Source organism: Streptomyces africanus (assembly GCF_030816955.1).
Lineage (GTDB): Bacteria > Actinomycetota > Actinomycetes > Streptomycetales > Streptomycetaceae > Streptomyces > Streptomyces africanus.
The window spans coordinates 7,908,319-7,965,989 of record NZ_JAUSYP010000001.1 but is presented as its reverse complement, the minus strand read 5'-3'; the positions used below and the strand labels follow the sequence as shown (position 1 = coordinate 7,965,989).

At 71.2% G+C, this 57,671-nt stretch carries 35 protein-coding genes and 1 pseudogene (1 of these 36 running past the window's edge); 13 read left to right on the top strand and 23 right to left on the bottom strand.

Annotation, left to right across the window (positions count from 1 at the left end; all coding sequences use genetic code 11):
* The 4 genes and pseudogenes from QF034_RS36365 to QF034_RS36350 all read right to left on the bottom strand — a co-directional run.
* Positions 1-13,820: the 5' portion of a non-ribosomal peptide synthase/polyketide synthase gene (locus QF034_RS36365; RefSeq protein ID WP_307178909.1), read on the bottom strand. Its footprint begins 6,997 nt before the window's first position; only the first 13,820 of its 20,817 coding nucleotides appear in the window; it begins with the start codon at positions 13,818-13,820; its stop codon lies beyond the left edge, outside the window.
* A gap of 15 nt (positions 13,821-13,835) precedes the next feature.
* Positions 13,836-18,929: a non-ribosomal peptide synthetase gene (locus QF034_RS36360; protein WP_307178908.1), complete on the bottom strand. Its 5,094-nt coding sequence runs from the start codon at positions 18,927-18,929 to the stop codon at positions 13,836-13,838.
* 286 nt (positions 18,930-19,215) lie between these two features.
* Positions 19,216-20,145, bottom strand: a pseudogene (locus tag QF034_RS41635) (condensation domain-containing protein); the annotation flags it as partial.
* Positions 20,146-20,194: 49 nt separating this feature from the next.
* Complete coding sequence (locus QF034_RS36350) at positions 20,195-20,467, bottom strand: acyl carrier protein (RefSeq protein ID WP_307178906.1); 273 nt, start codon at positions 20,465-20,467, stop codon at positions 20,195-20,197.
* 324 nt (positions 20,468-20,791) lie between these two features.
* Between QF034_RS36350 and QF034_RS36345 the strand changes: the two genes are divergently transcribed.
* The 5 genes from QF034_RS36345 to QF034_RS36325 all read left to right on the top strand — a co-directional run bounded on the left by QF034_RS36345 (position 20,792) and on the right by QF034_RS36325 (position 27,260).
* On the top strand, positions 20,792-21,619 hold the full coding sequence (locus QF034_RS36345) for an alpha/beta fold hydrolase (protein ID WP_307178905.1): 828 nt from the start codon (positions 20,792-20,794) through the stop codon (positions 21,617-21,619).
* 11 nt (positions 21,620-21,630) lie between these two features.
* A complete protein-coding gene (locus QF034_RS36340) occupies positions 21,631-23,586 on the top strand; it encodes an ABC transporter ATP-binding protein (protein ID WP_307178904.1) in 1,956 nt (651 codons plus the stop codon).
* A gap of 76 nt (positions 23,587-23,662) precedes the next feature.
* Positions 23,663-24,544, top strand: a complete 882-nt coding sequence (locus tag QF034_RS36335; protein WP_307178903.1) for an ABC transporter ATP-binding protein — start codon at positions 23,663-23,665, stop codon at positions 24,542-24,544.
* Positions 24,541-25,566, top strand: a complete 1,026-nt coding sequence (locus QF034_RS36330; RefSeq protein WP_307178902.1) for an ABC-2 membrane transporter-related protein — start codon at positions 24,541-24,543, stop codon at positions 25,564-25,566. Before QF034_RS36335 ends, QF034_RS36330 begins: the two co-directional genes overlap by 4 nt.
* A 194-nt stretch (positions 25,567-25,760) precedes the next feature.
* Positions 25,761-27,260: a tryptophan 7-halogenase gene (locus QF034_RS36325; RefSeq protein WP_307178901.1), complete on the top strand. Its 1,500-nt coding sequence runs from the start codon at positions 25,761-25,763 to the stop codon at positions 27,258-27,260.
* A gap of 77 nt (positions 27,261-27,337) precedes the next feature.
* Here the strand turns inward: QF034_RS36325 and QF034_RS36320 are convergent, their stop codons facing one another.
* From QF034_RS36320 to QF034_RS36310, 3 genes are read right to left on the bottom strand one after another with little or no spacing between them, the layout of a single operon-like run.
* Positions 27,338-29,752: an aminotransferase class I/II-fold pyridoxal phosphate-dependent enzyme gene (locus QF034_RS36320; protein WP_307178900.1), complete on the bottom strand. Its 2,415-nt coding sequence runs from the start codon at positions 29,750-29,752 to the stop codon at positions 27,338-27,340.
* A 46-nt stretch (positions 29,753-29,798) separates the two neighbouring features.
* On the bottom strand, positions 29,799-30,869 hold the full coding sequence (hppD, locus tag QF034_RS36315) for a 4-hydroxyphenylpyruvate dioxygenase (protein WP_307178899.1): 1,071 nt from the start codon (positions 30,867-30,869) through the stop codon (positions 29,799-29,801).
* A gap of 55 nt (positions 30,870-30,924) precedes the next feature.
* Complete coding sequence (locus tag QF034_RS36310; protein WP_307178898.1) at positions 30,925-31,917, bottom strand: ParB N-terminal domain-containing protein; 993 nt, start codon at positions 31,915-31,917, stop codon at positions 30,925-30,927.
* A 601-nt stretch (positions 31,918-32,518) separates the two neighbouring features.
* On the opposite strand from QF034_RS36310, the gene mppP reads away from it, so the two are divergent.
* The 4 genes from mppP to QF034_RS36290 all read left to right on the top strand — a co-directional run bounded on the left by mppP (position 32,519) and on the right by QF034_RS36290 (position 37,002).
* Positions 32,519-33,679, top strand: a complete 1,161-nt coding sequence (gene mppP, locus QF034_RS36305; RefSeq protein WP_307178897.1) for an enduracididine biosynthesis enzyme MppP — start codon at positions 32,519-32,521, stop codon at positions 33,677-33,679.
* Entirely contained in the window at positions 33,640-34,938 is a 1,299-nt protein-coding gene (gene mppQ, locus QF034_RS36300) for an enduracididine biosynthesis enzyme MppQ (RefSeq protein ID WP_307178896.1), read from the top strand. Before mppP ends, mppQ begins: the two co-directional genes overlap by 40 nt.
* On the top strand, positions 34,935-35,777 hold the full coding sequence (mppR, locus tag QF034_RS36295; protein ID WP_307178895.1) for an enduracididine biosynthesis enzyme MppR: 843 nt from the start codon (positions 34,935-34,937) through the stop codon (positions 35,775-35,777). The genes mppQ and mppR overlap by 4 nt, the downstream gene beginning before the upstream one ends.
* A 130-nt stretch (positions 35,778-35,907) precedes the next feature.
* Complete coding sequence (locus tag QF034_RS36290; protein ID WP_307178894.1) at positions 35,908-37,002, top strand: prephenate dehydrogenase; 1,095 nt, start codon at positions 35,908-35,910, stop codon at positions 37,000-37,002.
* Between the two features lie 147 nt (positions 37,003-37,149).
* On the opposite strand, the gene QF034_RS36285 is transcribed toward QF034_RS36290, so the two are convergent.
* The 3 genes from QF034_RS36285 to QF034_RS36275 form a co-directional block, all read right to left on the bottom strand.
* On the bottom strand, positions 37,150-38,184 hold the full coding sequence (locus QF034_RS36285; RefSeq protein ID WP_307178893.1) for a transcriptional regulator: 1,035 nt from the start codon (positions 38,182-38,184) through the stop codon (positions 37,150-37,152).
* A gap of 388 nt (positions 38,185-38,572) precedes the next feature.
* Positions 38,573-39,436, bottom strand: a complete 864-nt coding sequence (locus tag QF034_RS36280; RefSeq protein ID WP_307178892.1) for an Fpg/Nei family DNA glycosylase — start codon at positions 39,434-39,436, stop codon at positions 38,573-38,575.
* 60 nt (positions 39,437-39,496) lie between these two features.
* Positions 39,497-41,584: a SpoIIE family protein phosphatase gene (locus QF034_RS36275; RefSeq protein WP_307178891.1), complete on the bottom strand. Its 2,088-nt coding sequence runs from the start codon at positions 41,582-41,584 to the stop codon at positions 39,497-39,499.
* Positions 41,585-41,935: 351 nt separating this feature from the next.
* On the opposite strand from QF034_RS36275, the gene QF034_RS36270 reads away from it, so the two are divergent.
* Positions 41,936-43,357 (top strand): lipase maturation factor family protein, encoded by a 1,422-nt coding sequence (locus QF034_RS36270; protein WP_307178890.1) that lies wholly within the window; start codon positions 41,936-41,938, stop codon positions 43,355-43,357.
* On the opposite strand, the gene QF034_RS36265 is transcribed toward QF034_RS36270, so the two are convergent.
* Genes QF034_RS36265 through QF034_RS36230 form a run of 8 tightly spaced genes read right to left on the bottom strand, consistent with a single transcriptional unit; the run spans position 43,345 to position 51,191 of the window.
* Entirely contained in the window at positions 43,345-44,172 is an 828-nt protein-coding gene (locus QF034_RS36265) for an amidohydrolase family protein (RefSeq protein WP_307178889.1), read from the bottom strand. The two genes, QF034_RS36270 and QF034_RS36265, sit on opposite strands and share 13 nt — an antisense overlap.
* A complete protein-coding gene (locus QF034_RS36260) occupies positions 44,169-44,486 on the bottom strand; it encodes an L-rhamnose mutarotase (protein ID WP_307178888.1) in 318 nt (105 codons plus the stop codon). Before QF034_RS36260 ends, QF034_RS36265 begins: the two co-directional genes overlap by 4 nt.
* Complete coding sequence (locus QF034_RS36255) at positions 44,483-45,481, bottom strand: aldo/keto reductase (RefSeq protein WP_307178887.1); 999 nt, start codon at positions 45,479-45,481, stop codon at positions 44,483-44,485. The genes QF034_RS36260 and QF034_RS36255 overlap by 4 nt, the downstream gene beginning before the upstream one ends.
* Positions 45,478-46,233 (bottom strand): SDR family NAD(P)-dependent oxidoreductase, encoded by a 756-nt coding sequence (locus tag QF034_RS36250; protein WP_307178886.1) that lies wholly within the window; start codon positions 46,231-46,233, stop codon positions 45,478-45,480. Before QF034_RS36250 ends, QF034_RS36255 begins: the two co-directional genes overlap by 4 nt.
* Complete coding sequence (locus QF034_RS36245; protein ID WP_307178885.1) at positions 46,230-47,573, bottom strand: L-fuconate dehydratase; 1,344 nt, start codon at positions 47,571-47,573, stop codon at positions 46,230-46,232. Before QF034_RS36245 ends, QF034_RS36250 begins: the two co-directional genes overlap by 4 nt.
* Before the next feature lie 36 nt (positions 47,574-47,609).
* The gene (locus tag QF034_RS36240; RefSeq protein ID WP_307178884.1) at positions 47,610-48,638 is read right to left on the bottom strand and encodes an ABC transporter permease; all 1,029 of its coding nucleotides are present in this window, start codon (positions 48,636-48,638) and stop codon (positions 47,610-47,612) included.
* Entirely contained in the window at positions 48,631-50,121 is a 1,491-nt protein-coding gene (locus QF034_RS36235; RefSeq protein WP_307178883.1) for a sugar ABC transporter ATP-binding protein, read from the bottom strand. The genes QF034_RS36240 and QF034_RS36235 overlap by 8 nt, the downstream gene beginning before the upstream one ends.
* A complete protein-coding gene (locus tag QF034_RS36230; RefSeq protein WP_086562572.1) occupies positions 50,118-51,191 on the bottom strand; it encodes a sugar ABC transporter substrate-binding protein in 1,074 nt (357 codons plus the stop codon). The genes QF034_RS36235 and QF034_RS36230 overlap by 4 nt, the downstream gene beginning before the upstream one ends.
* A gap of 164 nt (positions 51,192-51,355) precedes the next feature.
* On the opposite strand from QF034_RS36230, the gene QF034_RS36225 reads away from it, so the two are divergent.
* Positions 51,356-52,060 carry a FadR/GntR family transcriptional regulator gene (locus QF034_RS36225; protein ID WP_307178882.1) on the top strand — a complete coding sequence of 235 codons (705 nt, stop codon included), beginning with the start codon at positions 51,356-51,358 and terminating at the stop codon, positions 52,058-52,060.
* Positions 52,061-52,090: 30 nt separating this feature from the next.
* On the opposite strand, the gene QF034_RS36220 is transcribed toward QF034_RS36225, so the two are convergent.
* On the bottom strand, positions 52,091-52,564 hold the full coding sequence (locus QF034_RS36220) for a carboxymuconolactone decarboxylase family protein (protein ID WP_010037317.1): 474 nt from the start codon (positions 52,562-52,564) through the stop codon (positions 52,091-52,093).
* Between the two features lie 198 nt (positions 52,565-52,762).
* Here QF034_RS36220 and QF034_RS36215 point away from each other — a divergent pair, with 198 nt between their 5' ends.
* Together QF034_RS36215 and QF034_RS36210 are read left to right on the top strand one after the other, a co-directional pair.
* Positions 52,763-54,106, top strand: coding sequence for an amidase (locus QF034_RS36215; protein ID WP_307178881.1), 1,344 nt, complete (start codon positions 52,763-52,765; stop codon positions 54,104-54,106).
* Positions 54,107-54,314: 208 nt separating this feature from the next.
* Positions 54,315-54,734, top strand: coding sequence for a VOC family protein (locus QF034_RS36210; RefSeq protein ID WP_307178880.1), 420 nt, complete (start codon positions 54,315-54,317; stop codon positions 54,732-54,734).
* Here QF034_RS36210 and QF034_RS36205 read toward each other — a convergent pair.
* The 4 genes from QF034_RS36205 to QF034_RS36190 all read right to left on the bottom strand — a co-directional run bounded on the left by QF034_RS36205 (position 54,706) and on the right by QF034_RS36190 (position 57,587).
* A complete protein-coding gene (locus QF034_RS36205; protein WP_307178879.1) occupies positions 54,706-54,948 on the bottom strand; it encodes a hypothetical protein in 243 nt (80 codons plus the stop codon). The genes QF034_RS36210 and QF034_RS36205 overlap by 29 nt on opposite strands.
* Before the next feature lie 40 nt (positions 54,949-54,988).
* Positions 54,989-55,471, bottom strand: a complete 483-nt coding sequence (locus QF034_RS36200) for a GNAT family N-acetyltransferase (protein WP_307178878.1) — start codon at positions 55,469-55,471, stop codon at positions 54,989-54,991.
* 56 nt (positions 55,472-55,527) lie between these two features.
* A complete protein-coding gene (locus QF034_RS36195) occupies positions 55,528-55,701 on the bottom strand; it encodes a hypothetical protein (protein ID WP_010037330.1) in 174 nt (57 codons plus the stop codon).
* 383 nt (positions 55,702-56,084) lie between these two features.
* Positions 56,085-57,587: an SDR family NAD(P)-dependent oxidoreductase gene (locus QF034_RS36190; protein ID WP_086562578.1), complete on the bottom strand. Its 1,503-nt coding sequence runs from the start codon at positions 57,585-57,587 to the stop codon at positions 56,085-56,087.
* Positions 57,588-57,671 lie beyond the last annotated feature (84 nt).

Sequence of the window (57,671 nt, the reverse complement as noted above, 5' to 3'; positions counted from 1 at the left end):
AGGGTCATCATCACCTGGAACAGCGGATGACGTGCGAGGGACCGGGCCGGAGCCAGTTCTTCCACCAGGCGCTCGAACGGCACGTCCTGATGGGCCAGGGCAGCCAGCGACGTCTCGCGGACCCGCCCCAGCACCTCGGTGAGGCTCGGGTCGCCGGAGAGGTCCGTGCGCATGACGAGGGTGTTCACGAAGAACCCGACCAGGTCCTCCAACGCCCGGTCGGTACGGCCCGCCACCGCCACGCCGATCGGGATGTCCGTGCCCGCTCCGAGGCGGGACAGCGTCACCGTCAGCGCGGCCTGGAGGACCATGAACACCGTCACGCCCTCGGCCCGCGCCACCTCCCGCAGCCGCCGGTGCAGCTCGGCGGGGATCGCGACCTCGGCGAGCCGTCCGACGCGTGAGGTCTCCGCGGGGCGAGGCCGGTCGGCCGGCAGCTCCAGTTCCTCGGGTGCTCCCGCCAGGGCGTCACGCCAGTGCGCGACCTGGCGCGACAGCAGGCTCTCCGGGTCCTCCTCGTCCCCGAGCAGCTCTCGTTGCCACAGCGCGTAGTCGGCGTACTGCACCGGCAGCGGCTCCCACACCGGGGCCTCGCCCGCCAGCCGTGCCGCGTACGCCGCCGACACGTCGCGGGCCAGCGGTTCCATCGACCAGCCGTCACCCGCGATGTGGTGCACGACCAGCACCAGCACGTGGTCGTCCGGCGCCAGTACGAACAGCGACGCCCGCACCGGGAGCTCGACGGCGAGATCGAACGCGTACCGGGCAGCCTGCGCCACCCGGTCGGGCAGGTCGTCGTCCGACACCTCGACGATGTCCGGGGCGAACGCCGCCTCCTCCGGCGACAGCACCCGCTGGAACGGTTCTCCCGCGGCCGTCCCGAATACGGTGCGGAGCACCTCGTGGCGCTCGATCACGTCGCGCAGTGCCGCGGTGAAGGCCTCTCGATGCAGCGTCCCGGTCAGACGCAGCGCCAGCGGAATGTTGTACGTGGGGCTCGGTCCGTCCAGTTGGCCCAGGAACCACAAGCGCCGCTGGGCGAACGACAGCGGCACGCGCTCGGGCCGCTCGCGCGCCACCAGCGCCGTCCGGCCGGGCTCGGCCTCGGCCGACCACGCCGCCAGCCCCGCCGGTGTCCGGGCCTCGAACAACGCCCGCAGCGGCATTTCCACACCCAGCGCCCTGCGGACCCGGCTGACCAGCCGCATGGCCAGCAGCGAGTGCCCGCCGAGCTGGAAGAAGTCGTCGTCCACTCCGACCGTGGGCAGTCCCAGGGTCTCCGCGAACACCTGGCACAGCAGCTCTTCCCGGACGTTCGCGGGTGCCCTGCCCGTACCCGCGACGCGCTGGGGCGCGGGCAGCGCCGCCCGGTCCACCTTCCCGTTGACCGTCAGCGGCAGGGCGTCCAGTTCCACGAACACCGCCGGCACCATGTACGACGGCAACCGCTCCCCGACGTACTCCCGCACCGCGTCCGCAACCGGTGCCCCCGCCCCGGCAGGCACCAGATAGGCAATGAGCCGCTTGTCCCCCGGGATGTCCTCACGGACCACCACGCCAGCCTGAGCCACCGCCGGGTGCGCGGCGAGGACAGCTTCGACCTCACCCGGCTCCACCCGGAACCCACGGATCTTCACCTGCTCATCCGCCCGCCCGGCGAACACCAACCGACCGTCCCCGGCCCACCGGACCAGGTCGCCGGTGCGGTACATCCGCTGCCCACCGTCACCGAACGGGCAGGCCACGAACCGCTCCGCCGTCTGCTGCGGGCGATTCAGATAACCCCGCGCGACACCGGCCCCGGCCACATACAGTTCCCCGGCCACACCCACCGGCACCGGACTCAGCCTGTCGTCCAGGACGTAGACGCGCGTGTTGTCCAACGGCCGCCCGATCGGCACCACGCCATTGAGACCACCCGCGTCACCCACCTCGTGCTGCGTCGCACACAAGGTCACCTCGGTCGGCCCGTACAACTGCCGCACCACCACGCCCGGGTTGGCCTCCAGCACCCGCCGCACCGACCCGGCCGGCACCACATCCCCGCCCGTCAACACCTCACCCACACCGGCAAAACAGCCCGGATCCTGATCCGCCAGCACCCGCAGCAGACCCGCCGTCACATGCACATGCGACAAGCCGTGACCGGCGACCAACCGTCGTACCGCTGTCGCATCGATGCGGTCGTTCGGTGCGACGACCACCGTGCCGCCCGACAGCAGCGGCACCCACAGTTCATAGGACGACGCGTCGAAGGCGTGCGGGGCGTGGAACAACACCCGCGGCGTCGCACCCCAGGACCGGTCCCGGGCCAGCGCCACCACATCCCGGTGCGTGGCCACCACACCCTTGGGCACACCCGTCGAACCCGACGTGTACATCACATACGCGGCCGCCGAGTCCTCCACCACCGGAAGCAGCCCCTCGTCCGAGCCGGCAGCCACGGACACTTCCGCGATCCCGAGGTCCTGCCCGGCCGCCGCCTCGCTCACCAGGACCAGTCCGGCGCCCGCGTCCTCGACCACCGCACGCATCCGCGCCACCGGCCACGTCACATCCAACGGCAGATACGTACCGCCGGCCTTCAGCACGGCCAGCAACGCCACCACCAGCTCCGCCGACCGCTCCATCAGCACCGCGACAGCCGACTCCTGCCCGACCCCCGAGGCCACCAGAGCCCGCGCCAGCCGGTCCGAGCGCGCGTCCAGGTCCTGGTAGGTGAGCTCCACGCCGCCGGCGACCACGGCCACCGCGATTGGATCGGCTGCGACGCGTTCGGCGAAGGCCTGGGGCGCCGAGACACCCGGCGTGAGCGCCGCCGTGTCGTTCCAGTCCGTCAGGATCCGTGTGCGCTCGGCCGGGCCGAGCACGTCGACCGTCGTCAGGGGCGTTTCCGGGGCCTGTTCCAGGGCGGTCGCCAGGCCCTCGAGGCACGTGAGCAGGAGCCTGCCCGCCCCTGCGGGATCGACCGGAGCGACGGCCTCCACCTCCACCTCGAAACCTGTGCCGTCGTCGTCGACGGACACGACCACCGGGTAGTTGGAGTAGTCCCGGTGCATCACGAGGCTCACGCCGTCGAGGCCGGCGCCGGGATGCCGTTCGGTCGGCAGGTTGTGCCGGTAGTTGAACAGGGAGGTGAACAGCGGACCGGCTCCGGGCACCGCACTGGCCTGCTGCGCCAGGGCGAGCGGGGCGTGCTCGTGGACCATCAGGCGGGCGAGCTGGCCGCGCATGTCCGTGAGGACGTCGGCCACGCTCTTGCCCGCCAGACGCAGCCGCACCGGAAGAGTGTTGATGAAGAGGCCCGGGGCGCGGTCGGCACCGGCACCCGCGTTCATCCGCCCGAACAGGATCGTGCCGAACACGACGTCGTCGCGGCCCGACAGGGTGCCGAGCACCCGCCCCCATGCCACGTGGAACAGCGTCGCGGGGCTCACGCCGAGCGAGCGCGCCAGGGTCCGGATCCGTCCGGTCAGGGTGTCGTCGATCGGCAGCCTGACCTGTGCGGCGTCCGTGCCGTCTCCGTACACGTCCATCAGGCCGTACGGGGCCGTGGTCTCGGTGACGTCGCCCAGCAGGTCGGTGAAATACCGCTCGTGCTCCTGCTGCGACACCCCGGCCCGCGCCCGGGCCACGAACTCGCGGAACGGCACGGGCGCGGGCAGCCGGTCCCCCTGCCCGTTCATGAACGCCCGGAGTTCGTCGAGCACCACGTCGAAGGTGGTGTGGTCCTGAATCAGGTGATGGATGCGCAGCAGCACCAGCCATCCGCCGTCCGGGAGCGCCGTCACCCGGACCCGCAGCAACGGCGCGCGCGTCAGGTCGACGGCGGACTCGCCCGCCGAGAGGAGCTGGTCGGCGGCCTCGGGCCCGTCGGGGTCGAGGGCGATCTCCTCGACCGGCAGTTCCGCATGGCGTACGACCACCTGGACCGGCTCGCGCAGCCCTTCCCACATGATCGCGGTGCGGTAGATGTCGTTGCGCTCCACCATCTGCCGCAGCGCCTCGAGGAACGCGTCGAGTCGTTCCCTGGATTCGACGGTGAGGACCATCGGTGTCGCGTAGACGTCCGTGCCGTCCCGGTCGGCCAGCAGGTGGTGGAAGAAGATGCCCTCCTGTAGCGGGGCCAGCGGATAGACGTCCTGGATGTTGGGCGCGCCACCCGGAACGGCCGTCACGAGGCCGGCCAGTTCCTCGTCCGTCAACTCGACCAGGGGGAGCATGTCCGGCGTGATCTCGGTGGCGTCGCCGGGAATCCGGCCGGGCGGCACCTCGACCTGATCGGGTCCTGCCACCGCGGCCAGGCGGGCAGGGGTCGCGGACGCGAACAGGGCCCGCACGGACACCGTGACACCGCGGCGCCGCAGCCACTCCACCAGCGACACCGCCAGCAGGGAGTGCCCGCCCAGGGCGAAGAAATCGTCATCGACCCCGACCCGGTCCAGGCCGAGCACGTCGGCGAACGCCGCACACAGCAGCTCTTCCCGGGCGGTGACCGGAGTGCGTCCGGTGCCGGCACCGGCGTGGTCCGGCTCCGGCAACGCCCTGCGGTCCAGCTTGCCGTTGACCGTCAGCGGGAGGGCGTCGAGCTCCACGAACGCCGCCGGCACCATGTACGACGGCAGCCGCTCGGCGGCGTGTGCGCGCACCTCGTCCGTGACAGTGTCGCAGCCGTCGGCGGGCACGACGTAGCCGATGAGCCGCATGCCGCCCGGTGCGCCGTCACGGGCGACGACCGCTGCCTGGGCGACGGCCGGGTGCGCCGCGAGTACGGCCTCGACCTCGCCCGGTTCGATCCGGAACCCGCGGATCTTCACCTGGTCGTCCGCGCGGCCTTCGAACACCAGCCGGCCTTCGGAGTCCCAGCGGGCCCGGTCACCCGTCCGGTACATCCGCTGCCCGCCCACACCGAACGGACATGCCACGAACCGTTCACCGGTCAGCGCCGCACGCCCGGCGTAGCCACGCGCCAACTGGGTCCCGGCCACGTACAGTTCGCCCGCCACGCCGGCCGGAACCGGCCGCAGGCACTCGTCCAGCACGTACACCGACAGCCCCGGAAGACCGCGGCCGATCACGCTGCCGTGCGCGCCGTCGTCCGGCCCGAGACCATGGTGCGTGACATGCACCGTGGTCTCGGTGATCCCGTACATGTTCACCAACCGCGGCCCGGAACCGCCGTACCGCTCCCACCAGCCCGAGAGCCGCGCGGGCTCCAGCGCCTCCCCGCCGAAGACCACCGCGCGCACGGCACCGAGCCCGCCCCCGCCCTCCGGCAGCGCGCCCAACAACTGGTAGAACGCCGACGGCGTCTGGCTCAGCACCGTCACCCGTTCACGCTCGACCAGCTCCAGGAACTCCGCCGGCGACCGCGACACCTCGAACGGCACCACCACGACCCGCCCGCCGTGCAGCAGCGCCCCCCACAACTCCCACACGGAGAAGTCGAAGGCCAGCGAATGGAACCAGCTCCACACGTCATCCGCACCGAAGTCGACCACCTCCCGCGCAGCGGCGAACAACGCCACGACGTTGCGGTGCGGCACCAGCACGCCCTTCGGGCGGCCGGTCGATCCCGACGTGTAGATCACATACGCCGGATGGGACGGCAGCAACGGAGCCAGACGATCAGCGTCCGACACCGGACCCGCCTCGAACCCGTCCGTCTCCACGAGGAACTCCGGCGCGTCCAGCACCAGCACGGGCGCCGCGTCCTCGATCACGAACCGGATGCGCTCCGCCGGCTGCCCCGGATCGATCGGCAAGTACGCGCCCCCCGCCTTCAGCACCGCCAGCACCGCCACCACCAACTCCGGCGAACGCTCCAGCACCAAAGCCACCACCGACTCCGGACCCACCCCCCGCGCGATCAACTTCCGCGCAAGCCGATTCGCCCGCTCCTCCACCTCCCCGTAACTCAGCTGCCCCTCGACACCAACCAGCGCCACCGCCTCCGGCGCCCGCGCCGCCTGCACCGCGAACAGATCCGGCACCAGCGCCTCAGGCACCGCACGCGCCGTGTCGTCGCTTCGGCACAGCAGGTCGGCGTACTCCGCGTCGAGGACGTCGATCGCACCGAGGGGCATGTCCGGGGATTGCGCCAGGGCCGTGACCAGGTTCGCCAGACAGGTGTGCAGCAGTCGGCACACCTCCGTCGGGTCGACCTGCGCCACAGCCTCCACGACCAGTTCGAAGCCGGTCGCGCTCTGGTCCACCGAGACCGTGAGCGGGTAGTTGGTGTGGTCCTGAACCGAGAGGACCTCCACGCCGTCGAGCTTCGCCCCGCCGGCAGGGGTGCCCTCGATGTGCCGGTAGTTGAAGAGGGAGGTGAACAGGGGTCCGCCACCGGACAGTCCGCTCGCCGCCTGGGCGAGGGCCAGCGACGCGTGCTCGTGCACGAGCAGCTCCGCGAGCCGGCCGCGCAGTCCGGTCAGCGCCTCCACGACCCCCTGTCCGGCCAGATGCACGCGCACCGGGAGGGTGTTGATGAACAGCCCCGTCACCCGGTCGGCCGCCTCACCGGCGTTCATCCGTCCGAACATCACCGTGCCGAAGACGACATCGCTGCGACCGGACACCGCCCCGAGCACGCGCGCCCACGCCAGGTGGAACACCGTCGCCGGGCTGACGCCCAGCGAACGCGCCACGTCCCACACGCGCCGGGCCAGGGCAGCGTCCACGGGCAGCCGGCCCGACCGGGCCGCACCGCCGTCGCCGAGAACGTCCATCAGGCCGTACGGGGCCGTGGCCTCGGTGACGTCTCCGAGAAGCTCGGCGAAGTACCGCTCGTGTTCCTCCCGGGGCATCCCCAGCCGTGCCCGGGCCACGAACTCACGGAACGGTACCGGTGGCGGCAGCCGGTCGGCCTGCCCGGCCATGAACGCCCGCACCTCGTCGAGCAGCACGTCCGATGCCGTGTGGTCCTGCACCAGGTGGTGGATGCGCACGAGCGCCAGCCATCCCCCGGTGCCCGGCTCGGCCGCCACGCGCACGTCCATCAGCGGTGCCCGGCCGATGTCCATCCATCCGCCGGCCGCCGCGAGCAGCCGTTCCGCCGAATCCTCGGTGACCGTCAGCTGCGCGTGGCGTACCACCACTTGTACCGGCTCGGGCAGCCCCTCCCACACGATCGCCGTGCGGTACACGTCGTTGCGGTCCACGACCTGCCGCAGCGCGACGAGGAATGCGTCCAGGCGGCTGCGCGAGTCGAACCGCAGCGTCGACGGCGTCACGTAGACGTCCGTGCCGTCCCGGTCCGCGATCAGGTGGTGGAAGAAGATGCCCTCCTGGAGGGGCGCCAGCGGATACACGTCCTGGATGTTGGGCGCGCCCCCGGGCACCGCGGCCACCAGTCGTTCGATCTCGGCTTCGGTGAGCCGGACCAGCGGCAGCATCTCCGGGGTGATCTCCTGCGCGCCCGGCGGGATCCCGTTGGGCGGCACCGTCACGACATCCGGCCCCGCGGCAGCCGCCAGCCCGGCGGGCGTCGGCGTCATGAACAGCGCCCGCACCGACACCGGCACCCCGCGCTGTCGCAGTCGCTCCACCAGCGAGACGACGAGCAGCGAGTGCCCGCCCAGGGCGAAGAAGTCGTCGTCGACCCCGACCCGCTCCAGCCCGAGGACCTCCGCGAAGGCCGCGCAGATGGTCTCCTCGCGCAGGCCGGCCGGGGCACGGCGCGTCCCGGCGGCCGCCGAGTAGGCCGGCGCGGGGAGCGCCTTGCGGTCCAGCTTGGCGTTCGGTGTCAGCGGGAACGCGTCCAGCACCACCACGGCCGACGGGACCATGTGGGACGGCAGCTGCCGGGCCGCGAGATCGCGTACCAGCGAGGGCAGTTCGTCGGCGTCCGCGTCCCCGGCGGGGATGACGTAACCGACCAGCCGCAGGTCGCCGGGGTTGTCCTCCCGCACGACGACCGCGGCCTGCTCCACCCAGGGGTGGGCCGCCAGCGCGGCCTCGATCTCGCCCGGCTCGATCCGGAACCCGCGGAGCTTCACCTGCTCGTCCGCACGCCCGGCGAACACCAGCTCCCCGTCGGTGTTCCACCGCACCCGGTCGCCGGTGCGGTACATCCGCTGCCCCGGTTCGAAGGGACAGGCCACGAACCGTTCGGCGGTCAGGCCCGCGCGTCCCAGGTAGCCGCGCGCCAGGCCCGTACCCGTCACGTACAACTCGCCCAGTACGCCCGCCGGAACAGGCTGGAGCGCGTCGTCGAGCACATGGACCCGGGTGTTGGCGATCGGGCGGCCGATCGGCACGGCCGCCCCCGCTTCCAGATCGGGCCGGCACTCCCAGACGGCCGCGTTCACCGTCGTCTCCGTCGGCCCGTAGCTGTTGAACATCTTCCGCCCGGCCGCCCACCGGGCGACCACCTCGGCCGGCAGCGCCTCGCCGCCCACGTCCAGCACGAAGTCGTCGTCGAGAGCGCCCTGCGGGATCGTGGCCACCACAGCGGGAGGCAGCGTCGCATGGGTCACCCCGGACTCCGACAGAAACTCCGCGAACTCGGCACCGAGCCGCCGCTCGGCCGGGACGGTCACCAGAGCCGCCCCCGACAACAGCGCCAGCAGCCACTCCTCGCAGAACATGTCGAAACCCACGGACGCGAACTGCGCCACCCGGCTCCCCGGCCCCACACCGAACCGGCCGTGGCTCACCGAGAGGTTCGCGAAACCCTCGTGCGAGACGACGACACCCTTCGGCCGCCCGGTCGAACCGGACGTGTAGATCACATAGGCGGGATGCCCCGGCAGCAGCGGAGCGAGCCGATCGGCGTCGGACACCGCCGCATCGGCATACCCCTCCGCCTCCACCCGCAGCGCGGCTTCGTCGAGCACGAGAACCGGTGCGGCGTCCTCGATCATGAACGCCACCCGCTCGGCCGGCTGGTCCGGATCGATCGGCAGATACGCGCCACCGGCCTTCAGCACCGTGAGGATCGCCACCAGCAGATCCGGTGAACGTTCCAGCACCAGCGCGACCACCGACTCCGGCCCCACGCCCTCGGCGATCAGCTGTCTGGCCCACCGGTTCGACCGGGCCTCGACCTCGCCGTAGCTCAGCTCGACGCCGGGCCCCACCAGCGCCACCGCCTCGGGCAGCCGCGCCGCCTGCGCGGTGAACAGCGCGGGCACGAGACCGTCCGGTGCGGGCGCGGCGGTGTCGTTGACGTGCCGCAGCAACTCGGTGTGCTCGGGATCGACGATGTCCACCGCCGCGAGCCGGCCGTCCGGGGTGTCCTCCAACGCCCTGGCCAGGTTGGCCACCGAGGTGTGCAGAAGCCGGCACACTCCCGTCGGGTCGACCGGTGCCGTCGCCTCCACGACGATCTCGAAGCCGGAGGCGCTCTGGTTGACGGACACGTCCAGGGGATAGTTCGTCGGGTCCCTCGTCAGGACGGCGTCGACGCCCTCGATTCCGGTGCCCGACTGCTCGACGTCCGCCTGCAGGTGCCGGTAGTTGAAGATCGAGGTGAAGAGCGGGCTACCGCCCGGCAGGCCACTGGCCGCCTGCGCCAGAGCCAGCGGCGCGTGCTCGTGGACCAGGAGCTCGGCGAGCCGGCCGCGCATGTCCGCCAGGGCCTGATCCACGGTCCGGTCGGCCACCTCGACCCTGACCGGGAGGGTGTTCATGAAGAGCCCCGGAACGCGATGCGCTCCGACGCTCGCCCGCCCCAGCAGCACGGTGCCGAACACGACGTCGTCACGCCCGGACAGCGCCGCCAGTACTCGCCCCCACGCCACGTGGAACACGGTCGCGGGACTCACCGCGAGCGCCCGCGCCACCTGGTGCACACGGGCGGCCACATCACCCTCCACGGCCAGCCGGCCCTGGGCGACGCCCAAGCCGTCACCGTGCACGTCGAGCAGTCCGTAGGGGGCGGTGGTGTCCGTGACATCGCCGAGGAGCCCGGAGAAGTACTCGCGGTGCGCCTCTTCGGACACGCCCAGCCTGGCCTGCGCCACGAAGTCACGGAAGGGCACCGGCGGCGGCAACGCCTCCGTCCGTCCGGCCAGCAACGTTCTCACCTCGTCCAGAACCACTTCCAAGGCGGTGTGGTCCTGGACCAGGTGATGCATCCGGACGAGCGCCAGCCAGCCCTCGCCGCCCGGCTCGGCCGCGATGTGCACCGTCAGCAACGGCGCGCGATCCAGCTCCATACGCCCGCCGGCCGCCGCCAGCAGCCGCCCGACCGCGTCCCCCTCACCGGCGCCGAGCTCCACCTCGGTGACCGGCAGCTCCGCCCGCCGCCACACCACCTGGACCGGCTCCGGCAGCCCCTCCCACACGATCGCCGTGCGATACACGTCATGCCGGTCAACCACCTGCTGCAACGCCGAGAGGAAGGAGTCGAGCCGGGCCCGCGAGTCCATCCGCAGAACGAAGGGCATGGCATAGACGTCCGTGCCCTCCCCGTCGGCCATGAGGTGGTGGAAGAAGATGCCCTCCTGCAACGGAGCCAGCGGATACACGTCCTGCACGTTGGCCGCACCACCCGGCACCGCCGCCACCACCCGCGCGACCTCCGCCTGCGACAACTCCACCAGCGGCAACATCTCCGGACCCAAAACCGAAGCACCCTCCGGAATCAGATTCGCCGGCACCTCCACCAACCCCGGCCCCGCCACCGCCGCAAGAGCAGCCGGCGTCGGCGTCACGAACAACGCCCGCACCGACACCGACACCCCACGCTGCCGCAACCACTCCACCAGCGACACCGCCAGCAACGAATGACCACCCAAAGCGAAGAAATCGTCATCCACCCCGACCGTGGGCAGCCCCAAGACCTCAGCGAACCCCCGACACAGCAGCTCCTCACGGACGCTCGCGGGCGCCCTGCCCATACCCGCGACGCGCTGGGGCGCGGGCAGCGCCGCCCGGTCCACCTTCCCGTTCACCGTCAACGGCAGAGCGTCCAACTCCACGAACACCGCCGGCACCATGTACGACGGCAACCGCTCCCCGACGTACTCCCGCACCGCATCCGCAACCGGCGCCCCCGCCCCGGCAGACACCAGATAGCCGACCAGCCGCTTCTCCCCCGGCACGTCCTCACGGACCACCACCGCAGCCTGAGCCACCGCCGGATGCGCGGCGAGGACAGCCTCGACCTCACCCGGCTCCACCCGGAAACCACGGATCTTCACCTGCTCATCCGCCCGCCCGGCGAACACCAACCGGCCCTCGGCATCCCAACGCACCAAGTCCCCAGTGCGGTACATGCGTTCACCGAAGCCACCGAACGGGCAGGCCACGAACCGCTCACCCGTCTGCTGCGGGTGATTCAGATAACCCCGCGCGACACCGGCCCCGGCTACATACAGCTCCCCGGCCACACCCACCGGCACCGGACTCAGCCTGTCGTCCAAGACGTAGACGCGGGTGTTGTCCAACGGCCGCCCGATCGGCAGTACCCCGTCGATCCCGTCCGGATCCACGACCCGATGCTGCGTCGCACACAAGGTCACCTCGGTCGGCCCGTACAACTGCCGCACCACCACACCCGGGTTGGCCTCCAGCACCCGCCGCACCGACCCGGCCGGCACCACATCCCCGCCCGTCAACACCTCACCCACACCGGCAAAACAGCCCGGATCCTGATCCGCCAGCACCCGCAGCAGACCCGCCGTCACATGCACATGCGACAGACCCTGATCAGCGATCAGGCGACGCAGGACCGCCGCGTCCACCGCCTCGTCCGGCGCCACCACGACCGTGCCACCCGACAGCAACGGCACCCACAGTTCATAGGACGACGCGTCGAAGGCGTGCGGGGCGTGGAACAGCACCCGCGGTGTCGCCCCCCAGGACCGGTCCCGGGCCAGCGCCACCACATCCCGGTGCGTGGCCACCACACCCTTGGGCACACCCGTCGAACCCGACGTGTACATCACATACGCGGCCGCCGAGTCCTCCACCACCGGAAGCAGCCCCTCGTCCGAAACGGCAGCCACGGACACTTCCGCGATCCCGAGGTCCTGCCCGGCCGACACCTCGCTCACCAGGACCAGTCCGGCGCCCGCGTCCTCGACCACCGCACGCATCCGCGCCACCGGCCACGTCACATCCAACGGCAGATACACACCACCGGCCTTCAGCACGGCCAGCAACGCCACCACCAGCTCCGCCGACCGCTCCATCAGCACCGCGACAGCCGACTCCTGCCCGACCCCCGAGGCCACCAGAGCCCATGCCAGCCGGTCCGAGCGCGCGTCCAACTCGGCGTACGACATCCCGGCATCGCCGCACACCACGGCCGGCGCCTGCGGATCCGCCGCCAGCCGTTCCGCGAACGCCTCCGGCAGCGACATGCCGCGCACCGGCACCGCCGTGTCGTTGAATTGCTCCACCAGCCGGGAAAACTCGTCCGGGCCCAGGACATCGGCCGAGCCGATGCGCATCTCGGGGTCGTCGGCCATCGCCGTCAGCACCCGCACCAGGCAGCCCGCGATCCGTTCGACCGTGCCCGCGTCGAACAGGTCCGCCGCCCCCGTGACCACGCCCCGTAAGCCCGCCGGGGCGCCGTCGTCGAAGGCCTCGCCCAGCGACACCTCCAGGTCGAACTTGGCCGTGGCACGGCCGATCGAGAGCGTGTCACCCCGCAGGTCGTGGAGGTCGATCGGGGCCCCGTCGTCGAGCGGGGCGAGGACGACCTGGAACAGGGGGTGACGCGCCAGGGATCGGGCGGGGGCGAGTTCCTCCACCAGGCGCTCGAACGGCACGTCCTGGTGGCCGAAGGCGCGCACGGCCGTGGTGCGCACCCGGTCGATCACCTCGGCGAACGTCGGGTCTCCGGCGAGGTCGGCCCGGACCACCAAGGTGTTGACGAAGAATCCGATCAGGTCGTCGAGAGCCTCGTCGGACCGCCCCGCGGTCGGCGTCCCGATGGGGATGTCGTGACCGGAGCCGAGCCGCGACAGCGTCACGGCGAGCCCGGCCTGGAACACCATGGACGGGGTGGCGCGGTGGCGGCGGGCCACCGCGGCCAGCAGGGCGTGGGTGCGGGCGGGCAGGCCGATCGCGACCGCGTGCCCGCGGTGGGAGGGTGTCACCGGGCGGGGCCGGTCGGTCGGCAGGGCCAGCTCCTCCGGGGCTCCCGCCAGGGCGTCACGCCAGTAGGCGATCTGGCGGGAGAGGACGCTGCCCTCGTCGGCCTGGCTGCCGAGGAGTTCACGCTGCCACAGGGTGTAGTCGGTGTACTGCACCGGCAGCGGGGCCCAGTCCGGGGCCCGGCCCTGGCTGCGGGCGGTGTACGCGGTCGCCAGGTCGCGGGTGAACGGGCCGGCCGACCAGCCGTCGGTCGCGATGTGGTGGACGACTGTCACCAGTACGTGCTCGTCGGGAGCCACGGCGAACAGCCATGCCCGTACGGGGATCTCCGTGGACAGGTCGAAGGTGTGGGCCGCCACGCGCGCGACCGCGCCGGGCAGGTCTCCGGCGTCGATCCGGCCCGTCGGCAGGTCGCCGGTCGCCTCGGCTGTCGGCAGGGCCAGGACCGGTTCGTCCCAGCACAGTTCGTCCATCGTGTACAGCCGTTGGTGCGGCGTACGGGCTTCGCCCCCGGTCACCTCGACCACGGGCAGTTCCCAGTCCAGTTCGGCGACGGGCACGATCCGCTGGTGGGGTTCGCCGTCCACCTCGGGGAAGACGGTGCGCAGGGCTTCGTGCCGGGTGACGACGTCACGCAGCGCGGCCTCCAGTGCCCGCCGGTCCAGTTCTCCCGTCAGCCGCAGGATGGTGGGGCTGTTGTAGGTGGCGCTGGGCCCCTCGATCCGCCATTGCAGCCACAACCGCCGCTGAGCGAACGACGCGGGAATCATGTGAACCCCTTTCCTTCAGCGCATCGGGCGCAGCGCGGGCCTGGTGCTCCCGGTCCGGCCACCGTGCTCGGCAAGCCAGGCCGCGAGTGCGGCTGGTGTAGGCGTCGCGAACAGTTCCTCGATCGGCAGTTCCGCACGCAGCGAGGTACGGACGCGGGCGATGAGCCGGGTCGCGAGCAGGGAGTGCCCGCCGAGTGCGAAGAAGTCGTCGTCGACCCCGACGGACGGCAGGCCCAGCACCTCGGCGAAGGTCTGGCAGAGCAGTTCCTCCTCGGGGCCGTCCGGGGCACGGCCGCCGCCCGCGGTGTACGCCGGCGCCGGCAGGGCCCTGCGGTCCAGCTTGCCGTTGACCGTCAACGGCAGGACATCCAGCACCACGAACGCCGAGGGCACCATGTACGACGGCAGCCGCTGCGCGGCGAACCCACGCACCAGCTCGGACAGCCCACCGGCGTCCACTCCCTCACCGGGAACGACATAACCCACGAGTCGCCGGTCACCGGGCGAGTCCTCGCGTACGGTCACCACGGCCTGGGCGACGGCCGGGTGCGCCGCCAGTACCGCCCCGACCTCGCCCGGTTCGATCCGGAACCCGCGGATCTTCACCTGCTCGTCGGTACGACCTTCGAACACCAGCCGGCCGTCCGGGGTCCACCGGGCCCGGTCGCCCGACCGGTACATCCGCTGCCCGCCCGCACCGAACGGGCACGCCACGAACCGCTCACCGGTCAGCCCCGGACGCCCGGCGTAGCCACGCGCCAGCTGGGTCCCGGCCACGTACAACTCGCCCGCCACACCCACCGGAACCGGCCGCAGCCACTCGTCCAGCACGAACACCGACAACCCGGGGAGCCCACGGCCGATCACACTGCCCTGCCCGCTGCTGTCCGGAGACAGGTCGTGATGCGTGACATGCACCGTGGTCTCGGTGATCCCGTACATGTTCACCAGCCGCGGCCCGGACCCGCCGTACCGCTCCCACCAGCCCGAGAGCCGCGCGGGCTCCAGCGCCTCCCCGCCGAAGACCACCGCGCGCACGGCACCGAGCCCGCCCCCGCCCTCCGGCAGCGCGCCCAACAACTGGTAGAACGCCGACGGCGTCTGGCTCAGCATCGTCACCCGTTCACGCTCGACCAGCTCCAGGAACTCCGCCGGCGACCGCGACACCTCGAACGGCACCACCACGACCCGCCCGCCGTGCAGCAGCGCCCCCCACAACTCCCACACGGAGAAGTCGAAGGCCAGCGAATGGAACCAGCTCCACACGTCATCCGCACCGAAGTCGACCACCTCCCGCGCAGCGGCGAACAACGCCACCGCGCTGCGGTGCGGCACCGGCACGCCCTTCGGTGTCCCGGTCGATCCCGACGTGTAGATCACATACGCCGCCTGATCCGGGAGCGCGGCCTCCAGCGGCTCTCCGCCGGTCGCCACGTCGGACTCGGGAGCGTCCGTCACCACCACCGGCACGTCTTTCGGCAGGGCCGACGCGAAGTCGGCCGTCGTCACGGCGCACGCGGCCTGCGCGTCGGCCAGCAGGAACGCGATGCGTTCGGCCGGGTGGTCCGGGTCGACGGGCAGATACGCACCGCCCGCCTTCAGCACCGCCACCACCGCCACCACCAAGTCGGCGGAGCGCGGCATGAACACACCGACGACCGACTCCGGGCCCACCCCCCGCCGCACCAGACGCCGCGCCAGCCGGTCGGCACGGGCGTCCAGCTCCGCGTACGACACGGCCACCTCACCCGCCGTCACCGCCGTCGCCTGCGGTGTCCTTGCCACCTGCGCCTCGAACAAGGACAGCAGCGTCGCTTCGGACACCTCGGTGCCGGGGGCGTGGACCTCGACCAGCAGCCGGTGCCGCTCATCGGCGGTCAGCAGATCCAGGTCGCCCAGGCGCCGCCCCGGGTCGTCGGCCACCTGCTCCAGCAGCCGGACGAGCCGGTCCAGGAGGGTCTGGACGGTACCGGCGTCGAAGAGGTCGGCCGCGTACTCGACCGTCCCCTCCACACCGGCCGGGGCCCCGCCACCATCATGACGGTCGGTGAGGTTGATCATCAGGTCGAACCGGGCGGTGCCGGTGCCGACCGGCTCCGGCCGGGTGCCGAGGCCGGGGAGTTCGACGGCCCCGGGTGAGACGTTCTGGAGGCTGAGGCTGATCTGGAACAGGGGGTGGTGGGCCGGGGAGCGTTCGGGGTTGATCACCTCCACCAGGTGCTCGAAGGGGACGTCCTGGTGCTCGTAGGCGGCCAGGTCGGTCTCCCGGACCTGGTCGAGGAGGTCGGTGAAGGCCGGGTTCCCGCCGGTGTCGGCCCGCAGGACCAGTGTGTTCACGAAGCAGCCGGCGAGGTCGTCGAGCGCCTCGTCGGTGCGCCCGGCGATCGGGGCGCCCAGCGGGATGTCGGTGCCGGCGCCCAGCCGGGTCAGCAGTGCCGCCACGGCCGCGTGCAGCACCATGAACAGGGTGGCTCCCCGTTCCCGGGCGAGCCGCGTCAGCGCCTGGTGCACAGGCGCCTCCACCCGGAAGCTCCGCAGGCCGCCGCGGCGAGAGGCCACCGCGGGGCGGGGCCGGTCGGTGGGCAGCTCCAGCCGGACGGGCAGCCCGGCCAACTGGTCCTTCCAGTAGCGGATCTGGTGGCCGATCAGGCTGTCCGGGTCGCTTTCCGCGCCCAGCAACCGCTGCTGCCACAGGGTGTAGTCGGCGTACTGCACCGGCAGCGCCGGCCAGTCCGGCGCCCTGCCGCGGCTGCGGGCGGCGTACGCCGTGGCCAGGTCGCGTGCCAGCGGGCCCACCGACCAGGCGTCGGCGGCGATGTGGTGCACGACCAGGACCAGTACGTGCTCCTCCGGCCCCTCGGTCAGCAGTTCGGCCCGCAGCGGCACCTCGCGGCTGAGGTCGAAGGCGTGCCGTGCGGCGGCCTCGATCTGCCCGGGCCCGCTCGCCCGGGCCGTCTCCAGCCGGGGGCGCGCCTCTTCCGGGGTGAGGATCCGCTGGCGGGGCGCCCCGTCCTGGTCCGGGAAGACGGTGCGCAGTGCCTGGTGCCGGGCCACGACGTCCCCCAGCGCCGCCTGGAGGGCTTCTCGGTCCAGCGCCCCGGTGATCCGCAGTCCCAGGGGGACGTTGTAGGTCGCCGACGGGCCCTCCAGGTGGTGCAGGAACCACAGGCGGCGCTGTGCCGGCGACAGCGGCAGGGGGTCCGGGTGCGGTACGGGCCGCAGGGCCGGCCGGGCGGGCCCGCCCCTGTCCAGCCAGGCGTCCAGGGCCGACACCGTGGGCGCGGCGAACAGCGCCTTCATCGGCACCTCGGCGCCCAGGGTGGCCCGGATGCGGCTGATGAGCCGGGTGGCCGGCAGCGAATGCCCGCCGAGGGCGAAGAAGTCGTCGTCGACCCCCACCCGGTCCAGGCCGAGCACCTCGGCGAACAGTCCGCACAAGATGGTCTTCCGCGGGGTGCGCGGCGCGCGATCCGAGGTGAGGAACACGGGTGCGGGCAGCGCACGCCGGTCGGCCTTCCCGTTCGCCGTCAGCGGCATGGCGTCCAGCGGCATCACCGTCGCGGGCACCATGTGTGCCGGCAGAGCGCGTGCGGCGAACCGGCGCAACTCCCGTGGGTCCACGTCCTGCCCGGGGGTGGCGACCACGTAGGCCACCAGTTGCTGGGGGCCGCCGGGTGCCGTGCGGGGCACGACGACCGCCCGGCCGACCGCGGGGTGCCGGGTGAGTGCGGCTTCGATCTCGGCGGGCTCGACCCGGTATCCGCTGATCTTGATCTGGTCGTCGGCCCGGCCGGCGAACTCCAGTTGCCCGTCGGCGGTCCACCGCACCAGGTCGCCGGTGCGGTACATCCGCTGCCCGGCCGGGCCGAACGGGCAGGCCACGAACCGTTCCGCGGTCAGTCCCGTGCGCCCGGCGTAGCCGCGGGCCAGTCCCGCACCGGCGACGTACAGCTCTCCCAGGGTGCCGACGGGGACCGGGTTGAGGGCGTCGTCCAGCGCGTACAGGCGGGTGTTGGCGATCGGCCGGCCGATCGGCACCGTGTCGCCCACGGGTTGCCCGGGGGGTATCTCGAAGACGCAGCAGCCGACGACCGTTTCGGTCGGGCCGTAGTGGTTGACCACCACCGTGTCGGGCGCGTTGTCCCGCCAGGCCCGTACGAGGGCCCCCGGCAGTGCCTCGCCGCCCACCACCAGCGTCCGGGCCGCGGTGCCCTGCTCGTGGGCCGTGAGCATCGTGGCCAGCAGCGGGAGGTGCCCGGGCACCATCTTGACCAGGCCGAACCCGTCACCGGCGCGCGCCTTCATCAGCGCGGCGAGCCCCTCGGCGCCGCCTTCGGGGCTGACGTCCACCGTGCCGCCGCACACCAGCGGTACCAGCACGCCGGTCAGGGGCAGGTCGAAGGCCATCGACGAGTGCAGGGGCGATCGGTCCCCGGGGCGCATCCGGAAGAACCCGGCCGCCCAGAGAGCGTAGTTGGCCAGGCCGTCGTGGGTGACCGCGACCCCTTTCGGGACGCCTGTCGAACCGGAGGTGAACATCACGTAGGCCAGTTGGCCGGGCAGCAGGTCCCGCGACGCGTGCGGTTCTCCGGCCTCGGGTGCGGTCGCTTCCGGGGCGTCCGGGTCGACGACCGGGACGCCGCTCCCCCGCAGGTCGTCGAGGAGCTCCCCGGTGGCGATCAGCGCGGCTGCCCGGCTCTCGGTGAGCGTGAGCCGCGCCCGCTCGGCGGGATGCTCGGGATCCATCGGCAGATATGCCGCTCCGGCCTTCCAGGTGGCCAGCATCGCGGTCAGCAGGAGCGGGCCGCGCGGCAGGCACAGCGCGACCACCGACTCGGGGCCGATGCCGTGGCGGCGCAGTTGCCGGGCCAGTCGGCCGGCCCGCGCGTTCAGTTCCCGGTAGGTGATCTCCGAGGCGCCGCACACCACGGCGATGGCGCCCGGGTCGCGGGCGGCGTGCGCCTCGAAGCAGCCCAGCACGGTCCGGCCGCTGTCGCCGGTCCCGGTGCGGTTCCACGTCACGAGGACCTGCCGCCGTTCGTCCTCGTCCAGGGCGTCGATCCGGTCGGCGTACTCGTCGGCTGGTGCCTCGGCCAGTCGGCGGAGCACCGTGCGGAACCGGCGGGAGATCTCCGCTCCCGCCTCCCGGGGCGTGCCGGTCGGGGTTGGTCTGCACGATCGTCCGGAGGCCGCCGTCCGTCTGGTCGTACATGTCGATCGTGACGTCGTCGACCGGGCCGCTCGACAGGCCGGTCCGCGTGGCGACGGCGTCCGCGAACCGCAGCGGCCGGTTCAGGAACATCAGGTTGACGCTCAGGTCGCGCAGCCGGCCGCGGCCGACGAGTCCCAGGTCGGCGAGGATGTTCCCGTACGGGTAGCGCTGGTGCCTCAGGCAGTCGGACACCGCGCCGGCGGTCCGCCGCAGGAGTTCGGCGACGGTGATGCCGCGGTCGACGGCCAGCCGGAGCGGCACCACGTTGGAGGTCATGCCGGGGATGCCGAGTTCCCCTCTGGTGGTCCGCCCGGTGACGGGGACACCGAGGACGACGTCGCGCGTTCCGGTCGAACGCTGCCGGTACAGGGCGGCGGCCGAGAGGGCGAGGCCGGCGAGGCTGGTGCGCAACCGGCGTGCCGCCGCCCGCAGGTCGGCGGCCGCGGCCGCGTCGCTGTCGTGCACGTGCAGCAGCGGCGGCCCGGGAAGGTCCCGGGTGCGGTCTCCTCGCGCGCCGTCCAGGTCCGGCAGGTCCGACAGCGACTCGAGCCAGAAGGCCCGGTCCCGTTCGTATGCCGCCGACCGGAGGTAGGAGCTGTCCGCGTCGTGCAGTACGGACCACGGCTTCAGCGCGCCGTCCGTGGGTTCCCGCCCGGCCGCGAGCGCCGTGTAGACGTCCGCCACGCGGGCGGCGAACGTCGAGAGGCTGGTCCCGTCGAGGACGATGTGGTGGGCGCGCTGGTACCAGAGGACCCGGTCCGGCCCCAGGCGGAACACGGCGTGGGCGGACAGCGGGCCGGCGAGGAGGTCCGCCGGACGGTTCAGGTCGGCCGACATCCACTCCTCGGCCGCCGCGCGGGGGTCCTCGGCGGCGCTGAGGTCGGCGACGTGCACGGGAAGGTCCGCCGCGTCGTCGACGTACTGCCGGGGTGTCCCGCCCTGCAGCCGGAACCGGAGCCGACAGGTCTCCGCCTCGCGCACGGCGTGCCGCAGCGCCGACAGGAGGAGCTCGATGTCCACGTCACCGCGGATGTCCATGTACTCGGCGACGTTGTACACGCGGCTGCCGGGTTCGAGTTGCTGGGCGTACCAGATGCCTAGCTGGCCGGACATCAGCTCCCGAAGGTCCTGTCGACGCATCGTCCTCCCCCCTCGAAGGCCTTCAGTCGGTTGTGAGTTCGGCCAGATGGGTGGTGAGCCCGGTGATGGTGTCGACGTCCCAGAGCAGGACGGGTTCGACGACGAGACCGAGGTCGTCCTCGATGTCGCCGCAGAGCGCGAAGGCGTACACCGAGTCCAGTCCGTAGTGCGGCAGCGGAACGTCGGCGTCGATCTCTTCGGCGGGCACCTTGGCGTAGTAGGCGACGCGTTCGACGAGCCAGGACCGGATCTTCTCGGGCGTCGGCCGGGTGGCCGGCAGGTCGGAGGCTGACAAGAGGGTCCCTCCCTCGGCCCGGCGGGGCGCCAGGCGGCCGATGCGGAAAGTGCGCGGGGACTTGGATGAGCATCAGGGGCTCACGGCGCCCAATATGGCTCAGCCCCGAGCAGCGGATCAACCGTCGGCCGGGCGTACTTGGACGCCATCGGCGCGCGTCCAACTGAGGGCGTTACCGCAGTTGGACGGGTGGACAGGGGGTGTCCAGGCCGGCGCCTCGCACCCACTGCACCACGCCGGGGCCGCGTGCGATAGTGAGCCGCCCCGAAGACCAGGACGCAGCGGAACGGCACTGCCTTGCGCCGACGAGGAGGGAGAGGTGGCATGGGCTACGCCGCGGGCCGAAGCGCCACGCACTTCGTCACGGTGGGCGGGATCCGGCTCGCCTACGAGCGTTCGGGCCAGGGCGATCCGGTGCTCATGATCATGGGATCGGGATCGGCCGGCCACGCCTGGACGATGCACCAGACACCGGCGCTGCACGCGGCCGGCTACGCCTCGGTCGTCTTCGACCACCGCGGCATCCCGCCGTCCGACGCACCACCGGGCAGGTACTCGCTCCTGGACATGACCGCCGACGTCAAGGGTTTGATCGAGGCGCTGGACCTGGCTCCGTGCCGGGTCGTCGGCACCTCCCTGGGGGCGATGATCGCGCAGGAGCTGGCGATCGGCCATCCGGAACTGGTGCGGTGCGCCGTGCTCATCGCCACCCGGGCCCGCGCGGACGCCGCGCGGCGGGCCCAGACCCAGGCGGAGATCGCCCTGGTGGAGAGCGGCGTGCGGCTGCCGGCCGGATACGAGGCCGCGACGACGGTGTTCAGGATGTTCTCGCCGGTCACGCTCAACGACGACGGCGCCGTGACCGCCTGGCTGGACATCTTCGAGTTGTCCGGGGGCGGGGACGCTCAGGCCCGGCATGCCTGGGCCGACATCGCCGACGACCGCCGTCCGGCGCTGCGCGGCGTGACCGCGCCCTGTCGGGTCGTGACCTTCGCCGACGACCTCATCACTCCGCCGCACCTGGGCGCGGAGGTCGCCGAGGCCATCCCCGGCTGCGATCTCGTCGAGATCTCCGGCTGCGGGCACCTCGGGTATCTCGAACGGCCCGATGTGCTCAACGCGGCGATCATCGAGTTTCTCGACAACCACTGAGGAGTTTCTCCGTGACCCCAGGACACGACCCGACCATGGGCACGATCGGATTGCGCGTCGAAGGGTTGGTGGATCCGCAGCGGGTCAAACCCGGCACGTTCAAGCGCATCATTCCCTACGCCATGCGCTACCGCCGGGCACTGGCCATCGTGATGCTGGCGACGATCGTCGACTCCGTCATCACCGTGTCGATCCCGCTGATGCTCAAGATGATCGTCGACGACGGCATAGTGGCCGGCAAGGCCTCGGTCGTGTTCGGTCTCGCCGGGCTCGTCGCGGGCCTCGCCCTGCTGAACGTGGTGGCGATCTACATACAGGCCTGGTTCTCCGGCCGGGTCGGCCAGGGCCTCATCTTCGACCTCCGTACCAAGGTCTTCGCGCACATCCAGCGGCAGCCGGTGGCGTTCTTCACCCGCACGCAGACCGGTTCGCTGGTCAGCCGGATCAACACCGACATCGTCGGTGCGGAGCAGGCCCTCACGACGCTGCTCTCGCAGTCGCTGTCCACCATGCTGACGCTGATCCTGGTGCTCGGCGCGATGTTCTACCTGTCGTGGCCGATCACGCTGGCGGCGCTGGTGATGATCCCGCTGTTCTTCATCCCGGGGAAGATCATCGCCCAGCGGATGGAGAGGCTGGCCCGCAGCGGTATGCAGAAGGACGCCGAGCTGGGCTCGATGATGACCGAGCGGTTCAACGTCTCCGGCGCGATGCTCGTCAAGCTCTACGGCAGGCCCGAGGAGGAGTCCGCCGAGTTCTCCAAGAAGGCGCGCCTCGTGCGCGACATCGCCATCTCGATGGATGTGCACGCCCGTCTGCTGTTCATTCTCGTCACCCTGCTCACCACGGTCACCACCGCCCTGGTCTACGGCTTCGGCGGCTGGTTCGTCATCGACGGCCAGATCCAGATCGGCACGCTGGTGGCCATGGTCGCCCTGCTGATGATGCTGTACAGCCCCATCAACCAGCTGACGAACATTCAGAGCGACGTCATGACCGCGCTGGTCAGCTTCGACCGCGTCTTCGAGGTGCTGGACCTCCAGCCGCTCATCACCGAGCGGCCCGAGGCGCGCGTACTGCCGGCCCGGGTTTCGGAACACGGGAACGGCGTGGCGCCCCACGTCGAATTCGACAACGTCGCCTTCCGCTACCCCAGCGCCGAGGAAGTGTCCCTGCCCTCCCTGGAGTTGCTGCCGCTGCGCAAGAGCGAGCACGGTCCGGGCGCGCTGGTGCTGAACGACGTGAGCTTCCACGCCCCCGCCGGGCGGCTCACCGCGCTGGTCGGGCCGTCCGGGGCCGGGAAGACCACCATCACCCAGCTGGTGCCGCGACTCTACGACGCCACGTCCGGATCGGTGCGGATCGGTGGTCACGACGTCCGCGACCTGACCCTCGACTCGCTGGGCGACACGGTCGGCGTCGTCACGCAGGACGCGCATCTGTTCCACGACACCATCCGGACCAACCTCCTCTACGCGCGCCCGGACGCCACCGAACCCGACATCGTCGAGGCGTGCGAGGCGGCGCTGATCTGGCCGACGATCTCGCAGCTGCCCGACGGTCTCGACACGGTCGTCGGTGACCGCGGCTACCGGTTGTCCGGCGGCGAGAAGCAGCGGCTGGCCATCGCGAGACTGCTGCTCAAGTCGCCGCCGATCGTCGTCCTCGACGAGGCGACGGCGCACCTGGACTCCGAGTCCGAGCTGGCCATCCAGCGGGCGCTGAAGGCCGCTCTGACCGGACGGACGTCACTGGTCATCGCACACCGCCTGTCCACCATCCTGGACGCGGACCAGATCCTCGTCATCGACGAGGGACGCATCCAGGAGCGCGGCACCCACGACCAACTGCTCGCAGGCGGCGGGCTCTACGCCGAGTTGTACCGGACTCAGTTCGCCCACCAGGGCCGCAGCCCCCAACCAGCCGAAAGTACGGCCGCCGGCAACGGGAACCGTGCTTTGGACTGATGCTGGAAAAGGCGGGGAATTCGAGGATGGGGGCATGCCTCACGCAGACGCCCCTCCCGCACTTCACGCAGAGGGCTTGACGAAGAAATACGGCCGCCGCGGCAGGCTGGCCCTGAGCGACGTCAACCTCACCATCCCCGCCGGCCGTGTCATCGGCTTGGTCGGCCCGAACGGGGCCGGGAAATCCACCCTGCTGCACCTGGCCTGCGGGCTGACCGAGCCGACCTCCGGGTCGCTGACCGTGCTGGGATCCCGTCCGGCGGCCAATGCCTCGCATCTGGCCCGGGTGGGGTTCGTCGCTCAGAACACGCCGGTGTACGGCTCGTTCACCATCGCCGAGCACATGAAGCTCGGCGCGAAGATGAATCCGAGCTGGGACCCGGTCCTGGCCGAACGGCGTATCAGCCAGGTGGGGCTGAACCCGGAGCAGAAGGCGGGGCAGCTCTCGGGTGGTCAGCGGGCGCAGCTGGCGCTGACCATCGCGGCGGCCAAACGCCCCGAGCTGCTGATCTTCGACGAGCCGGCGGCGGCCCTGGACCCCCTGGCGCGCAAGGGGTTCCTCCAGAACCTGATGGAGTTCGTCCTGGAACTCGGCGCCAGCGCCGTGCTCTCCTCGCATCTCCTCGGCGACGTCGAACAGGTCTGCGACTACATCATCGTCCTGTGCGACTCGCGGGTGCAGGTCGCCGGTGACACCCGGGACCTGCTGGCCGGCCACGCACGACTGGTCGTGCCGCGCGGCGAGTTCGACCATCCGCCCGCCGGGGTCGAGGTGATCTCGATCGAGCACAGCGGCAAGCACAGCAACGCGATCGTCCGTACCAGCGGCCCGCCCGGGGAGCTGCCCTACCAGGCGGAGCCCGTCACGCTCGAAGAACTCGTCCTCGCCTACATGACCCGGGCGGCCGCCGTGCCCGCCGCCCGGACCGAAGCCGCAGCCTGGGGGGCCCCGCGATGATGTGGCTGAGCTGGCGGCAGTTCCGCGTCCAGGCGCTGGTCGGCGCCGGTGCGCTCGCCGTGATCGCCGTGTACCTGGTGTATCTCGGCGGGGACATCCGTGACGCCCATGACGTCTACCGAGCCAACTGCGAGAACTCGGCCAACTGCGCGCAGGCGCGAGCCCAGTTCCGCAGCGCCTACCAGAACACCCTGCTGTTCATGGCGACCGGACTCGCCCTGATCCCCGCCCTCATCGGCACCTTCTGGGGCGCTCCCCTGGTCGCCCGGGAACTCGAGAACGGCACCCACCGGCTGGTGTGGAACCAGAGCGTCACCCGGCCGCGCTGGCTCCTGAGCAAGATCCTGCTCATGGGCGCGGCCGCCGTGCTCGTGACCGGCGCTGCCGCGGCCCTGCTGACCTGGGCGGCCCGGCCCTTCGACAATGTGGTCAAGGAGCAGTTCGACACCTTCGTGTTCGGGGCGCGCAACATCGCCCCGATCGGCTACGCCGCGGTGGCCTTCACGCTCGGCACCGTGATCGGGCTGCTGCTGCGCCGGACCCTGCCGGCGATGGCGGTGACGCTCGTCGTCTTCCTCGCCTTCCAGTTCTTCTTCCCCAACGTGGTGCGGCCCAGCCTCATGCCGCCGGAGAAGGCCACGTTGCAGATGACGGAGCAGGCCATCAACCAGGCGCAGAATCTCGGCAGTCTCGGTGGCGGTTCGGTGATCGGCGGGGTGAAGATCCCGGGCGCGCCCGACGCGTGGATCGCCGAGACGAGCCCGCTGCGTACCGCGGACGGGCAGACATTGAGCGGGGCCAAGTTCAACGACTGCCTCGACAGCCCGCCCAAGACAGGGGCCGGGGGCACCTTCGGCGACACGGCGGTGTGCCTCGCCAAGCAGAACCTGCATGTCGATGTCCTCTACCAACCGCGCAGCCGTTACTGGGCCTTCCAGGGGCTGGAGACCGGGATCTATCTGGTGCTCAGCGTGATCCTCACCGCGTTCGGTCTTTGGCGAATCCGGCGACGGGTGAGCTGACCCCCGTCTCGACCGCCGCCGGTAAGGGCGCCGCCGGGAATTATCCCGGCGGCGCCTTTTTCTGTTGCGCGGCGCGTTTTCTCGGGTGTCCATCCACGGGAAATCGTCCAGCCTTTGGGGGATGCCGGATCTGTGGAACGCTGACAAAAGAGTCACCAGCGCAATGATCACATCGGTGCGTTCCGGGAGGCCGAATGAGCACAGCACAGCACGAGGAATTCGACGTGGTGGTCGTGGGCGGTGGCCCGTCGGGGTCGACATTGTCGTCACTGGTGGCCATGCAGGGGCACCGCGTCCTGTTGCTGGAGAAGGAGAGCTTTCCCAGGTATCAGATCGGCGAGTCGCTTCTTCCGTCCACCATTCACGGCATCTGCCACCTGCTCGGCGTCACCGATGAACTCGCCGCGGCAGGATTTCCCCACAAGCGTGGCGGCACCTTCCGATGGGGCGCGAACCCCACCCCGTGGAACTTCTCCTTCTCCGTCTCGTCCAAGGTCTCCGGACCGACCTCGTTCGCCTATCAGGTCGAGCGGAGCAAGTTCGACAAGATCCTGCTCGACAACGCCGTCCGCAAGGGCGTCGACGTCCGGGAGAACCGCACGGTGACCGAGGTCGTGGAGGGCGACGACGGGCGGGTGAGCGGGCTGCGGTACACCGACCCGGACGGCACCGAGCGCGAGGTGTCGGCCCGGTACGTCGTGGACGCCTCGGGCAACACCAGCCGCATCCACAAGCAGGTCGGCGGCTCGCGGAAGTACTCGGACTTCTTCCGCAGCCTGGCGCTGTTCGGTTACTTCGAGAACGGCAAGCGGCTGCCGGCGCCGAACACCAACAACATCCTGTGCGTCGCGTTCGGCAGCGGATGGTTCTGGTACATCCCGCTCAGCGACACGCTGACCAGCGTCGGCGCTGTCGTCCGCCGGGAGGACGCGGCCAAGATCCAGGGTGACCCGGAGGCCGCGCTGCGCAACCTCATCGCCGAGTGTCCGCTGATCCAGGAGCACCTGGCCGACGCCACCCGTGTCACGGAAGGCCAGTACGGCCAGATACGGGTGCGCAAGGACTACTCCTACCACCACACGAACTTCTGGCGGCCGGGCATGGTGCTGGTCGGCGACGCGGCGTGCTTCGTCGACCCGGTGTTCTCCTCCGGGGTCCATCTGGCCACCTACAGCTCGCTGCTGGCGGCCCGCTCCATCAACAGCGTCCTGGCGGGGAAGATCGGCGAGCAGCGGGCCTTCGACGAGTTCGAGGCGAGGTACCGCCGGGAGTACAGCGTCTTCTACGAGTTCCTGACGTCGTTCTACGACATGCACGTCGACGAGGACTCCTACTTCTGGTCGGCGAAGAAGGTCATCAACAGCGACCACGCCGAACTGGAGTCGTTCGTCGAGCTGGTGGCGGGCATGTCCAGCACCGACTTCGACCTCTCCGACGCCGAGTCGGGCGCCCTCCGGCTCAAGCAGCGGTCGGCGGAGTTCGCCGACGCCATCGACAGCCTGGTCGACCAGCGGGAGGAGAACATGGCTCCGCTGTTCCGGTCGTCGGTGGTGCGCCAGGCGATGCAGGAGGGTTCGCAGGTGCAGACCCGGGCCCAGCTGGGCGAGTATGCGGGCGATGACATTCCCGTCTTCGAGGGCGGCCTCGTCGCCTCGTCCGACAGCATGTTCTGGGAGGAGCCGGATCCGGCCTGACCGTACGGCTCCCGCCCCGCGGACGACGCGGAGGGCCCCGCTCGTGGGAGCGGGGCCCTCTGCGTCGTCGCGGGGGTTCAGCGCACCGCGTCCGCGCTCTCGAACTCGATGAACTCGGCCAGCCGTGCGATTCCCTTCTCGATGTCGGTGTGGGTCAGATAGCTGGTGGAGAGCCTGATGGTGTGGCCGCCGCCGCCCTGCGGATAGAAGTACGCCATCGGCGTCCAGATGACCCCGAAGTCCTGTGCGGAGCGGGCCAGTGCGGCGTTGTCGGCACGGAACGGCACCTGGAGCGTCAGGAAGAAGCCGCCGCTGGGCTCGTTCCAGCTCACCTGCAGCCGGCTCCTGCGCTCGGCCGGGAACTCCCGCGCCAGGCACTCCAGGGTGAAGCGCATGGCTTCCCCGTAGTGGGCGGCGGTCAGCGTGTTCAGCTCCGAGACGCGGCCGTCGCACTCCAGCAGCGCACCGGCCACCACCGCCTGGCTGAGCGGCGAGGTGTTCACGGTGACCATGCTCTTGATCTTGGCGAGCTGGTCCGCCAGGAGAGTCGTGCTGCCGTCCGGCGCCAGCACCGGCTGGTCCGCCACCGCGAACCCGATGCGTGCCCCGGGGAAGACGGTCTTGGCGTACGAGCCGAGGTGGATCACACGCCGGGTCCGGTCGAGGGACTTCAGCGACGCCACCTGTGTGCCCGGGCTGACGTGCCGGTACGGGCTGTCCTCGAGGACGAGGATGTCGAGCCGCTCGGCCAGGTCCATGAGGGCCAGTCTGGCCTCCAGCGGCATGGTGACGCCGGACGGGTTCGAGTGGTCCGGCACCAGGTAGACGGCCCGCGGTCGTCTGCCCCGCGCCCGCTCCGCCGTGACGGCGGCCTCCAGGGCGTCGCACGACAGTCCGTTCTCGCCCTCCTCGACGGCGGTCAGCCGGACGTCCAGCAGCCTGGCGGCCCCGGTGATGCCCACGTAGCAGGGGCTGGAGACCAGCAGCACGTCGTCCGGCCCGGACATGAGCGCACGCAGCGTCAGGAACATCGCTTCCTGGCAGCCGACCGTGACCACGATCGACTCGGGCGGCACGTCGATGTCCTCGTCCACCCGCAGGGAGTGGGCGATCAGCTCGCGGATCAGACCTGCGGACGGCCCGTACTGGAACAGCGCGTCGCGCACCTGCGCCTGCGAACGGCCCTGCTCGGTCAGGTGATCCATGTAGCGGCGCAGGTGACCCATGACCTGATCGGTCTCGAAGAACCCCGCGTACGGCCGGCCGGGGGCGAAGGACACCGCCTCGGGATAGCGCAGCGTCACCTCGTTCAGGAAGTTCATGGTGTCCATGACCGGGTCGGCGACGCTCGGATGCAGGTCCGCGATCCGCAGCGCTGCCCCGCCCCCGGTCTCGGTGTGCCCGTGCGCCGCGGCCGTCACGGTGTCCGGGCGAGGAGTGTGCGGGGCCGGGCGGACGAGATCGGGGCCGATGTCCGCGACGGTCTTCAGACCGGCCAGCGACATGGCGTCGGTCAGTTCCTCCAGGAGAACGGAGAAGACGCCGGTCACCCCCTCGGCTCCGTCGGCCGCCAGGCCGTGCAGCACCGGGCGGCCGATGAGGACCGCGTCGGCGCCGAGCGCGAGCGCCGCGAGAACGTCCCGGCCCCGGCGCACCCCGCCGTCGAGCAGGACGGGGAGGCGGCCGCCGATCGCCGCCGCGACCTCGGGCAGGACGTCGAGCGTGGCCGGCACACCGTCGAGCTGACGGCCTCCGTGGTTGGAGACCACGATGCCGTCCGCTCCGGCCTCGGCGCCGCGTACCGCGTCGGGTCCGGTGAGGACCCCCTTGATCAGGATCGGCAGTGTGGAGACCGAGCGCAGCCAGTCCAGCACCGACCAGTCCAGGTCGGGATCGAACTCGGCACGCGAGTGCGCGGCCGGCGCCGCGAAGCCGTCACCCGCGAGGTTGGCGGGGACCATGCCCGGAGGCAGCCGGAAGTCGTTGCGCAGGTCCCGCAGCCGGCGGCCGAGGCGGGGCGCGTCCACGGTGAGGACCAGTGCCTCGAAGCCCGCGTTCTCCGCCCGCTCGATGAGGCCGCGGGTGACCGAGTGGTCCCGCATGCAGTACACCTGCAGCCACAGGGGGGTGGTGGCCTCGGCGGCGATGTCCTCGAAGGTGCGTCCGGCGAAGGTACTGATCACGACCGGGACCTTGGCGGCCGCCGCCGTTCCGCGGACGGTGGCCTGCTCGCCGAGCGGGTCCGCGAGCGTGTGGTAGGCCACCGGGGCGACCGCCAGGGGCGCGTCCCAGGTCCGGCCCAGGATCCTGGTGGCGGTCTGCGGGCTGCCCGCCCCTGTCAGCACCGACGGCCGCAGCAGGACGCGGTCGAACGCCGCGGTGTTCGCGGCGAGGGTCCGTTCCTCTCCGGCGCCGCCTTCGATGAAATCCCAGACCGCGGGATCCAGCCGTTCCTGGGCACGTAACGCGAATTCACCGAGCGACAGTTCCATCAAGGCCCCACTTCACGGCTCACAACGAGATATCTGCGGCGGTGCCTCATGCCAGGTGGGCGGTTTCCGCCGCCTGCTGGCGCTCCACGGCTTCGTACAGGGCGTGGATGTTGTTGCTGCCGAACGTGTGGGCTCCGCGGCGGTCGATCAGTTCCCAGAACAGGGTCCGCCTCGGGTGCGTCGACTCGGTGAAGATCTGCAACATGACCCCCGACGGGTCGCGGTCGGCGAGGATGTGGAGCGCGCTGAGCTCCTCCACCGGCACGCCGATCCGGCCCAGCCGCGCGGGCAGCATCTCATAGTAGCTGGGCGGCGTGGTGAGGAATCGCACCCCGCGTTCCCCGCAGGCGCGTACGGCGACGGCGATGTCGTCGGTGAGGAACGCGACATGCTGCACGCCGGCCCCGCCATGGGACGCGACGAACGCGTCGATCTGGCCCGGGTCGCGGGTGGCGTCGGGCTCGATGATCGTGAAGGTGACCGTCTCGGACTCGTTCTGGACGACTTTGGAGTCCATGGCCTGCGAGCCCACGACGATCCGTTCCTCGAACGTCTGGGTGAGGCCGAACGCCTCCTGGTAGTGGCGGACCGTCTCGTCCAGCTCACCGGCCGGCACGCACACCGCGAAGTGGTCGACCCGCTTCAGCATGCCGCCGGGCTCGTGGGGGACCGTCTCCTCGATGACGGGCGCGAAGGGCCCCTGAGGGTTCTCCCGGGACACGAAGCGGTGCTCCACGTCGCCGAACCCCGTCACCGACGCGAAGGTGACCCGCGCGCCGGCGGGCCCGAACTCCTCGGGCGGGGCCGTCGGGACGGCTCCGCGCGCCACCGCTTCGGCGAACGCGGTGTGCGCGTCGTCCACGCGGATGCCGATCACCGCGACGCCGTCGCCGTGCAGTCGAACGTACTCGGCGGCACGATGGTCGGCGCCGGAGGCCGTGGTCAGCAGCAGGGCAATGTCGTTCTGGCGCAGCAGGACCGATTCACAGCCCTTCAGGCCGGTCGCCGCGCCGCCGCGGCCGGCGAGCGTGAAGCCGAAGGAGTCGCACAGCTGACCTGCCGTCTTTTCCGCGTCCTCGACAAACAATTCGACGTGATCGATCGATCGTATCTCCATGGCCGCCTCCGTAAAGCTTCGTAGTGTGGACACTTCTCGGGGTCGCGCCCTTCCGCTAGCTCAGGTCCGAGGCATTTCGTTCGATACGCGATGCGATCTCGGACCATTTCTCGGCGCAGGAGCGGGCCAGTTGGGCCACCGTCTCCATGCGGTGCGGCGGAACGCTTTCGATGATTCGGTTCCAGTCCTCGGACCGTACGGTGTGGATGTTCAGAAGCCGCAACAGGTCGCGCCCGCTCTCGTTCAGGCGCAACGCGGGATCCGCGTGCAATCGCTTCACCACGAGGGCCGGCGCCGGTTTCGCCTCGCATTCGGCGGGGGCTTTCGTGACGAGTTCGGCCCGGTGGCCGCCGGTACGGTCGCCGGCACCGTGCTCGACGACGTTGCGCGGCCGCGCCCTGGGCACCGGGTCCTCGCCGCGGAGCATCCGGTGTCTGACGTCTCTGACGGTCTCCGGCGAGATCCCCGCGGCACGGGCCACCTGACGCAGCGACAGACCGGGATCGCGAACGATCATTTCGTGGGCCAGCTTCCGGCCCTCGCTCACGTCGACCGGCCGGACCCGGCCGTCCCGTCCGATGCGGGTGGATCCTGCCGTCCCACCTGCGTCGGCAGTGCGGCGGATCTCGGCGACCGTCTTGGCGGACGTGCCGACGACCGAGGCGATCATCCGGTCGGACCAGCGGGGGTGCGTGGCGATGATGCGCTCGGCGGCGTGCCTGCGGTCGGTGGCCGACAGCGGCAGACCGTGCGTGATGTTCGACTTCACGGCCAGGACGAAGGCGTCCTCTTCGGTGCCGTCGAAGAACCTCACCGCGATCGTCTTGCGGCCCATGAGCATCGAGGCCCGGAGCCGGTGCATGCCGTCGATGACCCGTGTGGTGGGCCGGTGCACCATGATCGGTGGAAGCGGTACGTCGACAGCGGCCAGCATTTCCACGTGTTCCGGGCTCTCACCGGAAATTCGCGGGGAATCACCCATGGAAAGAGAGCTGATTTCCACTTCTTCTATCGGATGCAGGTCGTCGTGGTTCAGTGCTGACTGCAACGTCCAACTCCTTAGATCCGGCGAGAACCACACCTGTGCCGCAGACGGAACACAATGCCCCAGCGATTCGGCATGTCGCCACCGTGTTCGACTGCTGCCGTGCCGCAGTTGAACACCTGCGGAGCACCCGTCGTCCGTGCTCGGTCGGCATGTGCGAAGGACCGGAAAGGCAGGCGTTTTAGCCAGCGGCCAAAGGCCGTAGAGTGGGTCGCTCAATTGCGTAAAGATCTTTTGTGTGCGGGAAATCGGCGCCAGGCGGCCGGGAAACCCCCGCGAGGAGGGACGTGACGTGCGGACGCTCCACGGGACCGGGGATCGGTCGGGTACCCTGCTCGTCACCGGACGCGGGAACGACCGGGTGACCGAACTCCCGCGCCCTGGCCGGGGGCAGGTCGACAAGGCTCCGAAGTCGCGGCACGCCGACGCCGTCCCGTTCGCAGAACCGGACCACCCGCACCGCAGGTTCGATCCCCACCGCAGGCACCTCGTTCGCTGACCGGTCGTCAGAGGCGTCCTCCCCCACTCCCCCGTCGCACGGCGTCCGACGTACGTCCGCCCGTCCCGCTGCCGGGAAACCGTGACTTCTCAGAGAGGCATACCTGTGCCCGGAACACTGCAAGGCAAGGCCCACGCTGCGCACGCCGGATCAGGCGCGGAAAACCTCACCCAACTCGAATTCCTCGCTCTCAACAGCGAGTTCAACATCGCCGACGGACACGCCCGCCAGCCGCTCACACCCGGGCAGAGCAAGATCGTCAACGATCTCCCGCTGCTGTTCGAGGAGGGCGAGAAACGCCCTGTCGAGGAGCTCGAACGCGAGGCGCACGCGGCGTTCTTCAAGGCCCTCGGCCAGCACAGCTACCCGTCCGCCCCCGGCCGTGTGCTGAGCTGCTACTCCTCGTCGGTGGCCATGGAGATCCTCTCCCGCGCCCTGTCCGGCACCACCGGCTCCGTGGCGCTGGTCCATCCCACCTTCGACAACATCGCCGACCTGCTGCGCGGCAACGGCCTGAAGCTGGTCCCCCTGGAAGAGGGCCCCCTGCACGAGGACGATCTGGCCCCGGGCCTGCTGAAGTCCGTGAGCTGTGTCTTCGTCACCACGCCCAACAACCCGACGGGGCGGGTCATGGCTCCGGAGCGGCTGCGCCGGCTGGCCGAACAGTGCGCCGAGCACGGGGTCGTGCTCGCCCTGGACACCTCGTTCCGCGGCTTCGACACCCGCGCCCAGTACGACCACTACGAGATCCTCGATGCCAGCGGCGCACGCTGGGTCGTCATCGAGGACACCGGCAAGCTGTGGCCCACCCTCGACCTGAAGGTCGGCATGCTGGCCCACTCCGAGCACCTGGGCCTGCCGGTGGAGAAGATCTACTCCGACATACTGCTCGGCGTCTCCCCGTTGATCCTCGGGATGGTCCGCCGCTTCTCGGAGGACGCCGCCGCCGGGGGGCTGGCGGAGCTGCACGAGTTCATCGCCGCACAGCGTGCCGTCGTACGCTCCGGGCTGGCGGACCTGTCCACGGTCGGCGTGCCCGACCCCGAAAGCCGGGCCAGCGTGGAGCGGGTGCTGATCAAGCACATGAGCGGGACCCAGGCCTGGGACGCACTGCGCGAGCACAACATCTACGCCCTGCCCTGCCGGCCCTTCTACTGGGCGGACCCGGACCGGGGCGACCCCACGCTGCGGCTGGCACTGGCGCGAGCGTCCGCCCCGCTGTCCCAGTGCGTACGGGCACTGCGTCACGTACTGACACCGCGCTGATGGCCCGGGCCGGCGAACGGGCTCTCCCGTACGGCGTCGCGCACCCGCTGTCGCACACACGGCAGTGGCGTCGCGGTGTCGTGCAGGAGGTCGCCCCCACGGGCATCCTCGATCTGGGGCCCGGGTACATCGAACCAGCACTCCTGCCCGTGGAACTGGTTCGGGACGCTTACGCACGCGCGCTGGAGGAGTACGGGTCGGCGACGCTCGGCTACGGCCACAACCCGGGTGCCCTGCCGCTGCGCGCCCAGCTGGCCGCCCGGGCCGGCGCACAGGGGGGACACCCCTGCGGCCCGGAGCACGTGGTCGTCACGGCGGGCACGTCTCAGGCCCTGTACCTGCTGGCGACCTCGCTCGCGGCCCCCGGCGACACCGTGCTGGTGGAGAACCTCGGCTACGACCTCGGGCAGCAGATCTTCAGGGACTGCTCGCTGCGTCCCCGCAGGGTCGCCGTGGACGAGTCGGGCATGCTGCCCGAAGAACTCGACCGCGCCCTCGCGGGCGACGCTCCGGGAGGTGACGGCGTCCGGGGCCGGATCGCGTTCGTGTACCTCACCCCGACCCACCACAATCCGACGGGCGCCACCATGCCGTTGGAACGCCGTCGCCGGCTCCTCCACGTGGCCGCGGAACACGACGTTCTGGTCGTGGAGGACGATGCCTACGGCGAACTGACCCTGACGGACGACCCCGTGCCTCCCCCTCCGCTGGCAGCCCTCGCCGGCTACCGGGGTGTCATCCGGCTGGGCAGCTTCTCCAAGACCCTGGGGCCCGGACTCCGGCTGGGCTGGCTGGAGACCGAGCCGGCACTGGCCGAACGGATCGCCTCGCACGGGCTGTTCGTCAGCGGCGGCTCTCTGAACCACATCACCTCACTCGCCGTGAGCGGGCTGCTGGCCGACGGTGGCTACGACCGGCATCTCGGTGTGCTGCGCGCGCGACTGAGGCGGCGCCGCGACACGCTCGTGGACGTGCTGCGAGGAGCGATGGACCACCGGGTGCGGATCCGGCGTCCGCAGGGGGGCTTCTTCCTCTGGCTCCGTTGCGACCTGGGGCTCAGCGAGGACGACCTCCTCGCCCGGGCGGACAGGGCCGGCGTGCGGGTCGCCGCCGGTTCGCGCTTCGGCGTCGCCCACGTCCCGAGCGTGCGCCTGGCCTTCAGCTTCAACGCGCCCGCCCTGCTCAAACGCGCCGCGCGACGTCTGACCACCGCCTGGTCCAGCGGCACGCCGGGCCCTGAGAACGGAGAGGAACCGTGACGACCACCACCGCGCACAGCGAGGGGCATCCGGCTGCTGACCCCGGCACCGCCTCCCCTTGCGGATACAGCCTTCCGCTCTCCCCCTCCGGGAAGGCGTCCATGCTCACTCCTCCGCCGTGGCACTTCTCCGGCGAGATCCTCATGGTCGACTACCGCGTCGACCCCGATGCCGCCCGGCGCTTCCTCCCGCCGGGCCTCGGCCCCGGAGCGGATCCGGGCGCCGCGGCCGCCGTGTTCGCCACCTGGCAGTGGTGCTCCGAGGACGGCGGGGAGCTGGCCGACCCGGCCGTCTGCCGGTTCTCCGAGTTCCTGATCCTTCTCTCGTGCGCCTTCGAGGGCCGGCCGATGGCGCGCTGTCCCTTCGCCTGGGTCGACGAGCCCGTACCGATGATGCGCGGCTGGGTCCAGGGCATGCCCAAGCAGTTCGGTGCCATCCACCACACCAGGCCGGTCGCCGTGGGCCGGGCGGGTTCGCGGCTCGCTCCCGGCGGGCGCTTCGACGGCGCGCTCTCCGTCCATGGCCGGCGCCTGGTGGAGGCGTCGGTCACGATCGAGCACTCCACCGAGCGGGCCCCGGCGCTGCACGACGTCCCTCTGGCGCACAGCCTCGTGTTTCCGCAGTGGGTGCAGTCCGACGCCCCGCCACGGACGCGGCTGGTCGCCTCTCAGGTGAGCGGCGTCGAGTTCTCGCGGATCTGGAGCGGTCCCGGACAACTCTCTTTCCTGGACGGCCCGGTGGAGGATTTCGGGTTGCTCTCGCCGTTGGAAGTGAGCGCGGGCCATGTGTTCGCGTACGGGGAGACGCTGCACGGGGGGCGCCTTCTCCGGGAGTCGTGAGTTCCCTCGACCAGCCCCGGGCCCGGCACTCCCGTCGAGCCGAAATCCGGCATCACCGCACAGGCCGAGCCGATCCCGTATCACCGCACAGGCCGAGCCCGTCCCGTATCACCGCACATATGGGAGCACGATGAAGACGACGACAGTCATCGGCACCGGAGCCATCGGCACGTCCGTGGCGCTCGCGCTGACCCGGCGCGGGGTGAGCGTGCACCTGGAGGACGTCGACCGGGCGGCGGCCAGGACGGCGCAGGCCATGGGCGCGGGTTCCCTGGACCCGCCGGACCAGCAGGTCGACCTGGCGGTGCTGGCCGTGCCGCCCGCCCAGGTCGGAAGCGTGCTCGCGCGCGTCCAGGAAAGCCGGATGGCCCGCGCCTACGTCGACGTCGCCAGCGTCAAGAAGGTGCCGCACGACGACGTACGCGCCATGCGGGCCGATCCGACCAGCTACATAGGCAGCCATCCGCTGGCCGGCACCGAGCGCTCCGGGCCGCTCGCCGCCCGGGCCGACCTCTTCGAAGGGCGTCCGTGGGTGCTCACCCCGTCGGAAGCGACCGGCCAGGAGGTGCTGAACCGTGCGCTGGAGTTGGTGGCGCTGTGCGACGGCATGCCCGTGGTCATGGACGCCGGCGTGCACGACCACGCGGTGGCCCTGGTCTCGCACGCGCCCCATCTGGTCTCCTCGTTGCTGGCCGCGCGTCTGGAGCACGCGACGGAGGAGAGCGTCAGGCTGGCGGGACAGGGGGTCGCCGACGTCACCCGGATCGCCGCCGGTGACGCCCGCCTCTGGGGGGACATCCTCCGCTCCAACGCCTCGGCGGTGGCGGACGTCCTCGACGCGTTCGCCACCGGCCTGGGCCGGGCGATCGGTGCGCTGCGCGCCGTCTCCGACGCCGACGCCGACCCGGCGAAGCGCCGAGGCGCTCAGGAGGATCTTGAGGACCTGCTGCGGGAAGGTAACCGGGGATGCGCCAGAATCGCGCGCAAACCGGGAACGTGGCGGACGGAACTCGCGACCGTCTCGGTGGCCATCTCCGACAAGCCGGGGGCCCTGGCCGAGCTGTTCACCTCGATCGGCGAGATCGGCGTGAACATCGAGGACGTCCGGATCGAGCATGCGCAGGACCAGACGCGCGGCCTCGTCGAACTGGTCGTGCAGAAGGATTCGGCGGCGGAGCTGTCCCGCTGGTTGGGCGCGGGCGGCACCTGGGCTGTTTCGGGCTGATGCCGGATACCGTCGGCGTTTCCGGCCGCCATGCGAATTACGAGGTGGGTATTTCCCGCCGAAAGTTCGGTTTCGGCGGGAAATACTCGCCTCGTTTCGTACGACGTGGCCGCGAGCGCGTAACCTTGTTCCATTGCACTGGAAAGGTCAGGCCGGCTCACCGAGTTTCTCGGCGAAGCACTGCCAGGCATCCCGGTAATGTTGCGCGAGATTGATGACCAGAGACCGGCAATGGGGAGGTACGGCGTCGGACAGGATCATCAGGTCCTGCACACCGACCGCGTTCTGGCGGAGCAGGTGAAGCAGTTGACGGCCCCCTTCCTTGTGACGCAGGGAAGGGTCACGCAGCAGCTTCGCCAGTACGGGAACGGGATCCACGTAGGTCTGGCCGTTGCGGGTGTCGGATCCCGATCGCTGGGTGAGGTTCCCGCTCCTGTCGGTCTCGGGAGGTTCGGCGGACTCCGGCTTGGACGGCAGGGGAGACTCCCCGGCGGCCAGCCGCCGGCGGACGTCGCTCACCGTCGCGGGTGACACCCCGGAGAGCCGGGCGACCTCGCGCAACGACGCCTCGGGATGCTCGGTCAGTACCGCCACGGCCCTGAGCCGGCCGTCGACCCCGTTCAGCGGCCGGATTCTGCCGTCTCGGCCGACACGGCTGTTCAACTGCGGCACGGCGGCAGTCGAACTGCGCCGGATGCTCGCGACGGTCTTCGCTCCCAGCCCGGAGGCCCGCGCTATTGCCCTGTCCGACATCTGCGGATGGGACGACATGATCCGTGCGGCGGCGGCCCGGCGATCGGGCTGCGACAGCGGAAGCCCGTGCATCACGTTCGCCTTGACGGCGCGCAGAAAGGCCTCTTCCGGAGTTCCGTCGAACAGCTCCGCCTCGATCGTCCGGCGGCCGTTCAGCAGAGCCGCGAGGAGCCTGTGCATTCCGTCGATGACCCGCATGGTTCTTCGGTCGACGAGAATCGGCGGGAGTGGCGCGTCGATCTCCGCCAGTACCGCGACGTGATGTTGCTCGACACCTTTCGACCGTAAGGACTCACCCGGTATCAGGGACTCAATCTGTACTGTGATCGTCTCTGATTCCGGCGGCCGTTCACATGCAACCTCCGCCGTCCGTACATCGAGCTGTCCAGCCGAGGGTAATTCCCTTCTCACTACCTGCGAGCGCTTCAATGCATTCCCCCTAGAGCACCCACCTCCAGTCACCGTCGCGCTGGGAGACCGCCGATAACCGCTGGTGGGCACGATGGACGTTGCGCCGGCTTGCACGTACGGACCAAGAATCACAAGTGCTCAGGGTTATGTCCAGGTGCGCTCCAGAACTGACCCAAGTTCTGCCGGCCGACGGCGCCCCGACTGCACACGGACGCACGACGGTGGCGGAAGTGGGAATTCCGGAATATCGTCGGGTGCGCGATGGTCTCACCCCCCAGCCGGAATTCGGCATTCAGTGAGGATCCTCAATGCGGACGGCATCCGTCAATCCGGTGTCTGTGAAATCCATGTGAGCGCTCCCGGGCGCTCCAAGCGGCGCCGGCACCGGTGTGGCCGGGCCGCGGCGTCACTTCAGCAACCGGGACATCCTGCGGTCCGCCAGCGGCTTGCCGCCCGTCTGGCAGGTCGGACAGTACTGGAGCGAGGAGTCGCTGAAGGACACCTCGCGGATGGTGTCGCCGCACACCGGGCAGGCCTCGCCGGTGCGGCCGTGCACGCGCAGGCCGCTCTTCTTCTCGGCCTTCAGCCGGCCGGCCGCCACGCCCCGGGAGCGTTCGACCGCCTCGGTGAGCGTGTCGCGCAGGGCCGCGTACAGCCGTCCGGTCTCCTCCTCGCTCAGGGACGCGGCCAGCTTGAAGGGCGACATCTTCGCCGCGTGCAGGATCTCGTCGCTGTAGGCGTTGCCCACGCCCGCGATCAGGGCCTGGTCGCGCAAGGCGCCCTTCAGCTGCCGCCGTTCACCGGCCAGCAGCTCCGCGAGGCGCCGCTCGTCGAAGTCGTCGGCCAGCGGGTCCGGGCCGAGCCGGACGATGCCAGGGATCTCCTGCGGGTCCGCCACGACGTACACCGCGAGCCGCTTCTGGGTGCCGGCCTCGGTCAGGTCGAACCCGGCACCGGTCTCCAGGGCGACGCGCAGCGCGAGGGGCCCCTTGCCGGGGCGGGGCGGGCCGTCGGGGAGGCGGTCCTTCCAGTGCAGCCAGCCGGCGCGGGCCAGATGCGTCACGAAGTGCGGCCCGTCGGCGGTCGCGAGGGCGAGGAACTTGCCGTACCGGCGCACGGCGGCGACCTCGTGCCCCTCCAGCGCGGACAGGGGCGGGTCGTACGTCTTCAGGACGCTGATCGCGACGGGCAGCACCCGTACGATCTCGTGGCCGACGAGATGCTCGGTGAGGAAGTCCTTGAGCGCCTCGACCTCGGGGAGTTCCGGCATAGGACCAGAGTGCCACGCGGGGTCAGGGTCCTTCTCCTGCGGAGATCCACCAGAAGGACCCTAATCCTGGTCGGGCACCACGAACTCGCACCACACCGCCTTGCCGCCGCCGCGTGCCTCCACGCCCCACACGTCGGCGAGCAGCTCGACCAGCAGCAGGCCCCGGCCGGAGACACCCGACTCGCCGGCCTCGCGACGGCGTGGCAGAGCGCTGGAGGAGTCCTCGACCTCGACGCGCAGCCGGCGCTCGGAGCCGGTGAGGGCCCGCAGGGTGACGATCGCGGAGCCCTCGGTGTGCATCAGGGCGTTGGTGATCAGCTCGTCGGCGACGAGCTCGATGTCGTCGGCGCGCTCCCGGGCTCCCCAGACGCCGACCGCGGTGCGAATCATGTGCCGGGCCTCGGCCAGGGCCGCCGGGTCGCCCGGCGCGACGTGCCGCTGGAGCCGCTGGCCGGACCGCGGGCTCTCCGGGCCGCGCCGGCGCAGCAGGAGCAGCGCCACGTCGTCGTCACCGCCGCGCTCGGCGGCCACGTCGATGAGCCGGTCGGCGAGGTCCCGTACGTCGTCGGGACCGGTGGCGACGAGTGCGGTGAGGGTGCGCATACCGTCGTCGAGGTCGGCGCCGGGCTGCTCCACCAGGCCGTCGGTGCACAGCAGCAGGGTCTCGTCCGGGTCCAGCTCCACGGTGCTCACCGGGTAGTCGAGGCGGCCGAACTCGGCGGACAGGCCGAGCGGCAGGCCGCCCGGGACGGTGACGCGGCGGCAGGAGCCGTCGGTGTGCCGCACGAGCGGGTCGATGTGGCCGGCCCGGACCATCTGGAGCACGCCGGTGGACAGGTCGGCCTCCGCGTAGAGGCAGGTCGCGGAGCGGTCGGTGTCGAGTTCGTGCAGGAAGACGGAGGCGCGGGCCATCACGGTCGCCGGCGTGTGCCCCTCGGCGGCGTAGGCGCGCAGCACGATGCGCAGCTGGCCCATCACGGCCGCCGCGTGCGTGTCGTGGCCCTGGACATCGCCGATGACGGCGCCGACCCGGCCGCCGGGCAGCGGGATCAGGTCGTACCAGTCGCCGCCGATGTCCCGGCCGACGGAGCCGCCGATGGTGGCGGCGCGGTAGCGGACGGCTATGTCGGCCCCGGGCACGCTCGGGATGGTCCGGGGCAGCATGGCCTGCTGGAGACCCTGAGCCAGGTCCATCTCCTGCTCGTAGAACATGGCCCGCTGGAGGCTCTGCGCGATGCTGCTGCCGAGGGCCACGAGGATGTTGCGCTCCTCGGGCGTGAAGCCGCGCCGGTCGCTGTAGAGCAGGCCCATGGCGCCGATCGGCCGGGCCTGGACGATGAGCGGCAGATAGGCGGCCGAGGTGATGTTCAGGTCGGTGATGTGCGGCCAGAGGATCGGGTAGCGCTCGGCGAACTCCTCCGGCGACTCGATGAAGCAGGGGCCGAGGGTCCGTACGGCCTCGCTCATCGGGTAGGGCTCGTCGATCCGGGTGACGCGGGTGCCGGGCACGAAGCTGTCCGAGGGGCCCTCGGCGACCAGACGTATGCGGCCCGCCTCGACCAGGCCCATGACGAGGCTGGTGGCGCCCAGGTGGGTGAGCCCGTGGGTGTCCTTGAGGACGTCGATGACGTCCTGGACGGTGCGGGCGTGGGCGAGGGCGGCCGTGGTCAGTTCGACGACGCTGGTCTGCTGCCGGCGGGCCTCGTCCTGGGCGGCCTCGTCGCTGCGGGCCTCGCTCTCGGCGAGTTCCCGGGTGGCGTCCCGGAGGATGCCGATGATGCGGCGGGGCCGTCCGGTGTCGTCGCGGCGGATGTAGCCCTGGGTGTGGGTCCAGCGCACGGAGCCGTCGCGGCGGCGGACGCGGAAGTAGGCGCCGTAGTTCTCGCTGCCGTCCTTCAGGGCCTGGGAGACCGCGGTGTCCAGGCGCCGGGACTCACCGGGCGGGAGGCGCTGGGCGAGCGTCTCGGGATGGTCGTCGTACTCGTCGGGACGCACGTCGAAGATGTCGTGGGCCTGGGCGTCCATGTGCATCAGGCCGGTGTCCAGGTCCCAGTCGAAGCTGCCCATCCGGTTGAGCGCGAGCACCGGGTCCGGGTGGGCGGGCCAGTCGTCCGGGAGGGACAGGGCACTCGCTCCCCGATCAGCCATGGGCCCACCTTGCCAGGATTCGTCCGATTCTTCGACCGGATGTGCTGAGTTTACGGGTCACTCCGCTCAAGCGGCCCTCCGTTACCGAAGACGTCCGTGGGGCTGCCGAGGACGACGTCGGTGGCCCGGTCGTGGCGTACGTCGTGGCCGGTGCGCCGCGTTCGGGGCACGGGGGACGGGGTAGCCGTCGTGGTGGCCGCACCTCGCCTCCAGCTCACTCCGCCCCTTACAGCACATATATGCCACTTCATCACTATGGTTTGCTTCACTCACTCGGGTTACGCAACCGGAGCGTTGGTACACGGAACGTGACACCGGGGTCCGGCGCCGCACTGGGAGGAACGCACGGCCGTGGACTGGTTCACCGCATCCGACTACTGGCTGAGCCGGCTGGTCTTCCAGCGGGCGCTGGCCGCCGTGTACCTGGTCGGGTTCCTGACGGCCGCGCTGCAGTTCCGCGCGCTGCTCGGGGAACGCGGCATGCTGCCGGTGCCGAAGTTCGTCGAGCGGGTGCCGTTCAAGCGGGCGCCGAGCCTGTTCCAGCTGCACTACTCGGACCGCTTCTTCGCCGTCTGCGCGTGGGCGGGCTGTGCGGTGTCGGCGGCGCTGCTGGCCGGGCTCGACTCGCTGCTGCCCCTGTGGGGCGGCATGCTGCTGTGGCTGGTGCCGTGGGTGCTGTACCTGTCGATCGTCAACGTCGGGCAGACCTGGTACTCGTTCGGCTGGGAGTCGCTGCTGCTGGAGGTCGGCTTCCTCGCCGTGTTCCTCGGCAACGACGAGGTGGCACCGCCCGTGGTCGTGCTGTTCCTGCTGCGGTGGATCCTGTTCCGCGTGGAGTTCGGCGCGGGGCTGATCAAGATGCGCGGTGACGAGTGCTGGCGGAAGCTGACGTGCCTGGACCACCATCACGAGACGCAGCCGATGCCGGGCCCGCTGAGCTGGTTCTTCCACCATCTGCCCCGGCCCCTGCACCGGGTCGAGGTGGCCGCGAACCACGTCACGCAACTTGTGGTGCCGTTCGCGCTGTTCACCCCGCAGCCGGTCGCGTCGGCCGCCGCCGCGCTGATGATCGTCACCCAGTTGTGGCTGGTGCTGTCGGGCAACTTCTCCTGGCTGAACTGGATCACGATCGTGCTGGCCCTGTCGGCGGTGGAGTTCCCGGCCGACCCGCCGTCGGTGCCCGGCGCGCCGCTCTGGTACGAGGTCGTGGTCCTCGCGGTCGCCGCGCTGCTGGTGGGGCTCAGCTACCAGCCGGTCCGCAACATGATCTCCCCCCGGCAGATCATGAACCGCTCCTTCGACCCGCTCCATCTGGTCAACACCTACGGCGCGTTCGGCAGCGTCGGCCGGGTCCGCTACGAGGTGGTCGTCGAGGGCACGGCCGACGACATCCCCCGCGAGGACTCCGACTGGCGGGAGTACGAGTTCAAGGGCAAGCCCGGTGATCCCCGGCACTGGCCGCGGCAGTTCGCGCCGTACCATCTGCGCCTCGACTGGATGATGTGGTTCGCGGCCCTCTCCCCCGCGTACGCCGGGGTATGGTTCGGCGCCCTGGTGGAGCGGCTGCTGGAGAACGACCGCGACACGCTGAAGCTGCTGCGCCGCTCCCCGTTCCCGCCCGACGCACCGCCCCGTTTCGTCCGCGCCCGCCTCTTCCGCTACCGGTACACGACCTGGCGCGAGCTGCGGGAGACGGGCGCGTGCTGGGAACGGACGTACGTACGGGAGTATCTGCCGCCGACGCGGCTGACGGGGGTGGCTCAGAGGTCGTAGACGCGGGTGGCGGTGGCCCCGAAGATCCGGGCGTGTTCGGACGGGCCGGTCAGCCGGCGTGCGGTGTCGAGCACTTCGCCGTAGGCCGCCGCGAGGGTGCACACCGGCCAGTCCGAGCCGAACATCAGGCGGTCCGGGCCGAAGGCCTGCAGCACGACGTCGGCGCACGGACGCAGGTCGTCGATCGTCCAGGACGCGAGGTCGGCTTCGGTGACCATGCCGGAGAGCTTGCAGACCGTGTTGGGCAGCGCCGCGAGGCCGCGGAGGCCGGACGCCCAGGGTTCGAGGGCGCCGGAGGCGATGGGCGGCTTGCCCAAGTGGTCCAGGACGAAGGTGAGGTGCGGCACGGACGCGGCCGCCTTGGTGCAGGCCGGGAGCTGGTGGGGCAGCACGACCAGGTCGTACACCAGCCCCGCGTCGGCCACGGCGGTCAGGCCCCGCCGTACGTCCGGACGCAGCAGCCACTCCGGATCCGGCTCGCCCTGGACCTGGTGCCGGATGCCCTTGAGGTACCGCCCGCCGGGCAGTTCGCGCAGCCGGGCCAGCTCGTCGGCCACGTCGGGGCGGGTGAGGTCGGTCCAGCCGACGACCCCGGCGATCAGCTCGTGCTCGTCGGCCAGGGCCAGGAACTCCGGTGTCTCCTCAGGGACGGTGACGGTCTGGACGAGGACGGTACGGTCGACGCCCACCGCGCGAGCCTCGGCCGCGAGCTCCTCCACCGTGAAATCACGCCGGATCGGGCTGCCTTCCGCGATCCAGTCCTGGTCCCGCACGGACAGGTCCCAGACGTGGTGGTGGGCGTCGACCACGGTCATGACGGCAGCTCCCAGACGACGGGCAGGCCGGCGTCGGCGCCCTCGCCGGAGTAGTCGTGCACCACGTCCAGCAGTTCGGCCATCCGCGCCTGCCAGGCGACGTTGACCGGCAGTTTCTCCAGCTCGGCGAGGAGACGGGCGTAGTCCTCGCACTCCAGGACGTGGAACAGGTCGGTGCCGCTGCGCCAGATCGTCCAGGAGGTGGCGCCGGCGGCGCGGATGGCGTCGGTGAGCTCCTCGGGCACCTCTCGGTGGGCAGCTTCGTACGCGGCGATCCGGTCGGCGTGGACCTTGGTGTGCAGGGCGACTCTCATGACGGCTCCTTCGACGGCACCTCGCCGGGGACGGGGGCGTCGGCGGGCAGCAGGCCCTTGGCGCGCAGGTCCTGCCAGAACCCGGCGGGCACGCGGGCGGCGAACTGGTGGGCGCAGTCGCGGACTTCGTGCGCCGAGCGGGCTCCGACGAGGACGCTCGCGACGGCCGGGTGGGCGGCGCAGAAGGCCAGTGCGGCGGCGCGCAGCGTGGTGCCGTGGCGGTGGGCGACGGACTTCAGACGCAGCGCCCGCTGGACCAGGTCGGAGGGTGCGACGGTGTAGTTGTACTTCGCGCCCGGCTGCGGGTTCGCCAGCAGGCCGGAGTTGAAGGCGCCGCCGATGACGACGGACTTGCCGCGTTCGTGGGCGGCGGGCAGCAGACCGGTGAGGGCGCTCTGGTCCAGCAGGGTGTAGCGGCCGGCGCACAGCACCACGTCGACGTCGGTGTCGCGGATGAAGCGGGTGAGCATCTCCGCCTGGTTCATGCCGGCGCCGATCGCCCCGATCACGCCCTCCGAGCGAAGCTTCTCCAGCGCCGGGTAGCCCTCGCGGAAGGCCCACTCGGCGTGCTCGTCCGGGTCGTGGAGGTAGACGATGTCGACCCGGTCAAGGCCGAGGCGTTCCAGGCTGGACTCCAGGGTGCGGCGGATGCCGTCGGCGCTGAAGTCCCAGACGCGCCGGTGGGTGGCGGGCACGGCGAAGCCGCCGGCGAGGTCGTCGCCGGTGCCGTCCGAGGGTTCCAGGCGGCGGCCCACCTTGGTGGAGATCGTGTACTGCTCGCGGGGGTGGCCGCGCAGGGCGGCGCCGAGGCGGCGTTCGGACAGGCCGAGGCCGTAGTGCGGGGCGGTGTCGAAGTAGCGGATGCCCCGCTGCCAGGCGGCCTCCACTGCCTCGTGGGCCTGCTCCTCGCCGACCTCGGTGTACAGGTTGCCGATCGCGGCCGCGCCGAAGGACAGGGCGCTGACCTCGACGCCGCTGGCGCCGAGCCGGTTCACCGGGCCACCGGGCGCAGCCGCAGGCCCTGCATGCCGCCGTCGACGGCGAGCGAGGTGCCCGTGGTGGCGCCGGACAAGGGGCTCGCCAGGTAGGCGATGGCGCCCGCGACCTCGCCGGCGCCGACCAGGCGGCCGGTGGGCTGGCGGGCCTCCAGGGCGGCGCGTTCGGCGCCCGGGTCGGGTGCCGCGTCGAGCAGGCGGCCGACCCATGGGGTGTCGACCGTGCCGGGGTTGACGCAGTTGACGCGGATGCCCTCGCGGACGTGGTCGGCGGCCATAGCGAGGGTCAGTGAGTACACGGCGCCCTTGGTGGCGCTGTACAGGGCGCGTTGCGGCAGACCGGCGGTGGCCGCGATGGAGCAGGTGTTGACGATCGCCGCGTGCGCGGAGGCGCGCAGGTGGGGCAGGCAGGCGCGGGCGGTGCGGACCATGCCGACGACGTTGACGTCGTAGACGCGGTGCCAGTCGTCGTCGGAGTTGTCCTCGACGGTGCCCTGGGCGCCGATGCCCGCGTTGTTGACCAGGACGTCCAGCCCGTCGAGGTCGGCGACCGCCGCCGCGACGGCCTCGCGCACGGACGCGTCGTCGGTGACGTCCGCGCGGTAGGCCAGCAGGGGCTTGTCGACCGACGACGGGTCCAGGTCGAGGACGGCGACCTGGGCGCCGCGCTCGGCCAGGAGTTCCGCGGTCGCCCGGCCGATGCCGGAGGCGCCGCCCGTCACCAGGGCCCTGATGCCCTCGAAGTCGCTCATGCAGCCCGACCCTTCTTCTGCTTGTCGAGGTCGGCGGCCCAGAACTCGCCGCCCGGGTAGGTGTACCGCGCCAGCGACTCGGGCCGCATGGCGGCCGAGAAGCCCGGCGCGGTGGGTGCCGTGTAATGACCTTCGCTGATGACGACCGGGTCGAGGAAGTGGGCGTGCAGATGGTCGACGTATTCGATGACCCGGTCCTCGGTGGTTCCGGCCAGGGCCACGTAGTCGAACATCGACAGGTGCTGGACGAGTTCGCACAGGCCGACGCCGCCCGCGTGCGGGCAGACCGGGACGCCGAACTTGGCCGCGAGCAGCAGGATCGCGAGGTTCTCCGGGACGCCGCCGACGCGGGCCGCGTCGATCTGGACGACATCCAGCGCGCCGGCCTGGAGGAGCTGTTTGAAGACGATCCGGTTGTGCACGTGCTCGCCGGTGGCGACCTTCACGGGGGCGACGGCGCGGCGGATCGCCGCGTGGCCGAGGATGTCGTCGGGGCTGGTGGGCTCCTCGATCCAGTAGGGGTCGAACTCGGCGAGGGCCTTGGTCCAGCGGATCGCCTCGTCGACGTCCCAGCGCTGGTTGGCGTCGACGGCCATGCGGATGTCCGGGCCGATGACGGACCGGGCGACGCGGCAGCGGCGGATGTCGTCGTCGAGGTCGGCGCCGACCTTGAGCTTGATCTGCCGGAAGCCGTCGGCGACGGCCCGGGCCGCGAGCCGGGTGAGCTTGTCGTCGTCGTAGCCGAGCCAGCCGGGCGAGGTGGTGTAGGCGGGGTAGCCGCGCTCCAGCAGCCGGGCCGTGCGCTGTTCGGCGCCCTTTCTGCCGTGGCGCAGCAGGGTCAGGGCCTCCTCGGGGGTGAGGGCGTCGGTGAGGTAGCGGAAGTCGACCTGGCGGACCAGCCATTCGGGTTCGGCCTCGACGAGCAGCCGCCACAGCGGCAGGCCGGCGCGCTTGGCGGCCAGGTCCCACACGGCGTTGACGACCGCGCCGATCGCCATGTGCATCACGCCCTTCTCGGGGCCGAGCCAGCGCAGTTGGCTGTCGCCGATCAGGTCGCGGTTCAGGGTGGACGGGTCGGCGCACAGGTCGTCGACGGAGCGGTCGATCAGGTGTCCGCGCAGCGCGTCGATCGCGGCGACCTGCACCTCGTTGCCCCGCCCGATGGTGAAGGCGAATCCGTGTCCCTCGTGCCCGTCGGCCGCGTCCGTGCGCAGGACGACGTAGGCCGCCGAGTAGTCGGGGTCCGGGTTCATCGCGTCGGAGCCGTCGAGTTCGCGTGAGGTGGGGAAGCGGATGTCGTGGGTGTCGACCGCGATGATGCGGGCGGGCGTCGGGGACACTGAGGGCCTTTCTGGTCGGTTGCGGAGGCGGGCGGGTCAGTCCTGGGCGCGGCCCGTGGTGACCCGGGCGATCATGAGGGCGATCAGGATGATCCCGCCGTAGATGGCCTGGATCCAGAACGACGGCACCTGGGCGAGGGTGAGCAGGTTCTGCACGACGCCCAGCAGGAGGACGCCGGTCAGGGCGCCGAACATGGTGCCCTTGCCACCGTCGAGGGCGATGCCGCCGATCACCGCCGCGGCGAACACCGTGAAGATCATGTTCTGGCCCTGGTTGGCGCTGATCGCGCCGACGTACCCGGTCTGCATGATGCCGCCGACGGCGGCGAGGGCGCCCGCGACGACGAACACGCCGAGCATGACGCGCTCCACGCGGATGCCCGCCGCCCGGGCCGCGTCCGCGTTGCCGCCGATGGCGTACAGGGCGCGGCCGACCCGGTGGTACTTCAGGACCAGCCCGGCGACGGCGAAGGCGATCGCGGCGAGCCACACCGACAGCGGCACGGTGAGGAAGGTGGTGGTCGCCAGCGCGTAGAAGCTGTCGGGCATCCCGAACAGCGTCTTGCCCTTGGTGGCGCCGACCAGCAGGCCGCGCAGCACGATCAGCATCGCGAGCGTCACGATGAACGCGTTGAGCTTGAACTTCACGACGAGCAGGCCGTTGAAGGCGCCCACGGCCGCACCCGCGACCAGGATCGCCGACAGGGCCAGGGCGGCGGGGAGTTCGGTGCCCCAGCCGGACTGGGCGGCGGGCAGGACGAGCAGGGCGCCCACGGCGGGTGCGATGCCGACGACCGATTCCAGGGACAGGTCGAACTTGCCGGTGATGAGCACGAGGGACTCGGCGAGCACGACCATCGCGAGGGCGGCCGAAGCACCGAGGATCGAGACGATGTTCCGCTCGGTGAGGAACGAGTCGTTGACCACCGCGCCGAGCACGAGGAGCAGCAACAGGGCGGGAACGAGGGCGAGTTCGCGGGCGCGGCGGAGCAGGACGGCCTTGGCGGCGCGCGGGTCGGTGACTCGCGCGGGCGCGAGCGGCGGGGCCGTCTTGGTCTCAGCCATGGTCCACTCCTTCGATGGAGGCGATGAGCTCGTGGTCGCGCCAGCCCGCCGGGTGCTCGGCGACGACACGGCCGTGGAAGAGGACGAGGACCCGGTCGCAGCGCCTGAGGTCGTCGAGTTCGTCGGAGACGACGAGCACGGCGGTGCCGTCCTCGCGGGCGCTGTCCACCCGGGCGAGCAGGGACTCCTTGGACTTCACGTCGACGCCCGCGGTCGGGTTGACCAGGACGAGGAGCCGTGGGTCGGAGGCGAGGGCCCGGGCCATGACGACCTTCTGCGCGTTGCCGCCGGACAGGTCCGAGACGGGCTGGTCGGGGCCCTGGGCGTGGATGTCGAGGCGTTCGATCAGCGCCGTGGCGACCCCGCGCTTGCGGTCGGTGCCGACGAAGCCGAAGCGGCCGAGCCGGTCCAGGACGCTGAGGGTGGCGTTGTCGCCGATGGACATGCCGAAGACCAGGCCCTCGTCGTGCCGGTCGCGGGGCACGAAGCCGACACCGGCCTTCAGCGCCGCCTGGACGTCACCGAACGGCAGCGGGGCGCCGTCGATCCGGGCCGTCCCGCCGGTGGGGGTGTGCAGTCCGGTGAACGACTCGGCAAGCTCGATCTTGCCGCTGGCGCTGGATCCGGCGAGTCCGACGACCTCGCCGCGGCGGACGGTGAGGTCGACGTTCTCGTATGCGGGCGAGGTGAGGCCGTGGACGTCGAGGAGGACGGGCCCGGCGGCCGAGACGGTCCGCAGCCGCTCGGCCTGTTCGGCGATCGTCTCCCCCGCCATGGCCTCCACCAGGGCCTGGCGGGGCAGGTCGGCGACCGGGGCCGTGGTGATCCAGCGGGCGTCGCGCAACACCGTGACGGTCTGGCAGACCTCGTACACCTCCTGGAGGTGGTGGGAGATGAACAGGAAGGTGACGCCCGAGTCCTGGAGGGCGCGCATGCGTGTGAACAGCCGCTCGATCTCGCGGTTGTCGAGCTGGGCGGTGGGTTCGTCGAGGATGATGAAGCGGGCGCCGAAGCTGAGGGCCCGGGCGATCTCCACCATCTGCCGGTCCTCGACCTTGAGGTCGGCGGTGCGGGCGCCGGGGTCGACGCGCACGTCCCAGGTGTCGAGGAGCCGGGACGCCTCGGTCTGCAGGCGGCGCCAGCTGATGAACCCGCGCCGGAGCGGCTGCCGGTTGATGAACAGGTTCTCGGCCACGGTCAGTTCGGGGACGACCGTCGGGTGCTGGTAGACGCAGGCGACCTTGCGGCGCCAGGCGTCGCGGTCGGTGAGCGGGGGCGCGGGGTCGCCGTCGAAGCGGACGGTGCCCTCGTCGGGGGCCTCCAGACCGGTGAGGATCCTGACGAGGGTCGACTTGCCGGCGCCGTTGCGTCCGACGAGGGCGTGGGACTCGCCCGGCAGGACGGTGAGTTGTCCGTCGGCGAGGGCGGTGGTGGGGCCGTACCGCTTGACGACGCCCCGCGCTTCAGCCAGGGGGGTACTCATTTGACCGTGTTGCCCCAGAGCTTGGGGTCGTCGACGTTGTCCTTCGTCACCAGGGGCGCGGGCAACTGGTCCTCCAGGATGCCGCTGGGCAGCTTGACGATGGTCGAATCGTGGTCGGTCGGGCCCGGTTTGAACGTCTTCCCCTGCATCGCCGCCTTGATGTAGTACATGCCGTACTTGGCGTAGGCGTCGGCGGGCTGGGAGACGGTCGCGTCGATCTCGCCCTTGCGGATCGCGTCGAACTCCTGCGGGATGCCGTCGTTGGAGACGATGGCGATGTGCCCCGGCTGCCCGGCCTTCTTCAGCATCCCCTTGGACTTCAGGGTCTGGAGGGTGGGCGCGAGGTAGACGCCGCCCGCCTGCATGTAGATGCCCTTGAGGTCGGGGTTGGCGTTGAGGAGGGTGTCGAGTTTCGAAGCCGCCGCGTCGGACTCCCACTTGGCGGGGATCTCGAGGACCTTCAGCTTCGGGAAGTTCTTCTTCACGCAGGCCCGGAACGCCTCGGAGCGGTCGCGGCCGTTGACCGAGGCCAGGTCGCCCATGATCTGCACGACCTTGCCGGAGGTGATGTGCTCGCCGAGGTACTGGCAGGCCTTCTCGCCGTACGCCACGTTGTTCGCCCGGACCACCATCGCGACCTTGCCCTTGTCGGGCGCCACGTCCACGGCGACGACCGGCACGCCCTTGCGTTCGGCCTGGTCGAGGCCCGCCTCGATGGCGGCGCTGTCCAGCGGGGCTACGACCAGGCCCTTGACGCCCTGGTTGAGCTGGTTGTTGATGTCGGTGATCTGCTGCGAGGGATCGCTGTTGGAGTTGACGGTCTTCATCGCGTCCACGCCCTCGGACTTCGCCATCTTCGGCACGTAGTCGTTGTACGACTGCCAGAAGGGCGAGGTCAGCAGGGGCAGAACGACCCCGACCTTGCCGCTGCCGTCGCCGCCGCCGGTACTGGAGGCGCCGGTGTCCTTGGTGCTGCCGCACGCGGCGAGCAGGAGGGAGGCGCCGGCGGCCAGGGCCACCGTGCCGACGATCCGGGACCTGTTCCGCTTGCGGGCTGTGCTTCCGGGCATCTGAGGCCCTCCCATCGACCGGTCTTCAGCAGATGCCCGCATACTTATCAGACCACTCCACCGCCGGAACACCCTGCGACGCCACTTTTTCGCGCTTCTGGCGCATAGTGGTCCGACCACATCGCCGATTAGACTGCGCTGCAGCCGGTGATCGGAGGAATGGCGTGGACGACGAGACAGCCCCGCAGAAGGGCACCGTGACGCAGCGCGCCATCGAGCGGATCAAGGCGATGATCGGCGAGGGCCGGCTGGAGCCGGGCCAGCGGCTGCCGACCGAACGTGATCTCGCGGCCCAGCTCGGCATGTCCCGCAGCTCGATGCGGGAGGCGATCCGCGCGCTCACGGTGCTGGGCGTGCTGGAGGCCCGGCACGGGTCGGGCATCTACGTGACGCAGCTGGAGGCCGGCGACCTGCTGGAGACCTTCGGGGTCGTGGCGGACCTGTCGCGCGGCCCGCGTCTGGTGGAGCTGCTGGAGATCCGGCGGATCCTGGAGTCGACGGCGACGGCACTGGCCGCCGCCCGGATCACCGCGGACCAGCTGGCCGAGGTCGAGAGGCACCTGGCGGCGATGAACGCCACGGACGACCCGGAGGAGATCCTCGCCCACGACCTGGCCTTCCACCGCGAGATCGCGGTGGCCGCGGGCAACGAGACCATGGCCGCGATCCTGGAGGGCCTGTCGTCGCGGACGTTCCGCGCCCGCGTCTGGCGCGGCTACCAGGAGGAGGGCGCCTTCGCCCGCACCCGCCGCGAACACGCCGCGATCCACCGGGCCCTGGCGGCCCGCGACCCGGAGGCGGCCCGCACGGCGGCGGCCGCGCACGTGGGCGAGGTGGAGGAGTGGCTGCGGGCACAGCTCGGGCCCTAGGAACAGTCCCCAGGGCCCGATGTGCCGCCGCTACTTGAACTGACCGGGCTGGTAGTCGCCCGCCGGCTGCTGGAGGACGACGTTCAGCCGGTTCGCCGTGTTCATGAAGGCGATCAGGGTCACCAGCGCGACGAGCTGCTCCTCGTCGTAGTGCTTGGCGGCCCGCTCCCACACCTCGTCCGGCACCCCGCCGGCGCCGTCCGCGATCCGGGTCGCCTGCTCGGCCAGTTCCAGAGCGGCACGCTCGGCCTCGGTGTAGACCGTGGCCTCCCGCCAGGCGGCGACCAGGTTGATGCGTACGGAAGTCTCACCCGCCGCCGCGGCCTCCTTGGTGTGCATGTCGATGCAGACCGCGCAGCCGTTGATCTGGCTCACCCTCAGCGAGACCAGCTCCCGGGTGGCGGCCGGCAGCGGTGACTCCACGACCAGCCGCCCCAGGGACATGAACTGCTTGATGACCTTGCCGGCGCTCGGGATGGCGAAGACGTCCAGACGCGCGCTCATGGTGAACTCCTCTGTCGTTGTCGATGCTTACGCCCTTATGAGCCGGCGGCCCGGCCCGATGTGACATCGAGGAATGTGACGTGCGTCTCCCGCCGCCCCGCCGCCCCGTTACCGGCCTCGACGTGCGCCCCCGGCCGGTGCACAGTTCTCCCTACGTACTCGTCAGTAAGTCCCGTCCCTCCACGCCGAGGAGCCTCTGTGACCACCTGGGCCGGCCGCACCGCCGCCGAGATATCCGCCGCCGTACGCGAGAAGCGGGTCACCCCGCGCGAGGTGGCCGCCGAGCACCTCGCCCGGATCGAGCGGCTCGACGGCCGTGTCGGGGCCTTCCGCACCGTGCGCGCCGAGGCGGCGCTGGCGGAGGCCGACGAGGTGGCCGCACGCGGCGACTTCGCCTCTCTGCCCCTGGCCGGGGTGCCGGTGGCCGTCAAGGACAATCTCGCCGTGCGCGGCGAGTCCACCCGCATCGGCTCGGCCGCGACACCGGACACTCCCGCCGCCCAGGACCATGTGACGGTCGCCCGGCTGCGGGCGGCGGGCGCGGTGGTCGTGGGGCTGACGAACGTGCCCGAGCTGTGCGTCTTCGGCACGACGGACGGCGTACTGGGCACCGCCCGCAACCCCTGGGACCCGACGCGCTCGGCCGGTGGCTCGTCGGGCGGCAGTGCCGCCGCGGTCGCCGCCGGGATGGTGCCGATCGCCCTCGGCAACGACGGCATGGGGTCCCTGCGCATACCGGCCGCCAACTGCGGCCTCGTCACCATCAAGCCGGGGCACGGAGTGGTCCCGACGGGCGCCGGGGACAGCGGCTGGTTCGGCATGGCGGAGCACGGACCGCTCGCCACGACCGTCGAGGACACCCGCCTGATGCTCTCGGTGCTCGCGGGCGACGAGCCCGCCCTGCGCTCCGAGCCCGGTCCGCTCAGGGTCGCCGTGTCGCTGCGCAGTCCGCTGGCCGGCGTCACCGTCAGCCGGCCGTACACGGCGGCCGCGCGGGAGGCGGCCGGGGTGCTGATGAAGGCGGGCCATCAGGTCCGGCGCGCCGACCCGCCCTACCCGATGTCCCTCGCCCTGACCTCACTGGTCCACTGGACGGCGGGCACCGCCGCGGACGCCCGGCACCTCGACGCACACCTGCTGACCCGGCGCACCCGGGTCCACGCGAGACTCGGCCGGCCCTTCCTGGACAGGGCGCGCTCGGGGGCGGCACGGGAGCAGTTGCGCCGGCGGCTGGAGCCGTTCTTCGCCGAGTACGACGTGCTGCTCACGCCCGCGCTCGCCCGCCGCTCCCCGAAGGCCGGGCCCTGGCACGAGCGGGGCTGGCTGAGCAACGTCCTGGCGAACACGAACTACTCGCCCCTGACGCCCCCGTGGAACCTGACCGGCTGGCCCGCGATGTCGGTCCCCTGCGGAACCCTCCCCTCCGGCGCCCCCTGTGCCGTGCAGCTCGTGGGCCGCCCCGGCACGGAGTACCAACTCCTGGAACTGGCCGAGCAGTTGCAGGAACGTAATCCGTGGCGGCGTACGGCGCCGATGAACTAGAGTCGGCCGGGTGACTGCCGGGTCGGCCGTAGGCCATGCACGAGTGAGGCGCCCGGCCTCGGAGTGAGCGCGGCGGGGGCGACCCCGCGCGGGCCCCGCCGGGAGCCGGAGAGGGCACGAGCCCCGCCTGGCGTCTCCGCGTTTCCTCATCCCCTGGCGCCGTCGCGGCGCTTCACCAAGGATCCCGAGACCGGAGAGTTTCACACCCATGCCCCACGCACCGCACGCACCAGAACCGCCGGCCGCCGTCGCCCGCCTCGATCACACCGCCGTCTACGCCTCGGACCGCCGCCTGTCGGCGGAGTTCCTGGCGGCGGTCCTGGGCCTGGAGGTGGGCGCCCCCTTCGGGCCGTTCCTGCCCGTCGACCTGGGCAACGGCGTGACCCTCGACTACTACGAGAAGACCGACGAGCCGATCCAGGGCCAGCACTACGCGTTCCTCGTGCCCGAGAAGCAGTTCGACACCATGATCGCCCGGCTGGAGGCGCTGGGGGTCACCTACTACGCCGACCCGAGACACACCGAGCCCGGCCGGGTCAACGACCTCTTCGGCGGCCGGGGCGCCTACTTCGCCGACCCGGACGGCCACAACATGGAGATCATGACGCGGCCGTACGTTCGTCCCTGACGGCCGCGCGGGGGACGGTCCTGCCCACCACCCAGTGGTGGGTGCCGAGGCGCCGGCTCCGCTCGAAGCCATGACTCTCGAACAGCGTCACCGTGCCGGAGTACAGGAACGACGCGGAGACCGACCGCCCCTCGGCGTCCTCGGGACAGCCCTCCACGGTTCCGCCGCCGAGGCGTGCGATCTCCTGGAGGGCTCCGCCGAGGGCGGCGGCCACGCAGAATGCCGGCCATGGAACCCTCCGATGTCCTGATGCCCTACAGCGCCCGGTACATGATGTGCAGCCCCACCAGGCCGTGCCGGGGATGCTCGAACGCGTCGGGCACCGTACCGAGGATCGTGAAGCCGAGGGAGGTCCACAACGTCACGGCCGGGTTGGTCTCGACGACGGCGTTGAACACCATGCCCCAGTAGCCGGCGGCCCTGGCCTCGGTCAGGAGGTGGTCGGCAAGGGCACGGCCGTAGCCCCGGCCGCCCTGGTCCGGGTCGACCATGAAGCCGGCGTTGGCGATGCGGGCGGCGGGCCCGCCGTAGTTGGGGGTGAGGTACGCGGAGGCGACGACACTGCCGTTGTCGTCCTCGACGACGTAGACGCGTTTCGCCGGATTCATCCACAGGACCCGGGCCTCGTCCTCGGAGGTGCCCGGGTCCCATGCGTAGGTCTCGCCCGCGGCGACGATGCGGTGCCAGAACGGCCAGATGCGCGGCCAGTCGTCAGCCGCTGCTTCCCTGATCAGCATGGGCGTGAGTCTGGCACGCCCATGCTGGTCGGCGAACGCGGAGGGCTCGCGCCCGGTCAGTCGACGCTGGGCAGGATGTGGGGCTCGGCGAGGTCCTCCTCGTAGCCTGCGAGTCGGATGGGGGCCGACCGGGCCCACACGTCGAGGCTGCCGAGCTCGTCGGACCGGCGGCCCTTGCGCTCCGTGCGTTCCTTGGGGCGTTGCTCGCGATTCGTCTTCTCCGGTGTCACCGCGCACTCCTTATGTGTCGGTCACCCTCGGGACGGTGCGCCATCCTGCTCTGCGCCTGACGCCCGCTCGGGTCTGATGCCAAATGCAGTTCGGACGCGGTGGCGCCGGTAACTCGCGGGAGCGCAGGCCGTGGTGTACCGGCTAGTCCCATGACGGACCGTGGGTGTGGGTCCCGTCCTGCTGTCCGTCCGCCCCAGGTTAACCAAATGAGCGGCCCCCCGCTCGATGGGGCTGAAAACAAGCGGTAACGATCGCGCGTCATCCCGTGTTCAGCTCGGGTTTACGCACCGTTTCGCCCCACGGAAGGGGGTTTTGCGGATCACCCGAACGAGGTAAACCCGCACCCGCGATTTCCAGACGTCAGCCGGGAAGCCGGGAAGCCCTACCACTTGCCCGGCGCGTAATCCTTCAGGAACACCCCGTACAGATCCTCCCCGGCCTCACCCCGCACGATCGGGTCGTAGACCCGAGCCGCACCGTCGACGAGGTCCAGCGGCGCGTGGAACCCGGCCTCCGCGAGCCGCAGCTTGTCGTAGTGCGGCCGCTCGTCCGTGATCCACCCCGTGTCGACCGAGGTCATCAGGATCCCGTCGGTCTGGAACATCTCCTGCGCACTGGTCCGCGTCACCATGTTCATCGCGGCCTTCGCGGCGTTCGTGTTCGGATGCCCCGCACCCTTGTAGCCGCGGCCGAACACGCCCTCCATCGCCGAGACGTTCACGACGTACGCCCGTCCGCTCGCCGCCTTCTTCGCGGCCTCGGCCATGACCGGGCGGAGCCGGCTGATCAGGATGAACGGCGCCGTGTAGTTGCACAGCTGGGTCTCCAGCAGCTCCACCGGGGAGATCTGCTCGATCGTCTGTACCCAGGTGTTGGAGTCGACGACGTCGGGCACCAGCCCGCCCGCGTCGATCGCCGTGCCGTCGAGGTGCCGCTCGACGCTGGCGTTGCCCGCGACCAGGGCGAGGTCGGCGACCTGCTGGGCGTCGAGTCCGCTGGTGCCGAGGGGCAGGGCGGCCAGACCGTCGACAGCGCCGGAGTTGAACGCGCCGATGACGTGGTGGGCGGGCAGCTCACCGGCGGGCAGCGGGGCGCTCTCGCCCTCGACCAGGGCGGCGTAGGCGGAGGGGAGGCGGCGTACGGTCTGGGTCGCGTTGTTGACGAGGATGTCGAGCGGGCCCGCCTCGGCGACCTGCTCCGCGAGGGCCACGGCCTGGGCGGGGTCGCGCAGGTCGATGCCGACGACCTCCAGGCGGTGGATCCAGTCCGCGGAGTCGTCCATCGCCTTGAAGCGGCGGATGGCGTCCTTGGGGAAGCGCGTGGTGATCGTGGTGTGCGCGCCGTCGCGCAGCAGCCTGAGCGCGATGTACATGCCGATCTTGGCGCGGCCGCCGGTGAGCAGGGCGCGCTTGCCGGAGAGGTCGGCGCGGACGTCGCGCTTGGCGCGGTTCACGGCGGCGCAGTCGGGACAGAGCTGGTGGTAGAAGTAGTCGACTTCCACGTACCGGGTCTTGCAGGTGTAGCAGGAGCGCGGGCGCTGGAGTATCCCCGCGATCCTGCCCTCCTCGGTGCGCGAGGAGGGCAGCAGGCCCTCGGTCTCGTCGTCGATGCGCTGGGCGGAGCCGGTCGCCGTGGCCTCCGTGACCGCCTTGTCGTGGGCGGTCTTGGCGGCCCGGCGCTCCTGGCGGCGGCGCTGCTTGACCTGGCGGTAGACACCCGCGGTGGCCCGGCGCACGGCCACGGCGTCCGGGTGGTCGATCTCCAGCTTGTCGAGCTCCTCGAGCACGCTGAGGCAGACGGCCAGCCGCTCCGGGTCGATGCCGGGTCCGTACGAGAGCCCGCTCGCCTCGTCCATGGCCTGCGGACCGTCCTCTGTCACCGTCATCGCCGCTGTCGTTCCCTGCTCTGCTGTGGCGGCGCGCCGGTCGCGCCCGCTTTCGAAGGGCGGATTTTACGCGAGCGGCGGGCC

Bases quoted from the DNA above. Each gene is read 5' to 3' on its own strand.
- QF034_RS36235 (WP_307178883.1), bottom strand. From the start codon at position 50,121: ATGAGTACCCCCCTGGCTGAAGCGCGGGGCGTCGTCAAGCGGTACGGC.
- QF034_RS36250 (WP_307178886.1), bottom strand. From the start codon at position 46,233: ATGAGCGACTTCGAGGGCATCAGGGCCCTGGTGACGGGCGGCGCCTCC.
- QF034_RS36275 (WP_307178891.1), bottom strand. From the start codon at position 41,584: ATGGCTGATCGGGGAGCGAGTGCCCTGTCCCTCCCGGACGACTGGCCC.
- QF034_RS36260 (WP_307178888.1), bottom strand. From the start codon at position 44,486: ATGAGAGTCGCCCTGCACACCAAGGTCCACGCCGACCGGATCGCCGCG.
- QF034_RS36320 (WP_307178900.1), bottom strand. From the start codon at position 29,752: ATGGAACTGTCGCTCGGTGAATTCGCGTTACGTGCCCAGGAACGGCTG.
- QF034_RS36240 (WP_307178884.1), bottom strand. From the start codon at position 48,638: ATGGCTGAGACCAAGACGGCCCCGCCGCTCGCGCCCGCGCGAGTCACC.
- QF034_RS36325 (WP_307178901.1), top strand. From the start codon at position 25,761: ATGAGCACAGCACAGCACGAGGAATTCGACGTGGTGGTCGTGGGCGGT.
- QF034_RS36265 (WP_307178889.1), bottom strand. From the start codon at position 44,172: ATGACCGTGGTCGACGCCCACCACCACGTCTGGGACCTGTCCGTGCGG.
- QF034_RS36330 (WP_307178902.1), top strand. From the start codon at position 24,541: ATGATGTGGCTGAGCTGGCGGCAGTTCCGCGTCCAGGCGCTGGTCGGC.
- QF034_RS36220 (WP_010037317.1), bottom strand. From the start codon at position 52,564: ATGAGCGCGCGTCTGGACGTCTTCGCCATCCCGAGCGCCGGCAAGGTC.
- QF034_RS36200 (WP_307178878.1), bottom strand. From the start codon at position 55,471: ATGCTGATCAGGGAAGCAGCGGCTGACGACTGGCCGCGCATCTGGCCG.
- QF034_RS36190 (WP_086562578.1), bottom strand. From the start codon at position 57,587: ATGACGGTGACAGAGGACGGTCCGCAGGCCATGGACGAGGCGAGCGGG.
- QF034_RS36280 (WP_307178892.1), bottom strand. From the start codon at position 39,436: ATGCCGGAACTCCCCGAGGTCGAGGCGCTCAAGGACTTCCTCACCGAG.
- QF034_RS36345 (WP_307178905.1), top strand. From the start codon at position 20,792: ATGGGCTACGCCGCGGGCCGAAGCGCCACGCACTTCGTCACGGTGGGC.
- QF034_RS36290 (WP_307178894.1), top strand. From the start codon at position 35,908: ATGAAGACGACGACAGTCATCGGCACCGGAGCCATCGGCACGTCCGTG.
- QF034_RS36210 (WP_307178880.1), top strand. From the start codon at position 54,315: ATGCCCCACGCACCGCACGCACCAGAACCGCCGGCCGCCGTCGCCCGC.
- hppD (WP_307178899.1), bottom strand. From the start codon at position 30,869: ATGGAGATACGATCGATCGATCACGTCGAATTGTTTGTCGAGGACGCG.
- QF034_RS36230 (WP_086562572.1), bottom strand. From the start codon at position 51,191: ATGCCCGGAAGCACAGCCCGCAAGCGGAACAGGTCCCGGATCGTCGGC.